This is a genomic window from Xenorhabdus bharatensis, from assembly GCF_037996705.1.
Lineage (GTDB): Bacteria > Pseudomonadota > Gammaproteobacteria > Enterobacterales > Enterobacteriaceae > Xenorhabdus > Xenorhabdus bharatensis.
The window spans coordinates 57,672-115,342 of sequence record NZ_JBBMXG010000006.1 but is presented as its reverse complement, the minus strand read 5'-3'; the positions used below and the strand labels follow the sequence as shown (position 1 = coordinate 115,342).

At 44.2% G+C, this 57,671-nt stretch carries 45 protein-coding genes, 3 tRNA genes, 2 pseudogenes and 1 riboswitch (2 of these 51 cut by a window edge); of the genes and pseudogenes, 24 read left to right on the top strand and 26 right to left on the bottom strand.

What is annotated here, in order from left to right:
* The 6 genes from apaH to lptD all read right to left on the bottom strand — a co-directional run.
* A protein-coding gene (gene apaH, locus AAC855_RS07775) for a bis(5'-nucleosyl)-tetraphosphatase (symmetrical) ApaH (RefSeq protein ID WP_340609031.1) crosses the window boundary here: on the bottom strand, positions 1–836 show its 5' portion. It extends 1 nt beyond the left edge of the window; 836 of the gene's 837 nt are visible here — the first part of the coding sequence; the start codon lies at positions 834–836; its stop codon straddles the left edge of the window (only 2 of its three bases are visible, at positions 1–2).
* Positions 837–838: 2 nt separating this feature from the next.
* On the bottom strand, positions 839–1,216 hold the full coding sequence (apaG, locus tag AAC855_RS07770) for a Co2+/Mg2+ efflux protein ApaG (protein WP_340609030.1): 378 nt from the start codon (positions 1,214–1,216) through the stop codon (positions 839–841).
* 35 nt (positions 1,217–1,251) lie between these two features.
* The gene (gene rsmA, locus AAC855_RS07765; protein WP_340609029.1) at positions 1,252–2,082 is read right to left on the bottom strand and encodes a 16S rRNA (adenine(1518)-N(6)/adenine(1519)-N(6))-dimethyltransferase RsmA; all 831 of its coding nucleotides are present in this window, start codon (positions 2,080–2,082) and stop codon (positions 1,252–1,254) included.
* A complete protein-coding gene (gene pdxA, locus AAC855_RS07760) occupies positions 2,075–3,073 on the bottom strand; it encodes a 4-hydroxythreonine-4-phosphate dehydrogenase PdxA (protein WP_340609028.1) in 999 nt (332 codons plus the stop codon). Before pdxA ends, rsmA begins: the two co-directional genes overlap by 8 nt.
* Complete coding sequence (gene surA / locus AAC855_RS07755) at positions 3,054–4,352, bottom strand: peptidylprolyl isomerase SurA (RefSeq protein ID WP_340609027.1); 1,299 nt, start codon at positions 4,350–4,352, stop codon at positions 3,054–3,056. The genes pdxA and surA overlap by 20 nt, the downstream gene beginning before the upstream one ends.
* 66 nt (positions 4,353–4,418) lie before the next feature.
* Positions 4,419–6,770 (bottom strand): LPS assembly protein LptD, encoded by a 2,352-nt coding sequence (gene lptD / locus AAC855_RS07750; RefSeq protein WP_340609026.1) that lies wholly within the window; start codon positions 6,768–6,770, stop codon positions 4,419–4,421.
* A 200-nt stretch (positions 6,771–6,970) separates the two neighbouring features.
* Here lptD and djlA point away from each other — a divergent pair, with 200 nt between their 5' ends.
* Positions 6,971–7,780 carry a co-chaperone DjlA gene (djlA, locus tag AAC855_RS07745; RefSeq protein WP_340609025.1) on the top strand — a complete coding sequence of 270 codons (810 nt, stop codon included), beginning with the start codon at positions 6,971–6,973 and terminating at the stop codon, positions 7,778–7,780.
* A 27-nt stretch (positions 7,781–7,807) separates the two neighbouring features.
* Here the strand turns inward: djlA and rluA are convergent, their stop codons facing one another.
* From rluA to AAC855_RS07730, 3 genes are all read right to left on the bottom strand, one after another.
* The gene (gene rluA / locus AAC855_RS07740; protein ID WP_340609024.1) at positions 7,808–8,461 is read right to left on the bottom strand and encodes a bifunctional tRNA pseudouridine(32) synthase/23S rRNA pseudouridine(746) synthase RluA; all 654 of its coding nucleotides are present in this window, start codon (positions 8,459–8,461) and stop codon (positions 7,808–7,810) included.
* A 128-nt stretch (positions 8,462–8,589) separates the two neighbouring features.
* Positions 8,590–11,499, bottom strand: a complete 2,910-nt coding sequence (rapA, locus tag AAC855_RS07735) for an RNA polymerase-associated protein RapA (RefSeq protein ID WP_340609023.1) — start codon at positions 11,497–11,499, stop codon at positions 8,590–8,592.
* A 212-nt stretch (positions 11,500–11,711) separates the two neighbouring features.
* Entirely contained in the window at positions 11,712–14,060 is a 2,349-nt protein-coding gene (locus tag AAC855_RS07730) for a DNA polymerase II (protein ID WP_340609022.1), read from the bottom strand.
* A 304-nt stretch (positions 14,061–14,364) separates the two neighbouring features.
* On the opposite strand from AAC855_RS07730, the gene AAC855_RS07725 reads away from it, so the two are divergent.
* Positions 14,365–15,072: a hypothetical protein gene (locus AAC855_RS07725; RefSeq protein WP_340609021.1), complete on the top strand. Its 708-nt coding sequence runs from the start codon at positions 14,365–14,367 to the stop codon at positions 15,070–15,072.
* Positions 15,073–15,205: 133 nt separating this feature from the next.
* Here AAC855_RS07725 and AAC855_RS07720 read toward each other — a convergent pair whose 3' ends face one another.
* Together AAC855_RS07720 and AAC855_RS07715 are read right to left on the bottom strand one after the other, a co-directional pair.
* On the bottom strand, positions 15,206–15,844 hold the full coding sequence (locus AAC855_RS07720; protein WP_099124337.1) for a LysE family translocator: 639 nt from the start codon (positions 15,842–15,844) through the stop codon (positions 15,206–15,208).
* Between the two features lies 1 nt (position 15,845).
* On the bottom strand, positions 15,846–16,637 hold the full coding sequence (locus AAC855_RS07715) for a formyltransferase family protein (RefSeq protein WP_340609020.1): 792 nt from the start codon (positions 16,635–16,637) through the stop codon (positions 15,846–15,848).
* 514 nt (positions 16,638–17,151) lie between these two features.
* Here AAC855_RS07715 and sbnA point away from each other — a divergent pair.
* The 4 genes from sbnA (at position 17,152) to AAC855_RS07695 (ending at position 21,980) form a co-directional block, all read left to right on the top strand.
* On the top strand, positions 17,152–18,111 hold the full coding sequence (gene sbnA, locus AAC855_RS07710; RefSeq protein ID WP_340609019.1) for a 2,3-diaminopropionate biosynthesis protein SbnA: 960 nt from the start codon (positions 17,152–17,154) through the stop codon (positions 18,109–18,111).
* A gap of 34 nt (positions 18,112–18,145) precedes the next feature.
* Entirely contained in the window at positions 18,146–19,162 is a 1,017-nt protein-coding gene (gene sbnB, locus AAC855_RS07705) for a 2,3-diaminopropionate biosynthesis protein SbnB (RefSeq protein ID WP_340609018.1), read from the top strand.
* Between the two features lie 329 nt (positions 19,163–19,491).
* Positions 19,492–19,953 (top strand): ParB N-terminal domain-containing protein, encoded by a 462-nt coding sequence (locus AAC855_RS07700; RefSeq protein WP_340609017.1) that lies wholly within the window; start codon positions 19,492–19,494, stop codon positions 19,951–19,953.
* Between the two features lie 581 nt (positions 19,954–20,534).
* Positions 20,535–21,980, top strand: a complete 1,446-nt coding sequence (locus tag AAC855_RS07695) for a pyridoxal phosphate-dependent decarboxylase family protein (protein WP_340609016.1) — start codon at positions 20,535–20,537, stop codon at positions 21,978–21,980.
* Positions 21,981–22,076: 96 nt separating this feature from the next.
* Here AAC855_RS07695 and AAC855_RS21605 read toward each other — a convergent pair.
* From AAC855_RS21605 to thiB, 4 genes and pseudogenes are all read right to left on the bottom strand, one after another.
* Positions 22,077–22,173: pseudogene (locus AAC855_RS21605) on the bottom strand (IS1 family transposase); the annotation flags it as partial.
* A 35-nt stretch (positions 22,174–22,208) separates the two neighbouring features.
* On the bottom strand, positions 22,209–22,910 hold the full coding sequence (gene thiQ / locus AAC855_RS07690; RefSeq protein WP_340609015.1) for a thiamine ABC transporter ATP-binding protein ThiQ: 702 nt from the start codon (positions 22,908–22,910) through the stop codon (positions 22,209–22,211).
* Positions 22,903–24,507, bottom strand: a complete 1,605-nt coding sequence (gene thiP / locus AAC855_RS07685) for a thiamine/thiamine pyrophosphate ABC transporter permease ThiP (protein WP_340609014.1) — start codon at positions 24,505–24,507, stop codon at positions 22,903–22,905. The genes thiQ and thiP overlap by 8 nt, the downstream gene beginning before the upstream one ends.
* Complete coding sequence (gene thiB, locus AAC855_RS07680) at positions 24,483–25,496, bottom strand: thiamine ABC transporter substrate binding subunit (protein WP_340609013.1); 1,014 nt, start codon at positions 25,494–25,496, stop codon at positions 24,483–24,485. Before thiB ends, thiP begins: the two co-directional genes overlap by 25 nt.
* A 139-nt stretch (positions 25,497–25,635) precedes the next feature.
* Positions 25,636–25,740, bottom strand: a riboswitch (TPP riboswitch).
* A 259-nt stretch (positions 25,741–25,999) separates the two neighbouring features.
* Here thiB and rppH point away from each other — a divergent pair.
* The 12 genes from rppH to recD all read left to right on the top strand — a co-directional run bounded on the left by rppH (position 26,000) and on the right by recD (position 44,680).
* Complete coding sequence (rppH, locus tag AAC855_RS07675) at positions 26,000–26,527, top strand: RNA pyrophosphohydrolase (protein ID WP_340609012.1); 528 nt, start codon at positions 26,000–26,002, stop codon at positions 26,525–26,527.
* 9 nt (positions 26,528–26,536) lie between these two features.
* Entirely contained in the window at positions 26,537–28,783 is a 2,247-nt protein-coding gene (ptsP, locus tag AAC855_RS07670) for a phosphoenolpyruvate--protein phosphotransferase (protein WP_340609011.1), read from the top strand.
* Positions 28,784–28,900: 117 nt separating this feature from the next.
* On the top strand, positions 28,901–29,830 hold the full coding sequence (gene lgt, locus AAC855_RS07665) for a prolipoprotein diacylglyceryl transferase (protein WP_340609010.1): 930 nt from the start codon (positions 28,901–28,903) through the stop codon (positions 29,828–29,830).
* A complete protein-coding gene (gene thyA / locus AAC855_RS07660; protein ID WP_340609009.1) occupies positions 29,827–30,621 on the top strand; it encodes a thymidylate synthase in 795 nt (264 codons plus the stop codon). Before lgt ends, thyA begins: the two co-directional genes overlap by 4 nt.
* 251 nt (positions 30,622–30,872) lie before the next feature.
* Entirely contained in the window at positions 30,873–31,364 is a 492-nt protein-coding gene (locus tag AAC855_RS07655; RefSeq protein ID WP_340609008.1) for a prepilin peptidase-dependent protein, read from the top strand.
* Positions 31,364–31,975 (top strand): prepilin peptidase-dependent protein, encoded by a 612-nt coding sequence (locus AAC855_RS07650; protein WP_340609007.1) that lies wholly within the window; start codon positions 31,364–31,366, stop codon positions 31,973–31,975. Before AAC855_RS07655 ends, AAC855_RS07650 begins: the two co-directional genes overlap by 1 nt.
* A gap of 4 nt (positions 31,976–31,979) precedes the next feature.
* A complete protein-coding gene (locus AAC855_RS07645; RefSeq protein ID WP_340609006.1) occupies positions 31,980–32,441 on the top strand; it encodes a YgdB family protein in 462 nt (153 codons plus the stop codon).
* 12 nt (positions 32,442–32,453) lie between these two features.
* Entirely contained in the window at positions 32,454–32,834 is a 381-nt protein-coding gene (locus AAC855_RS07640) for a prepilin-type N-terminal cleavage/methylation domain-containing protein (protein WP_340609005.1), read from the top strand.
* Positions 32,827–36,207 carry an exodeoxyribonuclease V subunit gamma gene (recC, locus tag AAC855_RS07635; protein ID WP_340609004.1) on the top strand — a complete coding sequence of 1,127 codons (3,381 nt, stop codon included), beginning with the start codon at positions 32,827–32,829 and terminating at the stop codon, positions 36,205–36,207. The genes AAC855_RS07640 and recC overlap by 8 nt, the downstream gene beginning before the upstream one ends.
* A gap of 25 nt (positions 36,208–36,232) precedes the next feature.
* Positions 36,233–39,118: a pitrilysin gene (gene ptrA, locus AAC855_RS07630; RefSeq protein WP_340609003.1), complete on the top strand. Its 2,886-nt coding sequence runs from the start codon at positions 36,233–36,235 to the stop codon at positions 39,116–39,118.
* Complete coding sequence (gene recB, locus AAC855_RS07625; protein WP_340609002.1) at positions 39,115–42,729, top strand: exodeoxyribonuclease V subunit beta; 3,615 nt, start codon at positions 39,115–39,117, stop codon at positions 42,727–42,729. Before ptrA ends, recB begins: the two co-directional genes overlap by 4 nt.
* Positions 42,730–42,748: 19 nt before the next feature.
* The gene (gene recD / locus AAC855_RS07620) at positions 42,749–44,680 is read left to right on the top strand and encodes an exodeoxyribonuclease V subunit alpha (RefSeq protein WP_340609113.1); all 1,932 of its coding nucleotides are present in this window, start codon (positions 42,749–42,751) and stop codon (positions 44,678–44,680) included.
* Between the two features lie 8 nt (positions 44,681–44,688).
* On the opposite strand, the gene argA is transcribed toward recD, so the two are convergent.
* A complete protein-coding gene (gene argA, locus AAC855_RS07615; protein ID WP_340609001.1) occupies positions 44,689–46,023 on the bottom strand; it encodes an amino-acid N-acetyltransferase in 1,335 nt (444 codons plus the stop codon).
* Positions 46,024–46,264: 241 nt separating this feature from the next.
* Between argA and amiC the strand changes: the two genes are divergently transcribed.
* Entirely contained in the window at positions 46,265–47,509 is a 1,245-nt protein-coding gene (amiC, locus tag AAC855_RS07610; RefSeq protein ID WP_340609000.1) for an N-acetylmuramoyl-L-alanine amidase AmiC, read from the top strand.
* Between the two features lie 28 nt (positions 47,510–47,537).
* Here amiC and AAC855_RS07605 read toward each other — a convergent pair whose 3' ends face one another.
* Positions 47,538–48,140 carry a hypothetical protein gene (locus AAC855_RS07605; RefSeq protein WP_340608999.1) on the bottom strand — a complete coding sequence of 201 codons (603 nt, stop codon included), beginning with the start codon at positions 48,138–48,140 and terminating at the stop codon, positions 47,538–47,540.
* Positions 48,141–48,637: 497 nt separating this feature from the next.
* Here AAC855_RS07605 and AAC855_RS07600 point away from each other — a divergent pair.
* A pseudogene (locus AAC855_RS07600) lies at positions 48,638–48,778 on the top strand (N-acetylmuramoyl-L-alanine amidase); the annotation flags it as partial.
* Between the two features lie 28 nt (positions 48,779–48,806).
* Here the strand turns inward: AAC855_RS07600 and AAC855_RS07595 are convergent.
* On the bottom strand, positions 48,807–49,541 hold the full coding sequence (locus AAC855_RS07595; protein ID WP_340608998.1) for a hypothetical protein: 735 nt from the start codon (positions 49,539–49,541) through the stop codon (positions 48,807–48,809).
* 259 nt (positions 49,542–49,800) lie between these two features.
* A complete protein-coding gene (locus tag AAC855_RS07590) occupies positions 49,801–50,532 on the bottom strand; it encodes a hypothetical protein (protein WP_340608997.1) in 732 nt (243 codons plus the stop codon).
* A gap of 383 nt (positions 50,533–50,915) precedes the next feature.
* On the opposite strand from AAC855_RS07590, the gene AAC855_RS07585 reads away from it, so the two are divergent.
* The gene (locus AAC855_RS07585; RefSeq protein WP_340608996.1) at positions 50,916–51,254 is read left to right on the top strand and encodes a DUF2834 domain-containing protein; all 339 of its coding nucleotides are present in this window, start codon (positions 50,916–50,918) and stop codon (positions 51,252–51,254) included.
* Between the two features lie 106 nt (positions 51,255–51,360).
* On the opposite strand, the gene AAC855_RS07580 is transcribed toward AAC855_RS07585, so the two are convergent.
* The 3 genes from AAC855_RS07580 to AAC855_RS07570 form a co-directional block, all read right to left on the bottom strand.
* Positions 51,361–51,437, bottom strand: a tRNA-Met gene (locus AAC855_RS07580).
* A 53-nt stretch (positions 51,438–51,490) separates the two neighbouring features.
* Positions 51,491–51,567, bottom strand: a tRNA-Met gene (locus AAC855_RS07575).
* 52 nt (positions 51,568–51,619) lie between these two features.
* Positions 51,620–51,696: transfer RNA gene (locus AAC855_RS07570), tRNA-Met, on the bottom strand.
* A gap of 225 nt (positions 51,697–51,921) precedes the next feature.
* Between AAC855_RS07570 and mltA the strand changes: the two genes are divergently transcribed.
* Both mltA and tcdA read left to right on the top strand, forming a co-directional pair.
* Positions 51,922–53,037 (top strand): murein transglycosylase A, encoded by a 1,116-nt coding sequence (gene mltA, locus AAC855_RS07565; RefSeq protein WP_340608995.1) that lies wholly within the window; start codon positions 51,922–51,924, stop codon positions 53,035–53,037.
* 116 nt (positions 53,038–53,153) lie between these two features.
* Positions 53,154–53,966, top strand: coding sequence for a tRNA cyclic N6-threonylcarbamoyladenosine(37) synthase TcdA (gene tcdA / locus AAC855_RS07560; protein ID WP_099120204.1), 813 nt, complete (start codon positions 53,154–53,156; stop codon positions 53,964–53,966).
* A 43-nt stretch (positions 53,967–54,009) separates the two neighbouring features.
* Here the strand turns inward: tcdA and AAC855_RS07555 are convergent, their stop codons facing one another.
* The 4 genes from AAC855_RS07555 to csdA all read right to left on the bottom strand — a co-directional run bounded on the left by AAC855_RS07555 (position 54,010) and on the right by csdA (position 56,419).
* Entirely contained in the window at positions 54,010–54,303 is a 294-nt protein-coding gene (locus AAC855_RS07555) for a HigA family addiction module antitoxin (protein ID WP_340608994.1), read from the bottom strand.
* Complete coding sequence (locus AAC855_RS07550) at positions 54,303–54,581, bottom strand: type II toxin-antitoxin system RelE/ParE family toxin (protein WP_099108937.1); 279 nt, start codon at positions 54,579–54,581, stop codon at positions 54,303–54,305. Before AAC855_RS07550 ends, AAC855_RS07555 begins: the two co-directional genes overlap by 1 nt.
* A 124-nt stretch (positions 54,582–54,705) precedes the next feature.
* Positions 54,706–55,188, bottom strand: a complete 483-nt coding sequence (gene csdE, locus AAC855_RS07545) for a cysteine desulfurase sulfur acceptor subunit CsdE (protein ID WP_340608993.1) — start codon at positions 55,186–55,188, stop codon at positions 54,706–54,708.
* A gap of 7 nt (positions 55,189–55,195) precedes the next feature.
* Positions 55,196–56,419, bottom strand: coding sequence for a cysteine desulfurase CsdA (gene csdA / locus AAC855_RS07540; RefSeq protein WP_340608992.1), 1,224 nt, complete (start codon positions 56,417–56,419; stop codon positions 55,196–55,198).
* Positions 56,420–56,846: 427 nt separating this feature from the next.
* Between csdA and AAC855_RS07535 the strand changes: the two genes are divergently transcribed.
* Positions 56,847–57,671, top strand: partial view of a transcriptional regulator GcvA gene (locus AAC855_RS07535; protein ID WP_340608991.1) — the 5' portion only. 96 nt of this gene lie beyond the right edge of the window; only the first 825 of its 921 coding nucleotides appear in the window; it begins with the start codon at positions 56,847–56,849; the stop codon falls past the right edge of the window.

The following is a 57,671-nucleotide window of genomic DNA, read 5'->3' as shown; positions in this document are numbered from 1 at the left end:
TACGAATCTGAATCATCTGACTGAGTAACAAATGCAGGCTGACTGAAATACTGTTTATCTTCCCAACGTAAAAGCGTCAGCTTGCCACCCCAGCAACAGCCTGTATCCAAAGCATAAATATCAGCAGGCGTGCCTTGTCCTTCCAGTGCTGCCCAGTGACCAAATGCAAGAGAATAATCCTCAGGGATTTTTCGCGGGAGTTCAAACCAGGGTTTTAATGGCGCGGGAGCATTTCCGGGCTTGGATTTGCAAATCATATCCAGTTGACCATTCGGAAAACAGTAACGCATCCGTGTCAGTACGTTGGTGCTATAACGCAGTCGTGACAATCCGCTTAATTTTGGTGACCAGCTATTGGGCATATCACCGTACATGGCATTGAGAAACAGGGGATAACTATCACTACGCAGGATCGCTTCCACTTCATGGGCACATATTTTCGCTGTTTCCAGATCCCATTGCGGAGTCAGCCCTGCATGAGCCATGACCAGCTTCAGTTCATCATCGATCTGTAATACCGGTTGTTTTCTCAGCCAATTAATCAGTTCATCGACATCAGGAGCCGTCAGCAGCTCATCCAACAGATCTTTGGGTTTATTACGGCTGATTTTGTTATACACAGCCAGTAAATGCAGGTCATGATTGCCCAGAACCAGCCTGACGGCGGACCCCAGTTGCTTAACATAGCGCAGAACCGCCAGAGAATCAGGGCCGCGGGCGACTAAATCACCTGTCAGCCACAATGTATCTCTGTCGGGATCAAAATCAACCTGCTGTAAGAGTGCAATCAGCTCGCGGTAGCAGCCGTGAATATCGCCGATAAGGTATGTAGCCATAGTTAATTTATCAGTGTTGGGATAGCCAGTCGGAATACCGGAATAGTCACCCGGAATGGATTGCCAAGATGATCAATCATCTCATAATAGCCTTCCATTGTTCCCAAAGGCGTTTCCAGAACAGTACCGCTATTGTAGCGATATTCCGCTCCGGGCGGGATCAGCGGCTGCTCGCCCATAACGCCTTCTCCATGAACTTCTGTCTGATGGCCGTTACTGTTGGTTATACGCCAGTAACGGCTGATAAGTTGCACAGGGGAATGCCCAAGATTACGAATTAATATTGTGTAGGAAAACACAAAACGTAGCCGATCCGGTTCTGACTGACTTTCTACGTAAGCGCTTTGAACTTGAATATGAACTCTTGGTTCGTTGAGCATAAATGCCTCCTTTTACTGCAACGTATGTCCGTTAATCAGACAGTTTCAGATTGAGACGATAACCAGTTTGCCATTTTACAGTATTGCTCGACTGAAATATTTTCAGCACGAGTGCCCGGATCAACACCCAAATCGGAGAGTTGTTCAGGAGAAAACAGATCACCCAGACTATTGCGGATAGTTTTGCGACGTTGATTAAATGCCTGCGTCGTGATCCTTGCCAGCATACGGATATCCTGCACAGGATGAGGTATCGACTTATAAGGCATGGCCTTATGGGGAATTAATCGCACGATAGCAGAATCGACTTTCGGTGCCGGAGTAAACGCGGTTGGCGGTACTTCCAGTACAGGCATAACATGGCAGTAATATTGCGCCATGACACTCAAACGCCCGTAGGCTTTACTGCCCGGCCCGGCAACAAGACGATTGACGACTTCTTTCTGCAACATAAAGTTCATATCAGCGACAGCATCGGTGAAGCTGAACAGATGAAACATTAATGGTGTAGAGATGTTATACGGCAGATTACCGAATACACGCAGAGGTTGCCCCAGTTCTTTGGCGATTTCACCAAAATCAACGGTCATGGCATCCTGCTGAATAATCGTCAGCTTATCTTTCAGTTTCGGGTGGACTTGCAAACGAGCAGCCAGATCACGGTCAAGTTCGACGACCGTCATTTTATCCAGACGCGCTGCAACGGGTTCGGTCAGTGCTGCCAGACCCGGCCCGATTTCCACCATAGCCTGCCCAGGCAGTGGGTTCATAGCATCGACAATGCTATCAATGACATACTGGTCGGTTAAGAAATTCTGCCCGAAGCGTTTACGGGCATGGTGCCCTTGGTGGACTTTATTATTCATTACTGTTTTGTATCATTTTAATTGCGAGATTCAATGCGGTGATAAAACTTCCCACATCAGCTTGACCTGTCCCTGCCAGCTCCAGTGCGGTGCCATGATCGACAGAGGTTCGGATGAATGGCAGCCCCAGAGTGATATTCACCGCTCTGCCAAAACCCTGGTATTTTAGCACGGGCAGCCCTTGATCGTGATACATAGAAAGCACTGCATCAGCATGATCCAGATATTTTGGCTGAAACAGAGTATCAGCCGCTAATGGCCCTTCCAGCCAGATACCTTCGGCTCTGAGGCTCTCCAGTGCCGGAATAATCACATCTATCTCTTCACGCCCCATATGACCGTTCTCACCCGCATGTGGGTTAAGACCACAGACATAGATATGAGGACGCGGAATGCCAAATTTGGTTTTCAGGTCATGATTAAGTATGGTGACCACTTCCCGCAGAGAATCAAACGTAATCGCTTTGGGAACATCCAGAATCGGTAAATGGGTTGTTGCCAGAGCGACCCGTAACTCTTCTGTTGCCAGCATCATCACAACGCGTGAACATTGGCTATGATCGGCAAAAAACTCAGTATGCCCGGTGAAGGCGATCCCGGCATCATTAATAACCCCTTTATGCACAGGGCCTGTTACCAATGCCGAAAACTCACCTCTTAAACAACCATCGCAGGCTTTAGCCAGCGTTTCTGTTACATAAGTACCATTCTCCCGATTTAATTCACCCGCGATAGCCGGAGTATGGAGAGGAACGGGGAGAATACTCAGTGTTCCGGCGGCTTGAGAATGAGATAAATGTTCCGGGGAATAAGGTTGCAATTGTAAAGGCAGGTTCAGCTGCCGTGCGCGGGAGAGCATGAGTTCAGGATCGGCACAGACAACTAATTGGACGGGCCACTCAGACTGGGCGAGGGCAATGACTAAATCCGGGCCAACCCCGGCTGGTTCGCCGGGGGTGATAATGATGGGTTTATTTTGCATCGTTGCCATCTAAAATTTTCACATAAGCTGAGGCACGTAATTCCTGCATCCAGGTCTGCGCTTCTTCATTAAATTTACGGGTAAACAGCAACTTGTAGGCCCGATCTTTCTGTGCTGCATCGGTTTTGTCAACTTTGCGGGTATCAAGCAACTGAATCAGATGCCATCCGAAAGCGGAGTGAATAGGCTGGCTGATTTCGTCTTTTTTCAGTTTAACCAGAGCATCACGGAAAGCAGGATCATAAGCACTTGGGATATTCCAGCCCAGTTCACCGCCACGCATTGCAGAACCCGGATCTTCGGAATACTCTTTTGCTGCTTTCTCGAATGTCGTTTTACCACTTAAAATCTCTTCCCGGAGCTGTCTTAATTTGTCGCGGGCCTGATCATCAGTCATCACGGGTGATGTTTTCAGCAGAATGTGGCGGGCATTGACTTCGGTGACGGCAACAGGTGCATTACTGCCACGAATATCATTCACTTTCAGGATATGGAAGCCGACACCGGAACGGATTGGGCCAATGACCTGCCCTTTCTGAGCAGACTGAAGCTGTTCAGCAAATAATGATGGCAGTTCCTGTAAGCGGTTCCAGCCCATGTTGCCGCCTTTTAAGGCTTGTGTATCGCTGGAATAAGCAATTGCCAGTTTCCCAAAATCTCCGCCTTTCTTAAGGTCAGACAAAATCTTGTTTACCGTCACTTCTGCTTTCTCTACCTGAGCATGAGTTGGGTTCTCAGGCAGAGGGATCAAGATCTGACTAACATTCAGTTCAGTATTCTGATCATTATGGCTACTGAGTTGATTCATTAAAGAATCAACTTCTTGTGGCAGAATAGAAATGCGGCGACGGACTTCGTTGTTACGCACTTCAGCAATCAGCATTTCTTTACGGATTTGATTACGATAGGTATCGAAACTCATCCCCTCCGCAGCCAGACTTTGCTTCATCTGAGCAAGGCTCATATGGTTCTGTGCTGCAATATTTTCTATGGTTGAATCCACATCCGCATCAGGAATAGTCAGCTGCATCTGCTTTGCCATTTGCAGGACGATGTCATCCATAATCAGACGCTCAAGAATTTGGTGGCGCAATGTTTTTTCATCCGGTACCTGCTGACCAGCCATTCTTGCGTTATTTTTAACGGATTCTAAGAGGTTGTTGACGTCACTTTCCAGCACGACATCATTATTAACAATGGCTGCGACCTTATTGAGTTCCTGTGGTGCTGCTATGGCAGTGTTCATTGCAAACATCAACCCGAGAATGAGCGTTCTCCAGTTCTTCATATGTTTCCCATCATATCAATCCCGCCTTGCAGCGGGGTTATTGTGTTTACATTTTGTTTATTGGTATCAGAAGGCACGCTGATAAGGCAAAATACTTTGCTGAAGCATCTTCTGGCTACCCAAACTATGATTGTTGCTTAAGCCACGGAGTTCAATATTGAGTGACCATTTATTATCATATTCACTCAGGTTGTCCTTCCAGCTTACTATCTTACGCTCGTAACCGACATTTACAGCCCAACAACAGGTACTATACTGCATACCGAGCATCTTGCTGGCGGGTTGTTTCTCTTTGGCATCGTAGTAATATGCGCCGACGACCGCCAAGCGATCAGTCAACGGCCAGCTTCCTATCACACCGACCTGAGAAATACCCTGCTGATACGCAGGAGCGTTTCTGAGGGTAGCCCGAATGTAATCACGATTAACAAAGCGATAATTCAGTTGTATCAGGCGGTCAGCATCACGGCGGTATTCCACAACCGAATTCGCCATTGAAACCTGACTCAGGCGGGTATCATACTGCACCCCGCCTTTGAAGCCCCATGATGGGTTGATGTTCCATTCAACATCACTGGCCCAGGTTGTAGACCCCGTTCTTTTGTTATTAATGGCATCAATAGGGCTTTGTGTCTGCTCCGAAGAACTCACATCTTTAACACGTGGCGCCTCAAAGTAATAAATTTGACCTATAGAGAAACTAAAACGTTCAACTAAATCTTCATCATAGATACGGGTAGTGACACCGCTCGTGAATTGATTGGCTGATGAGATACGATCCAGACCGCTGTAGAACCGATCACGGAACAAGCCGGTATAATTGGTGTGCAGCAAAGAGGAATCGTAGTCGTAGATATTATTCTGATTCTTATAGGGGACATAAAGATACTGAACCCGAGGTTCCAGTGTCTGCGTAAAACCGGGCTCAAAGTACATGGCACGTTCAAATACCATTTGCGCATCGGATTTAAACTGTGGCAGAACGCGATTAACCGATTTCTCCAAATCAGAGTTTTTTTGCGCCGCAGGAATATCTTGTTGGTAGTGGGTTGCCATCAACTTAACTTCATTGTTGAGACTTGCCCAGCCATTGGAAATCGGCAGGTTAATGGAAGGCTCCACATGCCAGCGGGTTGCATTGGGCTGATCCTTACCAACGCTGGTGAATTTGGCAAATTGCGCATAGGTACGGAAATCAAACGGCCCCAAATCATTTTTATAGTAATTCAGATCCAACTGAGGGGTAGCACGGTATGCTTTTCTGGTATCACTGGCGGTAAAGATCTGGAATTGCTTGGTGGTTAACGTTGCATTCCAGTTCTGCTGTGCATAGCCGATACTGAATTTTTGCGTGGCGTAACCATCAGTACTGGTGCCGTACTGAGAGCTGTAATCAGTAAAATAGTGCGGATCACTGACTTTGGTATAATCAGCACTGAAGCGCCAGACCTGATTCATCACTCCACCGTGGTTCAGGTAGAATAACCAGCGGCTGTTGCTATCCCGTTCAGGTCTGAGATTAAAATCTTTATCTTCTGCATACAGGCGGTCTTTCTTAATCCAATCCAATGCCACGGTGCCTGAGCCTGCTTTCGTTAAGTAACGGAACTCGTTATCGAGCTTCAGACCGCGTTTGCTGATTAAGTGTGGGGTGATGGTCGCATCGTAGTTTGCAGCAATATTCCAGTAATAAGGCAGAATGAACTGGATACCATCTTTATTGGAAAAACTGGCATTAGGGATCAAAAAACCAGAACGACGTTTATCACCAATCGGGAGTTGCAGGTAGGGAGTGTAAAATACGGGAACATTTGCGACCCTGAAGCGAGCGTTCCAAATCTCTGCAACTTCTTCCTGACGATCCAGAATGACTTCTGAGCCGATAACGCTCCAGCTATCATTACCCGGCAGACAGGAAGTAAATATGCCATTATCTAAAATGGTATAGCGGTTCTCACCGCGCAGCATCATTTTATCTGCGCTACCGCGTCCCTGACGACCTACCATCTGGTACTTACCCTGCTCCACATCGGTATCTTTTGTGGTTAAGTTAGCCCAGGCTCGTGGTCCTTTTAGAATTATCTGAGGATCATCATATCTGACATTCCCGGCAGCATGGATAGTCCGCACCGGGTCTTTAGCTTCAGTCTGCTCGACTCTGACTCTGTCGGCAGTCAGTGTTTTATTTCCTTGTTGGATATCGACATTACCGACAAACTCTACAGAAGTAGGGTATTCACCATGAGTGTCATCAGACTGAATTTGAATCGGGAGTGTATTGGGGTCCCCGGTAATAATGGGTTTGTCGTAGACAGGGATACCCAGCATACATTGTGCTGCAAGGTCAGCATGTGCTTGCTGGCTGTAAAGTGCTGCCCATACCATCGTGGCCAGCAAAGTGGGGTAACATTTATTCATAGATGCTTATGCGGTTCCATCATGAGTGGCATCATGCCGACAAACGCTGAGAGACTAACGCACTTGATAGATATGCGCCAGAGTAAAGTTAAATTTCACTAATCATGCTGTTAGGCACAGAGCTTAATGGATAGTATGATAATGATGAATAGTATGATAATGCAAAATTTCACTCAGGGCATTGAGGAATTAGAGAGTATATGCAGTATTGGGGAAAATTATTAGGGTTAATATTTGGTATTGCATCTGGTGCCGGGTTCTGGGGCATTGTTGTGGGTGTTTTGCTCGGCCATATCCTTGATAAGGTGAGGATACGGAATCAGGGAACCCCGACAAAAAACCCATCGCGGCAGGCACTGTTTTTCCGCAGTACCTTTCAGGTATTGGGCCATTTGACCAAGTCAAAAGGGCGGGTCACTGAAACAGATATCCAACTGGCCAGCCAGCTTATGGACCGAATGCGCCTGCATGGTGACGCCCGCCATGCTGCACAACAGGCATTTCGCGAGGGAAAACACCCTGAGTTTCCATTACGTGGGACATTAAAACAGCTTCGTCGGGCCTGTTTCGGGCGCTTTGATCTGATCAGAATGTTTCTCGAAATCCAGCTTCAGGCTGCATTTGCTGATGGCGAACTGCATCCCAATGAAAGAAAAGTGCTGTTTGTGATTGCTGAAGAACTGGGAATTTCCCGTATGCAGTTCGAACAGTTTCTGGGGATGATGGAAGGCGACCGTCATTTTGGCGGGCAATATCAGCAGAATGGTCATTATCAGGGGCCCGCTCAACAGCGTGCGACGCTGGAAGATGCCTGTAAGGTGTTGGGGGTCAGTCAGAGTGATGATGCCACAACCATCAAGCGGGCTTACCGGAAACTGATGAGTGAACACCACCCCGATAAGCTGGTGGCAAAAGGTTTACCACCAGAAATGATGGAGCTTGCCAAGCAAAAAGCACAGTCCATTCAAGCCGCTTATGATCTGATCAAGAAAGAGAAAGGCTTTAAATAGCCGCTGTCAGAAAGAAGTTAACGGCAATTAAAAGTCGGCGATACATTCAAAATGCATCGGAGAGCCATAAGCCGGATGAGTGATAGACAGCTCCTGTGCGTGTAATTGCAGGCGAGGGGCTAGCTCTTTTGCCTGTTGATGAGCATAGAACCGATCACCCAGAATGGGATAGCCGAGTGCCAGCATATGGACACGAAGCTGGTGGGAGCGTCCGGTGATAGGCGCAAGCCTGACGCGTGTTGCCTGTGCTTCATATTCAATTACCTGATATTCAGTCTGTGCCGATTTTCCCGTTTCAAAGCAGACTTTTTGTTTCGGGCGATTCGGCCAATCGCAGATTAACGGTAAATCTACCAGCCCTTCTTCCGGCTCTAATTTCCCCCAGACACGTGCGATATAGACTTTTTTCGGTTCACGCTCACGAAATTGTCGTTTGAGTTCACGTTCAGCCGCTTTGGTCAGTGCGACCACCATGATTCCACTGGTCGCCATATCCAACCGATGAACAGATTCAGCAGAGGGAAATTCGGCCTGCACCCGGGTCATGATACTGTCTTTATGTTCCTCAGCCTTCCCCGGAACAGAAAGCAATCCGCTGGGTTTATTGACAACCATAATGTGCTCATCCTGATAAAGCACATGTAACCAGGGGTCAGTCGGGGGATTATAAAACTCCAGCATAGTCGCTCCAATGGGGTTGGAAAATTGGGTTGGAAAAAATAACGGGGCGCATTCTAACAGCATATCGATGGGATAAAACAGAGGGGCACCGCGTTATGGATGCCCCCTTATGACAGAATAACGGTTTTTTATTGATGAGAGACAACGACCAGACGAATTGCATCCAGACGCCAGCTTGCCTGATCCAGATTCAGCAACAGATGCTTATGCTCGGATTCAATGGCTTCCAGTTCATCATCACGGATATTCGGGTTGACCGCTTTCAGGGCTTCCAGACGTGACAACTCAGCGGACAGGATTTCATCCGCTTCTTTTTTCGCTTTTTCGATTAACTCACGCGCCTGCTGTTCGACCAGAGGTTCAGATTGCTGCAAAACAGCATGAACTTCTTTTTGAACCGCATTAACCAGCTTGCTGGCATTATGGCGGTTGATGGCATTTAACTGACGGTTAAAACTTTCAAACTCCACCTGAGGTGCCAGATTAGTCCCTTTCAGATCCATCAATAAGCGTAACGGTGTTGGAGGCAGGAAACGGGTTAATTGCAGGTGTTTCGGTGCCTGAGCTTCAACAACATAAACTAACTCAACCAACAGCGTACCGACAGGCAATGCTTTGTTTTTCAAAATAGAAACGGCACAGCTTCCGGTATCGCCTGACAGGACAAGATCCAGACCATTACGGATAATCGGATGCTCCCAGCTCAGGAACTGAGTATCCTCGCGGGATAAGGCTTTTTCACGATTAAATGTAACAGAACAGCCATCCTGTGGCAGACCCGGGAAGTCAGGCACCAGCATGTGCTCAGACGGGTTGAGAATGATAATGTTATCGTTGCGATCTTCCTGATTAATACCAACAATATCAAACAGATTCAGGGCAAAATTCACCAAATCAGTATTATTATCCTGTCCGGCGATGGTTTCAGCCAGAATCTGCCCTTGCTCACCACCGTTAGAATTCATCTCCAACAGGCGGTCACGACCCTGCTCCAGTTGTTGCTTGAGCTGTTCGTGATGCGTACGGCACTCGGAGATAAACTCGCAGAAGCCCGTTTGTTCGTTAGGCTTGGCAAGGAAATTCAGCAGCGTTTCATAGTACTTATCATAAATCGGGCGGCCTGTTGGGCAGGTATGTTCAAATGCATCCAGACCCTCATGATACCAGCGCAGCAGGACAGATTGCGCGGTACTTTCCAGATAAGGCACACTGATCGTAATGTTGCGGTTCTGACCGATACGATCCAAACGACCGATACGCTGTTCCAGCAAATCAGGATTGAAAGGCAGATCGAACATCACGAGCTGATTGGCAAACTGGAAGTTGCGTCCTTCGGAACCAATTTCAGAACAGAGAAGTACCTGCGCACCTTCTTCTTCGGAAGCGAAGTAAGCCGCTGCACGGTCACGTTCCAGCAGAGAAAGCCCTTCATGGAATACGGCACTGCGGATCCCTTCGCGTTCACGCAGCACCTGCTCCAGTTGCAGGGCCGTCTCTGCTTTGGCACAGATCACCAGCACTTTTTCATCGCGGTTCGCCAGCAGGAAGCCAAGCAGCCATTCAACACGGGGGTCAAAGTTCCACCATGTTGCATTTTCGCCCTCAAACTCCTGATAAATCCGCTCAGGGTAGAGCATATCTTTAGCACGAGCTTCCACCGATTTTTTCGCCCCCATAATATCAGACACCTTGATAGCGGTCTGGTACTGGGATGGCAGTGGCAGCTTAATTTCATGCAGTTCGCGGTGAGGGAAACCTTTTACACCACCACGGGTATTACGGAACAGCAGTCGGCTGGTGCCGTGGCGATCCATCAGCATCGTAATTAATTCACGGCGGGCATTCTCACTCTTTTCTTCCTGATGACTATTCGCCGCTTTCAGCAAAGGCTCAATATCCTGTTCGCTGATCAACTCAACAATCAGGTTTTGCTGATCATTGTTCAGTGTTTCACCTGACAGCAGTAACGTTACTGCATCAGCAACCGGGCGGTATTTCTGCTGTTCGTCAATGAAAGACTGATAATCGTGGAAACGATTTGGATCAAGGAGACGCAGACGGGCAAAGTGGCTTTCTTGCCCCAACTGTTCTGGCGTCGCAGTCAGCAGCAAAACAGACGGAACTTGTTCTGCCAGTTGCTCGATAACCTGATATTCACGGCTTGGGGCATTTTCACTCCATGCCAGATGGTGTGCTTCATCCACGACCATCAAATCCCAGCCCGCTTCCAGCAGATGCTCAAAACGCTGTTTATTGCGGCGAACAAAATCCAGCGAACAGATAACTAACTGTTCGGTCTCAAATGGATTATCGCTGTCATGCTGGGCTTCAGAATAACGGCCATCATCAAACAGAGAAAAGCGCAGGTTAAAGCGGCGCAGCATTTCCACCAGCCACTGATGCTGGAGACTGTCCGGCACAATAACCAACACGCGTTCGGCACGACCTGCCATCAATTGTTGATGGATAATCATACCGGCTTCAATGGTCTTACCCAGACCCACTTCATCCGCCAGTAATACGCGAGGTGCATGGCGCTTACCGACTTCATTAGCGATATGTAACTGATGAGGGATCAAACTGGCACGAATGCCGCGCAGACCACTTTCAGCCAGACGAAATTGTTCACTCTGATGCTTACGAGCACGGAAACGCAAGGCAAAGCGATCCATGCGATCAATCTGGCCGGCAAACAAGCGATCCTGTGGCTTATTGAATGTCAGCTTACTATCCAGAAGTACTTCCCGCAGGATGACATTTTCTTCTTCAGTATCTAAACGAGTACCGATGTAGTTCAGCAGGCCATTCTCTTGTTGAACTTCATCGACTTTGAGTTTCCAGCCTTCGTGACTGGTCACGGTATCGCCCGCATTAAACATAACTCGGGTGATCGGGGAATCATTGCGTGAGTAGAGGCGGTTTTCTCCGCTGGCTGGAAAAAGCAATGTCACCATGCGCGTGTCAAGCGCCACGACTGTACCTAATCCAAGTTCGCTTTCTGTATCGCTTATCCAGCGTTGACCAAGAGTAAATGGCATAAATTTTGGCTCAGTTTTCTGTTAGATAATGTTATTTATGGTTGCAGGGTGGCTGCTTTTGTTGGATATCGATCATCATTGGTTATCGATAGGGTTCGTCTTTATGACTAGTTTTCATCACTAGCTCTGTGACACTTTCCGGGAGTCATTTCCCTTTAAAGGGGCGTTATGTTAATTGAAGCTGAGCAAGTCGTCACCTGCAAAAACATCAATTAATCGAAAGTAAGGTGCATTTGCCCTGTCAACAGGGTAGTAAAATCATCCTGAAGAAACGGCAGAATGGCATCTGCAATCGGCATAATCTGTTTATTGATATAGTGTTCATAGTCCGGTGGAGCGGTCAGATTCTCCAGCGGCTCAGGCCCGGATTGCGTGATTATGTAACTAATCCAACCGCCATTCTGATACTGCAACGGGCGGTTTTTCTGCTTGTTGTACTCATCGGCGAGACGGGCAGCCCTGACATGGGGAGGAACATTGCGCTGATAATCAGTGAGATTACGTCGCAGCCGTTTTCGGTAAACCAGACGTTTATCAAATTCACCAGCGAGCGTACTGGCGACATAGTTACGTATATAATCCTGATAAGGCTTCTTATAAAAAATGAGGGAATACAGCTCCTGCTGAAATGCCTGTGCCAGCGGAGTCCAGTCACTTCTTACCGTCTCCAGCCCTTTAAATACCAATTTATCGCCGCTCAACCCGGCATAACGTTTTTTACTGCCTTCTTCTGCTCCCCTGACGGTCGGCATCAGAAAACGACGATAGTGCGTTTCAAATTCCAGCTCCAGTGTACTCTCAAGGTTGAGCTCAGTGCTGAGATAGTCTTTCCACCACTGGTTGACGAACTGCGTCAGAGCATGACCAATCCGGCTGGCTTCTGTTTCGGAGTGAGGATGTTTCAGGCAGACAAACGTGGAGTCAGTATCACCGTAAATCACTTTATAACCCTTTGATTCAATTAATTTGCGGGTCTGATGCATAATTTCGTGACCACGTATGGTAATCGATGAGGTCAGGCGTGGATCAAAAAAATGGCAACCGGAGGCACCGAGTACACCATAAAAGGCATTCATGATAATTTTCAGCGCCTGAGCAAGCGGAGCATTCTGTTGCTGTTTTGCCTTATCTCGTTCATGCCAGATGTGAGTGACAATATCAGGTAGGCAGTGCTGAGTGCGGGAAAAAAATGCCTCCCGGAAACCGGGAACAGAATGTTCTTTATCGGGATGGGCGAGGCCTTCCACCATGCCGACCGGATCAATAAGAAAAGTACGGATAATAGAAGGGTAAAGGCTCTTATAATCCAATACCAGTACGGAATCATACAAACCGGGGGATGAATCCATCACAAAACCACCGGGACTGTGGTCGGTAAAACTCGTTGGCTGAACAGGCGCGACATAGCCGATGCGGTGCATACGAGGCAGATAAAGATGAGTGAATGCAGCCACTGAGCCTCCGGCACGATCCACCGCTAACCCGGTGACAGCCGCCCGTTCCAGCAAAAATGCCATCAGATTGGTTTTCTCAAAAATCCGGTTGACCAGAATACAGTCCTGCAAATTGTAGTGAGCGAGGGCGGGTTTATCTTCCTGAAAGCGGCGATTAATTTCATCCATCCGGTCATAAGGGCTATCAATCGCTTTTCCTTCCCCCAATAATGCCTGAGCGACATATTCAAGGCTGAACGAAGGAAAATTCCATGTTGCGGTTTTCAGCGCATCAATACCATCAATGATCAGGCGGCCCGCCGCAGAGGCGAAAAAATGCCCGGGTTTAAAACCATGTTCGCGCCATTCCAGTACCCCTTTTCCACGGCCAAACCGCAGGGGAATGTTATAGCGTTCAGCATGTTTCTGAAGCACTCTTAAATCAAATTGAATCAGACTCCAGCCGATAATGGCATCGGGATCAAAAACCTCCAGCCACTCATTCAGTTTTTCCAGCATTTGTGGGCGACTGGCAACATATTCCAGCTTGAAATCCAGTTCCTGCTGTTCACCCTTCTCCGATCCCAGCATAAATACCGTTTTCTCTCCGCAACCTGCCAACCCGATAGAATACAGCTCGCCATGCTGACTGGTTTCGATATCCAAAGAAACCCATTTCAGGCTGGGACGATAGTCAGGATTGGGCTTCATTTGATAACTCCCGTCGGATTTTTGGCTAAACCAGACGGGAGCAGTAATAAAACGTTCCATCATAAAGCGATCCGGCGGACGGATATCGGTTTCGTACAGGGGAATATTCTGTTCCTTGAGAACCTTTTCAACATGCTGTAGATGGTGGTACTGTGAACAATACAAAGCGGAAACAGGCTGGCGGTTAAAATCTTTCAGAGAGAGTGTCTTCAGCTCATAATGGCGCTCCTGAACCAGCCGTTTTTCGGCTTCAGGTAAATCGCGTTGAGGGATAAAGGCGACAGCTTTCTGATGAAGGATCGTAATACGTCGGCTACCTTTATCCGTGGCTAACCAATACACCAACTCAATACCGGATGGCGTATCTTTCCAGTGACGGGACAGGATGAAACCTTGTTCAGCGTGATTTATCTGCATACTATTTTAGCTTTAAGGTAAGGCACACTTTCTTTTGTGAGAAATAGGCTTTAATTATAGCATCTCATGGTTATTTATACAGTTGTTTTTGTAGCAAGCTGATATCATGAAGTCGATAGATATCATTATTTATTCTCATATATTGAGATTCTTTTACAAACGATATTAAAGTTTGTTGATATTTAGTGTTCATCATTTACTTCTTCTATACATAATAGATTTCAAGATGCATCGCGGCGGTAAGGGAGCGAATAGATAACCGTATGTTGGTTAAAAACAGGTTAGATATAAATGAGGTTAATATATGCCATTTGAGCCTCCATTCAGAGACAAATTTCAGAAAGGCGATTTGATATATGGGTTATCCCAGGAAATTATAAAGAGATATTCAAATAAAATTGAACTTTTTGAAGATGCAAAAATTCATTACGATAATAAAGGTTATCCTCCGATAACGATTGCCAGTTACTTAATTCCTTCAGAAATAAGGAATATGAATGATTATATTGAAAATCATAAGGATAGTAAAAATCCTGAGTGTATCGATAGAATGAATTTTGCTAAAGAACAATTGCAATATATAGAAAATGAAAAGTATAAGGAATATAAAGAAAACTATTTTGATCATTTGAGATTAAATGAAAAATACCGTAGTGTTACTGAGAGCGAAAAATACACTGCTCAGCTCTTGGGAAGAAAAAGTAAAGGAGGATTATCTTGGGTAACAATAGGTAATGACCTATTAAATAACCAAAATAACCAACTGACGAGAGATATGCATGTTCATTTCATCCTTGATGGTCTCGAAATGGAAAGTATCGTTAACAAAAGTGGGCCATTTAAAGATAGTATAACTGGAAAAGAGTTAAGGTGGATTTTCAGAAATAGACAACATCCTAATGTTGCTGCAAGAATCCAATTTTGGAAAAATAATTGTCCTACATCTGCGCCTTGGAGACTAAACCCGATATGGAGACCGTATCTTTATCATCTGGCGGAAAAAAAAGGATAGAAGAAGAGCGATATGAAGGAAGGTTAACATGCATCAAAATGAGTATTGCAAAAATGGGAGACCATAGATTTATGTTCTCCTAAAAAACTGACTTTCGTCATCTTGTCTTGGAAGTATTACCTAAAAAAATAATTTATTGATAATAAATTGAAAGTGTATCATATATCATCAAGCAACCTAGAAAGATAAGAATAATTCCGGGGATAACGCCTAGAATCAAATGAGATTTATTGGGGGAAAGTTTTTGTATTCTGGAAAATAAGAAGCAATACAACATGTTAAAAAATGTTGCGCCTAAACAAAACACACTACCGAGAATCAGTATTAGATAACTAGGGCTACCAGAAGTTATAAATTGAGGGAAAAATGAAACAAAGAATAATCCTACTTTAGGATTAAGAACACTAATAACAAATCCTCCTAAGAAATCATAGTTTTTTGTATTTTTTTTATGACTATTTTGTTCGCTGTTTTGCTTAGTCGTTATGGGAGAAGACTGAATAATACTCTTGCCCATCCATATTAGATAAACAGCACCAATTAATTGAATGACTCCAAAGAGTGATGGGTTTGACAGAAGTATAGCGGTAATACCTAACCATGTAATAAATATATAAAAATAATAACCGACGGCTAATCCGGTAGCTGATAATACGGCACTTCTTTTCCCCTTTGTATAATACTTCCCTGTTACATAAACAACATCAGCACCAGGAATTGCGTTTATGGTAAGGCTTGCAACCAAGAAAAGCCCCCAGTTAATATCAAACATGTTACTCTCCTAGCTTATATAAATGAAATTTTTTCTCAGCCAGAAGCTTAACATCTTCAGTAAAATTTTTGCTATAAAATAATGGGCTCTCTAGACTCTCATCGGTAGGAATAACATCCTGAAAACTGAAATTTGATTTGTTTTTTAAGTAGCTAGACATGAGATCAAATGCTAATAAATAAGATTCACCTTTAACAGCCCAGATAGAAGGTAATGACCAAAGTGATTTTATTTTTTTAAACGTTATGATTTTTCCGGTATCAATTCCAGAATCCACATAATGAATGGTAGCTCCGGCTGCTTTTTCTATATTTTCTCGAGATCCGGTAGTCATAAGTTGTTCAATGGCGTACATCCCCCTTGCATAAGGCAGAATGGCAGAGTGTGCATTGACGATTCTACCTTGAAAATAGCTGAGCCAGCAAGGCTTCAAAATAACATCCAGAAAAACGATAGCACCACTATTATCTAATAATAATTGAGAATGGATGCATTGTTCGAGAAAAGCACAATCTAAATGACCATTATCAATAACATGGGCCTTTTCAAGTGGAGTACTTCTGGGAACACCATATTTAAGAGCAAGATATTTTTCTGATTCGCTAAGGCCTTGGTATACTTGTTCTAGTAAAGAAATATCATTTTTATTGATAGTTAATTTTCTTGATAACTGTAAATGCACCTCTTTCAATGCGTTAGGATCGAGTTTTCTAGTATTTCTCACTATCCAAAATAGATTTTCCATTGAAATTTTTTCTGCAAGGTAGCTGGTATGAAAAAATGCTTCAGTCATGCATGTGTACATTATTATTTACCTCAGAATATATTTTATTATTGATATTTTAACCCTGATTTACTATTCCAGAGTATTAAGCGTAATATTATACTTTAACAGTAAATGACTTGATGGACTAACAATACAGTATCGTATCTGACCACGGATTAATGAGAAAAAACTAATGAATGTTACACGTATTTCGTCGTTAATTAATATGTCAGCTAAAGCGAGTTGACTAAAATCTCAACTTTTAATTTTTGATTTTTAACTTTTGATTTTTAATATGGAAAAGTGATTTTATGGATTGGTTGTAGAATAATGTTTTTTATTATCATTCCTGATAAATAATATTGTTTTTCGTTAAAAAATAATATTATTTATTTTGATGTTTTGTCGTTTTATTTTAATGATATATGGCATGGGTTTTTTATTGGGTTTAATGTTATTTTAATAAGAGTTATATATTTTACTTTCAACATATCTAACGCTTGTAAGGGTGTAGAAAAATAGTGAGTGGGAAATAATAAAAATGATTGTTGATAACCCATATGATTTACTGTTTTCAAAAGCATTTATAAAGATAGATATTGGTAATGGAATTAATGTAAACCTGAAACTTGAAGGGTTTTCGGCCACTGGGTCAATAAAATTTAAATCAGCACTGCACATGATAACGCAACTGGAACTTGAGGGAAGATTATTGCCAGGCATGCGAGTTATTGAAAGTTCATCAGGAAATCTTGGTTTAGCATTATCAATGATTTGTGCTGCTAAAGGCTACAAATTTACGTGTGTCAGCGACCCTAACATTTCACCACAGACCGCGCGCATCATTGAGGCCTACGGCGCAGAATTAATAGTTGTGCAGACACGGGATGAAAATGGCGGTTTTCTTGCTACTCGTATCAACCTGATCAAATCAATGCTTGCACAGGATGAACAGTTGCTTTGGGTTAACCAATATGAAAACGAGGAAAATGTTAGGGCTCATTATCTCTCAACTGGACCAGAGATTCTGAACGCTTTTCCCACGCCAGATTATGTCTTTATTGGTGCTGGTACAACTGGCACATTAGGCGGGGTATCACGCTACCTACGGGAACATGCACCTTCTGTCCGTATAATTGCAGTGGACAGTCAAGGTTCTGTCACTTTTGGCCATCCAGCCGGAAAACGTCTTATTCCCGGTCTTGGTACCAGTAATCCTCCTGCTATCCGGGCCCACTCAAGTTTTGATGAATTACTGATGATCCCAGAAATTGATACCGTGGCAATGTGTCATCGGTTAGCTCAACGTGGCCTATTGTTAGGGGGATCGTCAGGCACGGTACTGGCTGGGGTTGAGCTGTATGCTGCTACTCTCCCTGTAGGATCATGCATAGTGGCTATCTCACCAGATATGGGAGATCGTTATATCGACACCATTTATAACCCCAGTTGGGTCAAAACTCACTTTCCTACTCTGCTGCCGAAAGCTGAAGTTGTATAAGACGCGTTAAATAACACATGAATAAAAGGTAATTATGGCAAATACAACACCTTCTTTTACGGTAATTGGTGCCGCGCAAATCGCCCCTTGGCTGGATGCGAATCCTGACATGCTAGTGAAGTCAGTCAAACAGGCTTACCTGCAACACGCTCACGGTAAGACTGTCAATCCGGACAGCTACTTCCTGCGTTTTCCAAATCACCCACGACAGAGGATTATCGCTTTACCTGCTTCCATTGAAAGTGATGATGCGATTACGGGTATTAAGTGGATATCCAGCTTTCCAGAAAATATTGATAAGGGATTGGATCGGGCTTCGGCAGTGCTGATTATCAATGATAGGCACACTGGTTATCCGCGTGCTTGCCTTGAGGGCAGTCTGATCAGTGCGGCTCGTACCGCCGCTTCAGCAGTACTCGGCGCCAGTTATTTGCATCCGACACCTAAAAAGATTAAACGGCTTGGTGTCATAGGCTGTGGGCCTATTGCGCATAATACTTTGGGGCTACTAGTAAAGTTGGGATGGGAAATCGATAAACTTTGCATGTGTGATCTCAGTGAAACCCGCATCCAAATATTTCGTGATAAGTCTGCTGGTTGGGTTGGTACCAGCTACAGTACATCGCTGGAATCCACCATCCGTGAATCAGATATGGTGCTGATTGCCACTTCAGCAACTCAGCCCTATATTACTTCACCCGCTTGGTTTAGCCATGCTCCGACTGTGCTGCATATGTCGTTGCGTGATCTGGCTCCGGAAATAATTTTAGCTGGGCAGAATATCGCGGATGATGTCAGTCATTGCCTGAAGGCGCAGACTTCCCCCCACCTTGCCAGCCAGCAGGTAGGCCATCACGATTTTATGGCGGGAGGGATCGCTGATTTAATCGAACAGCGCATTGTTCCTGATAATAAACAACCGCGTATATTTTCGCCGTTTGGCATGGGGATCCTCGATCTGGCAGTAGCGAAGCAGTTGCTGGACACACTCAGTCCCGATGATAAAGTATGCATTGATGACTTTTTCCCGGACTCATACAGTCGGAATTAGTGAGTAGGAATTAATCGAAACTGATTAAACGGGTTGTTCTTCGCTTTTTCTGATTCCGTCAGCCCTTTCCGGTGTGATGTCTGGAGAGCTGTTAATCTCACCATTAAAGATGGCTTTTTAATGTCTGATACCGCTTGTTTAAGTACAAGCGGTTACAAAATGACTTCTGAGATAGTAAAACCAGCTTCCAATTATGAAGAAATATCACTTGTATACATGATTGCTTGTGACTGTAAGAGAAAGTGACTTGAAATTGAAAACTCTTCATTTCAGAAATATAAGCAGTATTTCAATAAAAATTGATTTCCATCAGCGTGGAATGAAACAAAATGAAACAACGAATAGTGTCAGGAAAATCGTATCATATTGGCTTTGAACTTGTTAAAAATTTAGTTCAATCTGAAGAAGTAGATGCCATCATGGTTGAAAAATTACAAAGAAAGATTAGCTTAGAGGGAATATGGAAAAGTATTATTCCTATTGAATATAAATCAAACTGGGTGATGGATGGAAACCATAGGTTAAATGTTGCGTACGGACTTGGATTATTATTTATACCTGTAGTAAGGTTAAAATATAGTGATCACAGAGTAAAGGTATATGATTGGAAGGATAATAAACCCTATTGCATTAATAATATCACACGCGAGATAGAGGATAAAAAAATTCTTCCTTATAAAACTACGAGGCATTTTTTTGATCCCTTACTGCCAGAGGTGAACTTTTCTTTAGATACTCTTTGTGATAGAAAAGTATGGTCACAGATTAAATCTGTTGATGATTGTGTATAATTTAATTGATTGACTTAAGTTAATTCATTATTTAAATAAAATGAGATGATATTCTGATAGTGATATCAAATATTTTTTGTGATGGTATAAAAATAAAACGTAGACTTTATAATGAAGCGTTTCGGGATCCTAAGGAAAAATATGAGTGACTGTAGAGAAAAGCATAATATCGTTTATAAAACCTTTTTCGAAAAAATAATGTTTATTATAATGGGGCTATAACTCATAAAAATGTTATTAAGTTATCTAAAATAATATTGGGTCGTTTTTATAGTAAGGCGTTTTTGTGAGCTCCATAACCAATTTATTTTCTCCTGGCAGTTATTCTATATAAGTAATGGTTTTTTGTTTTATTAAAATGCACTATTACCATTCTGAAATCCCGGCACTACTTAATTGTATTTAACAATTTCTGGTAAGTTAAAGATTTTCATTTATGTTAATGGCTTATCAGAACGTACACATGGGATTAGTAATACACAGTTGTTTTCTGCCGTAGTTCTGAGTGCTGATCAAATTCATCAGTCAATAGAGAATAATCCTATCCCTGATCATTATTTAATATCAATAAGCAGAAGAATATGAATGAGAGCAATAAAATAAATGGTTTTATAAAAAATAGTGTTGAAGATTCTTTTTTTCCTAATGTTGATTTACGAGAGGAAATAATCAGTTATGTAAATGAATCAATCAATGAGCGCATTTCCAATTTAGATTATGCTCAGGTGAGTCCAATTTTATCTAAGCATGATATTATTAAAATCATATCAAAATATGATTTTAATAAAGATAATCATCCCCAAGATGTATTGAATGATGTCTTTGATTTACTAAATAATGGTATTGTGCATGTTACAAGTCCAAATTATTTTGGATTATTTAACCCAACATCTTCTTTTTGGGGAGGTATCGCTGAATTTATAACATCAATATATAATCCACAAATGGCAGCTTGGAGTCATGCTCCGGCTTGCGTTGAGATTGAAAATAAAATTATTAATTATTTTGGTATTACTGCAGGTTACCGTAGTGAAGAAACAAATGGTATTTTTACCTATGGTGGATCAGAAGCTAATTTTACAGCGCTTATATGTGCATTAGTTAAGAAATTTCCTGATTACACAAACACAGGATTATCAAAAATAAAGGGTAATCCTGTGTTTTATGTTTCGAGTGACAGCCATCTGGCATGGCTTAAAATTGCAGTACAGTCAGGTCTAGGAAAAAGCGCTGTACGGCTGATTATGGTAGATAAAAATGGGAAATTTGATGTCAAAAAATTAAGGGAAGCTATTGAAAAAGATAAAGTCAGTGGAAAAAAACCTTTTTTTGTCTCTGCAACGGCTGGGACTACAAATGCAGGGATTATTGATCCACTTGATGATATTGCTGATATCTGTAAAGAGTATGATTTATATTATCATGTTGATGCTGCATGGGCCGGAGCAATATTGCTCAGTGATACATATAAATATCTTTTAAAAGGTATAGAGCATAGCGATTCAATAACATTAGATGCCCATAAATGGCTGGCGGCACCAATGGGTACAGGTATGTTTATTTCTTCTTGTCCCGGCATTCTTAGTCAATCTTTTGCTGTTTCAACAAATTATATGCCAGATAAATATGAAGATAATCTTGATCCTTATGCCTGCTCTGTCCAATGGTCGCGAAAATTTAATGGTCTAAAATTATTCATTCCTATGGCTATCCTAGGGCATACCGGTTTCAGAAATATGATTGAGCAACAGATTGATCTGGGAATATATTTAAAACAGAGACTAATTGAAAATAGATGGGAAGTTATCAATCCTTCAGATTTACCTATTGCATGTTTTATCGATTCTGATGGTCATATGACAGAAAATATATTGGCGGCGGTGTTGAAAGAGAATAGTCATTGGCTCTCAATGACCCATTACGCAGGTGTGAAAACATTGCGCGCTTGTATAACCAGTTTCAGAACAACTAAAGCAGATATTGATAAACTAATTTCTTGCTTAAATAAATCAAGGGAGATGACATAATGAAAATGGTATGAAATATTTTTTGTGGTGGTATAAAAATAAAATTTAGGTTTTATAATGAAATATTTCAGGCTTCTAAGCAAAGAAGCCTAATTGACATTGTTCTCGGGGATGACCTGTTCTGTCCTTTACAATGGCCTTTAACCTTGTCTGTTTTATGACAGTAATGACAAACCACATCAACTTTAGTGATATCTCATCATTGGGAGCATGGCCTTAGCTTTTCACTCACAACTTTCCTATCCCCAAAATCCCAGCCTCAGGCACTTCTCCTTTCACCAGTTTCTCCGTAGCGCCATCATAATAAACTTTACCCGCCACAATCAGCAGAGAACGCGGGGCAATTTTAGCGGCATCATCAAGATTATGAGATACCATCAGTAAAGTGAGTTTCCGCTCGCGGCATACCTGATCCAGCAATTCCAACATCTCATTGCGTAATGCAGGATCGAGCGCTGAAAAAGGTTCATCCAGCAATAAGATGGGCTGTTGACGCACTAAACAACGGGCCAATGCCGCCCGTTGGCGTTGCCCGCCGGAAAGCTGGGCAGGTAGGCGGTTCAGGTATTCCGTCAGTGATACCTGTGATGAGATTTGTTGCAGTGTCTGCTGTTGTTGAGCATTTAATTTCAAGCCGGGGTGTAAACCCAAACCGATATTTTGCTCAATGGTTAAATGGGAAAACAGATTATTTTCCTGAAACAGCATGGATACCGGGCGATTGGAAGGGGCTGAATGGGTATGATTTTCCTCATTCAACCGGATATCACCACATTCTGCGAACTGAAACCCCGCGATTAAACTTAATAATGTACTTTTACCCGCCCCACTCGGGCCGAGGATAGCAATGCGCTCGCCCGCCTCAATACTGACGTTGAAATGCATGGCAATTTGTTCATAGGTATAAGTCACATCTTCAAGTTTAATCATGGCGTCGGCCCGGTAAGCGTTCAAGCACACTGAACAAAATAAAACAGAGGAGCAAAAGCAGGAAAGCAGTGACTGCTCCATCCTGACTGCGGTATGCCCCGATTTGCTGGTAGAGATAGAAAGGCAGGGTACGGAAATTTTCGTCACCAAATAACGCCACAATGCCAAAATCCCCGACTGACAGCACACAGGCAAAAGCCAGAGCCTGTGCCAGCGGGATTTTCAGGGCTTTAAGCTCGATCCAGCGCAGACGATTGAATCCCTTAATATTCAGGGAGTGGCACAACGGATTGTAGCGCACAGCCAGATCGCGCATTGGGTTATCCAGTACTTTCAACGCATAGGGAATGGCTATTAAGGCATTGGTCAGGATAACCAGCCCGTAAGGAGAATCGGGTAACCCGATGGTATTATTCAGTAAAATGAAAAAGCCAGTCGCAAGCACAATACCCGGCATCGCCAGAATCAACAAACCACTGCTTTCCAGAGCCTGTCCCCAGCGCGATAAATGGCGCAGGTATAATTCGCGGCTGCTCCATAACAGCATCATTGTCAGGAAGATGCATAATAAGCCTGCTCCCAGTGCGATAACAATGGAGGTTGTGAACGCCTGCCATAATTCGGGTTTACTGAGAACATCCAATACCGCGCTGTTCAGCCCATCCATGATGACTGCCAGTAACGGCGGGAGCAAAAGCAGTAATGCGATAGCGATAAGCAATCCGTCACATAGCTTTTTCAGCCAGGAATCCTGTGGGTTGCGCCATTGTTGCTGATGCCCATAACCGACCGAAAGTATGCCTTTAAGCTTTTGGCTCAGTAACACCAGACCAAGACAGCAAAAGAGCTGGATAAGTGCCAGCAGGGCGGCCTGACCCAGATCGTAGTCATACTTGATAGCCTGATAAATAGAGAGCTCAATGGTTGTTGCAGAAGGGCCGCCGCCTAATGTCAGTACAGTGGCAAAGCTGGCAAAGCACAGCATGAAAATCAGAGCGCCTGTCGGCAAAATCTGGCGGCGCAGGTAAGGCCATTCGACAAAGCGAAAGTGTTGCCACTCATTCATACCAAGCTGAGCGGCAAGCTGCCGTTGTTCTATGGCAATATTTTCCAGTGACTGGAGTAATAAGCGCGTCGCCATCGGCATATTGAAGAAAATATGAGCCAGTAAAATACCCTGAAGACCGTAAGGCGTGAAATGGTATTCAATCCCTATCCACTGGCAAAGATTGGCCAGCCAGCCAACGCGTCCGTAAACAGTCAGTATGCCAAACAAAGCGACTAAAACCGGCAGCACCAGTGTCATAGCGCACAGGCGCAAGAAAAACGTTCTGCCCGGAAAGCGGCGGCGGTAGAGCGCTCTGGCCAGAAATATGGCGGGTATCACCGAGAATAAGGCGGATAAAAATGCTTGCCAGAAAGTAAAACGAATCACATGCCACAAATAGCTGTCATTCAGAAATACCTGCCAGTGATTTTCAGGCGCATAAAACCACAGAGCGCCAAAAGCGGAAAGCGCAATGAGGATCAACAGGCCGGAGGCAATCACCCCCGGCAATAACCAACCCGCGATTAACGGCTTACAGCACTTTGCCATGTACGGATCCATTGTGTGCGGTGTTTTGCTACTTCATCTGCGTTAAATTGCAGAGATTTCTCTGGCACAGGCAGTTGTTTGAACACTTCCGGCAGAGGAATATCAGTAACAGGATACATCCACTGCGTGTTCGGAAGGACTTGCTGGAATACGGGGGAGAGCATGAATTGCATGAATTTCCGGGCCAGTTCAGGCTGCTTGCTTGATGCCAGTTGTGCAGCAACTTCAACCTGCAAATAATGGCCCTCATCGAATATGGCTGCGGCGTAATTATCCTTTTTCTCGGACATGATGTGATAGCCCGGTGAGGTGGTATAGCTGAGCACCATATCGCCTTCTCCTTTCAGGAATAACCCGTATGCCTCACTCCAGCCTTTAGTCACCGTCAGCGTTTTTTTGGCAATATTCTGCCACTCTTGTGCAGCTTTATCGCCATAGAGTTCCTGTATCCAGAGTAAAAAACCTAAGCCGGGCGTACTGGTGCGCGGATCCTGATAAATAATCTTCCAGTTCTGCTGGCTGTTAATGAGTTCAGCCATGCTTTTTGGGGGATTTGGCAAGGTGTTTTTATTGTAAATAAAAGCAAAATAACCGTAATCGTAAGGAATAAAAGTCTTGTTATTCCATGTGAAAGGCAGTTTTAATTTTGTGGTATCAATGCTGACAGGGGTGAATAACCCCGTCTGTTGAGCCGACTGAATCAGGTTATTATCTAAACCCAGCACGATATCCGCTTGGGTTTTTTTACCTTCCATTCTTATACGGTTCAGTAAAGAAACACCATCCTCCAACGCAACGAGTTTTAATTCACAGTCACACTCGGATTCAAACGCTTTTTTAATGGCCGGGCCTGCTCCCCACTCAGAGGCAAACGAATCATAAGTATAAACGGTCAGTGTAGGCTTAGCCTGTGCTGCCTGAGCAAAGGCACAGGCAAAAACCGATAATACACCGATTGTGATAAACCGGGAAAATAAACGCTTCAACACTTTGCTCTCCTGTCGTTATCAATAGTAATTATTAATAGTGGTTATTAACAATCGTTATTAGCACTCACACTTAAGTAAGTGACTGGCAGGTTGGTAAAGGATTTGAGAAAGTGTCTGATAAAATGACTGCGATATATCAATTGGGTAGTGGCTCAAATCCCTACGCCGGTACCAACCGGATCAGGTTCTACGGGTTTGCTCTCAGCGATGTTGTCTGACAACAATCGCACCCCGTTGAGATGACTGTATTGTAGAGACTAAAGCAGTGACTGCAAAGCCTCATTAATATATCTGTCGCCTTTCTGGTTATTTTTTCTGACTTATTGGTCGTGTTCACATTTCTGCTATCGTTTTATCAATAGGCGGGGAACCCCATTCCAAAGGGGCCTTTCCTTGCCGCTGAGATGTAATTCTAAATCCATTGGGTATAGAGGTTTACCGCTTGAGGGGAGTGTGAAACAATTAGCTATCTTTTCAAATTCGTTTTATCGAGAGGTAGTCTGGTGATCGATGATGATGGCTACCGCCCGAATGTAGGAATTGTAATTTGTAATCGTCAGGGGCAGGTTCTGTGGGCCCGCCGTTATGGACAGCATTCATGGCAGTTCCCCCAAGGAGGTATCAATCCGGGAGAATCGCCAGAGCAAGCGATGTATCGTGAGTTGTTCGAAGAAGTTGGTTTAAGTCGCAAAGATGTACGGGTTTTAGCCTCCACCCGTAGCTGGTTGCGTTACAAATTACCCAAACGTTTGGTGCGTTGGGATACAAAGCCCGTTTGTATCGGGCAAAAGCAACGCTGGTTTTTATTGCAGCTGCTTTGCAGTGAAAAAGAAATTAATGTGCAGCGCAGTAGTACACCAGAATTTGATGGTTGGCGGTGGGTGAGCTATTGGTACCCTGTCAGGCAGGTTGTTTCCTTTAAACGGGATGTGTATCGCCGTGTGATGAAAGAATTTTCCTCCATCGTGATGCCGGTACAGGAATCATCGCCACAACCCTACTCAGCCTATTATCGCCGTAGAAGAAGTTAGGTAATTGTTATGCTCATGCGCTTACGGGAAATTGTTGAAAAGGTTGCTATTGCAACGGATTTGTCGGAAGCGCTTGAGCTGTTAGTTAATGAAACCTGCTTAGCAATGAATACGGATGTTTGTTCTATCTATCTGGCAGATCACCAGCGCCAGCGTTATTACCTGATGGCAACCCGGGGGTTGAAGAAGCCGGGAAAGCGCACGGTCAGCCTCTCCTTTGACGAAGGTGTTGTGGGGGAGGTCGGGCGCTTGTCAGAGTTAATCAACCTTGCCGATGTACGTGATCACCCCAGCTTCAAATATATTCCTCAGGTAAAAGAAGAAAATCTCCGGGCCTTTTTAGGTGCTCCGATTATCTACCGCCGCCAATTGCAGGGGATTCTGGTCGTTCAGCAAAATGAGCGGCGATCGTTTGATGAAAGTGAAGAGTCTTTTATGGTGACTCTCGCCATGCAATTGGCTGCGATCCTTGCTCAGGCACAGGTTCGTGGATTATCAAGTCAGTATTGTCAGACCCACATCAAAGCACTGGCGGTCTCTCAGGGAATTGCGATGGCTCAGGGTTGGCAGGACTGTTCCCAACCCTCACTTGAGCAGATATCTGAAGCGTTAGCACTTGATTATCAGGCCGAACGTTCCCGCCTGACCCGTGCGCTTGAGCAGGCAACAGCAGAATGTCGCCGGATAAGTAAACGCTTTACCGCCAGCTCGCAGAAAGAAAGTGCCGCTATTTTTGACCTCTATTCCCACTTACTGAATGATCCGAAACTTAAACAGGATCTGTTTCACTCGGTTGATAACGGTTTTATCGCAGAGTGGGCGGTAAAAAGTGTTGTGGAGAAATACGCGGAACAATTTGCCCACCTTCAGGATGCCTATATGCGGGAAAGGGCTTCTGATTTGCGGGCGCTCGGGCAGCGGTTACTCTTTCATCTGGACGATGATTTTACCGGTAATAGTCAGTGGCCGGAGCGCTTTATTCTGGTGGCAGATGAACTCAGTGCTAACTTACTGGCTGAAATTCCGCAGGATAAATTGGCGGGTGTTATTGTGCGTGATGGAGCGACTCATTCACATTCTGCAATTTTAGTCAGGGCAATGGGGATCCCTGCGATTATGGGCGCTGATATTCATCCTGAATTGCTGCATAACCGAATGTTGATTCTGGATGGCTATCAGGGAGAGTTTTTCATTGATCCAGAACCACGGGTTGTTGAGGAATATCGCCAGATTATCGAAGAAGAGCAGGTTCTCAGTAAACTGGCGGAAGGAGGGTTGCAACAAAAAGCCCGGCTTAAAAGTGGAGAGAGGGTACTGGTTCAGCTTAATGCAGGGCTGAGCCTGAAATATGAGCAACAAATAGGCGATAGTATTGATGGGGTCGGCCTGTATCGTACCGAGATCCCTTTTATGCTGCACAGCGGTTTTCCATCAGAAGATGAGCAGAGAAACCGCTATCAGGAAATGTTGACACTTTTCCCTGACAAATCAGTTGTCTTGAGAACACTGGATATTGGCGCTGACAAACATCTTCCGTATATGCCTATTCATGAAGAAAACCCTTGCCTTGGCTGGCGGGGGATCCGTATAACGCTGGATCAGCCGGAAATATTTCTTATCCAGCTCAGGGCGATGTTGAAAGCGAATATATCGACCGGAAATCTGAAAATATTGTTGCCGATGGTAAGCTGTATCGAAGAGATTGATGAAACCAAAAAACTGATCAACAGGGCAAAGTCAGAAGTTGAACAATCTGCTGGCACAGCCATTGCGATGCCACAAATTGGTGTCATGGTAGAAGTGCCTTCTCTGATCCTGCTGTTACCGCAACTAAAGAAACGCGTTGATTTTATCTCTATCGGCACCAACGATTTAACCCAGTATTTACTGGCGGTGGATCGCAATAATACCCATGTTGCCTCTTTGTATGACAATCTTCATCCGGCAGTGATTAAGGCCCTAAAACAGATTGTTGATGAAAGTCAGCACATTGGTTTACCCGTTAGTGTTTGTGGTGAAATGGCGGGTTTACCGATGGGAGTGCTGATATTAGTTGGTCTTGGCTATCGTTGCCTGAGCATGAGCGGGCGGAGTATTCCACGAATTAAATACCTATTACATCATTTAGATTCCGCAGAACTGGGTTATTTTATCCAAGAAATCCTGAAAGCAGAAACGACCCAGCAGGTGAGAGAAATTTGCTCTGCTTTTATGGAAACCCACGGCCTTGGTGGGCTGGTGCGTGGTGGCATTTAACCGCCCATGCTATTATTTACCATTGTTATTTAAGATGACCGGTTATTTACGGTGATCTGTTATTTACAATGATCTGCCTTAGGGCATTAACACAACATTATTTTTTAGTGGGGAACGATGAGCACTAGCTATCTGGCATTTCCTAATATTGATCCTGTCATATTCTCAATCGGGCCGGTATCGCTTCACTGGTACGGTTTTATGTATTTGGTTGGCTTTGTCTTTGCCATGTGGCTGGCAAATCGTCGTGCAGCAAAACCAAATAGTGGCTGGCAGAAGAACGAAGTAGAAAACCTGCTGTATGCGGGGTTTGTCGGAGTATTCCTCGGCGGACGTCTCGGTTATGTTCTGTTCTATAATCTCCCGGTATTCATGGAGAACCCGCTGTATCTGTTTAAGGTCTGGGATGGCGGGATGTCTTTCCACGGTGGGTTGATCGGCGTTATTTGTGCTATGTGGTGGTTCTCCCGCAGGACGAAACGTCACTTCCTGCAAACTGCGGATTTTGTCGCACCACTGGTGCCTTTTGGCTTAGGTATGGGGCGCATTGGTAACTTTATCAATGGCGAATTGTGGGGGCGTGTCACGCTTGATACACCGTGGGCAATGTTATTCCCCGGTTCCCAAAGTGAAGACATCGCACTGGCAACGAAAGACCCTTCTTTATGGCCTATTCTGGAAAAATATGGTGTCCTGCCCCGTCATCCTTCACAACTGTATGAAATGGTACTGGAAGGCATCGTACTGTTTATCATCCTGAATTTATTTATCCGTAAGTCACGCCCGATGGGAAGCGTTTCAGGATTATTCCTGATCGGCTACGGTGCATTCCGCATTATCGTTGAGTTTTTCCGTCAGCCTGATGCCCAGCTCGGATTATTTGATGGGATCAGCATGGGGCAGATCCTTTCAATACCAATGATTTTAGCCGGAATATTGCTGATGATATGGGCTTATAAACGTCCCAGCAGCAATAATACCGGTAACAATACGCGAAAAAACACGCGAAAAAATACGCAGAAAGACAAGGTACAAGAGGCAAAATGAAACAGTATCTGGATTTAATGAAAAAAGTGCTGGAAGAAGGCACAGCAAAAGATGACCGCACAGGCACAGGAACACTTTCGATCTTTGGTCATCAGATGCGTTTCAATTTGCAGGAAGGTTTTCCGCTGGTGACAACCAAGCGTTGCCATCTTCGTTCCATCATTCATGAACTATTATGGTTTCTGAATGGTGATACTAACATCAAATACCTGCATGATAATGGCGTCAGTATCTGGGACGAATGGGCTGATGAAAACGGTGATTTAGGGCCGGTTTATGGTAAACAGTGGCGTTCATGGGGCGCACCGGATGGCCGCCAGATTGATCAGCTGACCAACGTTATCGAACAGCTGAAAAGTGACCCGGACTCGCGTCGGATCATCGTTTCAGCCTGGAATGTCGGCGAGCTGGATAAAATGGCGCTGGCACCATGCCATGCTTTCTTCCAGTTTTATGTGGCGGATGGCAAACTGTCCTGCCAGCTTTACCAGCGCTCCTGTGATGTTTTCTTGGGGCTACCCTTCAACATCGCCAGCTACGCGTTGTTGGTCCATATGATGGCTCAGCAGTGTGATCTGGAAGTGGGTGATTTTGTTTGGACGGGTGGTGATACTCACCTTTATAACAACCATATGGAACAAACAAAGCTCCAACTGAGCCGCGAACCGCGCGCATTGCCGAAACTGGTTATCAAACGCAAACCTGAATCTTTGTTCGATTACCGATTCGAAGACTTTGAAATCGAAGGCTACGATCCACATCCCGGCATTAAAGCACCGGTTGCAATCTAATGCTGATTTAACTCAGTCAGTAAAAATCATTGCCTATCTTTTTTCCATCCCCGAACCGGGGATGGAAAAATTAGGTATCCAATGAATCTGGATTATATTACCGAGCTGGTTCGCAAATAAAATGTAACCCCGCAATATACTGATTTCTTTCCTCAAATCTCCTCGCATAAATAGAAACTGACGCTGTTATTCCCTTTCGGATTGAAGATATTTTGCCTGTCGGAATGAATTGCTGCATAGGCTGAATACTGATGAGTGATAAACAAAATGGATTCACACTGCTAGAACTGCTGGTAACAATGGTTTTAGTTTCTATGAGTCTGCTCTGGGGGCTGTATAGCTGGAGAAATTATCAGAACAGCCAGCACTTACAATCGGCAGTGCAGAATGTGTTGTCGTTTATGGAAAGGCAGCAGGCTCTGGCTAATTATCTGAGTCAGGAAAGAACACTATGGCTGGTGGCTGGGCCGCCCTGGTGTTTGGTTTCATCAGTCACTAAAAGCAGTGATTGCCATGAAGGTGAGGGCGAACGGGTTAGTTCCCCCCATGATGATGTGTTTCTGGCGTCAGCAACCAGTCAACGCATTGATTTTTATGGTATCAGGAATACGGCAATGCCAGCCAGTTTCGCGCTGGCAAATGCTGCCGGAGAAATAAGTATTGTTATCTCAGGGCGGGGCAGGATCAGGACATGCAGTAATAATCTGAGTCAATTACCGGATTGTGAAGGAATAAAAAACTGATGAGTGGGGTTATTGGCTATTACAGGCAAAAACAATCCGGTTTTTCCTTGTTAGAAGTGTTAGTCGCTATGTTGATTGGCAGTGTCATTTTTATTGCGATGGCAAAAACCTATCCGGTTTTATCGAGCCAGATACTCGATCTTTATCGTCAGTATCGCCTTCATTATCTGATCAACCGAGTGGCACATATGATGGAAAAAGATCTCCGGCGAGCGGGTTATTGTCTGAACAAAAAGCAATGTAAAGGGGAACCGTTGGTGATCCAAAATAAACAGGCTGAACCCACAAACTCCTGCTTTATTACCGCTTTTGATCTTAATTTCAATAATCGCTGGGAAGAGCCTGAACATACCGCTTCTGAATTCTTCGGTTATCGGTTAAATAATCGCATTCTCGAATGGAAAAGGGGAGCGGCAAACTGTCAGGACAATGGCTGGGAGCGGCTTTTTGATCCCAAAGAAGTGCATATTGATAAGTTTCATCTTGAACAATCGCGGTCACCACATGGGGTAATATTTATCACGTTATCGATCAAAGCCAGCTGGGTGAAATCGCCCTCTATTATTCACCATCACCGCACCACAATCCGGTTGCGTAATATCAGGAAATAATTCGGTGAATCAATACTGGCATTCAAGATACGAGAAGCAAAACGGAAACGCCTTATTGGTCTCTATCCTTATGATGCTGACATTAAGTTTGATGACGCTGAAAGCACTTCATTATCAACAGGAAAACGCCATGTTAATGATGTTCGATGAACAACGATATCTGAATGCTTTTCAACAGGCTGAATCATCTCTGGCGTGGGGAAAAGTCCAGTTATGGCCGCTTGAGTCGCAGGAACTGGAAAATTGGCATTGTTTACAAAAATCTGACTCTTATCTGAAAAGCTGTCTCCGGCACTTTGAGGGCGATCTTTTTCTGCTCAAGGGAACAGCGCAGTTTTCAGCCGGAGAGCAGTTTGAACTTTATCAGTGGATGAAACGGATGAAATACTTAAATCGGGATACACTTATTCCTATTGAAAGTGGCTGGCTGGATTTTTGCCCTGTGACTCAGGCTGTTTTTTGTTGATGAAAATTGTTTATGAAAATAGCCCCGATAAAACAGAAGAACAACCGACAGAGCGGTATAAGCCTGCCGGAGGTTATGGTGGCATCTGTAGTGTTTGCTATCTCCCTGTTAGGTTTGATGCGTTACCATCAGGCGCTGTCATCAAATTTCCAGCAGTATTGGCAGCAACTCAAGGCAGTAAAGCTGGCACATGAACAATTGGAACGATATGAACCATCAGAAGGCAAACCTCCACGGGATGAAATGACGCCACAACAAGGATGGGAAATTGAATTTCAGCAGGAATTTGAATTATCGGGGTGCTACCGGATAACGGTGAAGGTGACAAAAGGCTATAATCCTTCAGGTAAATTAGAACGCTGGTTTTGTGCAGGTGGGAGTATTGATGTTTAAAGTTTATCATTCAAATCAACTTGATCTTCTGAAGGAGTTGATGGCGATATTTATCGGGGAAAACCCCCTCGCCAACCCATTTGACAAAGAAGTGATTCTGGTTCAAAGCCCCGGTATGTCACAGTGGCTGCAAATTCAGCTGGCTGAAAAACTGGGGATTGCGGCAAATATTGAGTTTCCACTGCCGGCAACGTTTATCTGGCAGATGTTCACCGTAGTATTACCCGACGTTCCTAAAGAAAGTGCATTCAGCAAAGATGCTATGAAATGGAAACTGATGACACTTCTGCCTGATTTGTTAACAGAACCGGAATTTATAGCACTCAGGCATTATCTTGATCAGGATAACGATAAACGCAAAATTCACCAATTGGCTGGTAGAGTAGCTGACCTGTTTGACCAGTATTTGGTTTATCGTCCGCAATGGCTGGAAAGCTGGGAAAAGGGGCAGCTTGTTGAAGGGCTGAGTGCCAGTCAGGAGTGGCAAAAACGGCTATGGATTGCACTGAACGAATATACCCTTCAATTGCAGCAGCCTATGTGGCATCGTGCCAATTTATATAGCCGATTTATTTCAACGCTGGAAGAGGGCAATTTTCCTCGGGAAAAACTGCCTTCACGGGTTTTTATCTGTGGCATATCTTCCCTGCCACCCACTTATATGCAGGTAATTAAGGCGTTGGGGCAACAGATTGATATTCATCTGATGTTTACCAATCCATGCCAATATTACTGGGGGGATATTCAGAGTTACACATTTCTCGCCAGACTGAAAAGCCGTAAACCTAAACATTACCGCACTCAGAAAAACCTGGAGCGGTTCCGGGATCCGGATAATGCCTCTTCTCTTTTCAATGAAGAAGGTGAACAGGAACTGAGTAATCCGTTACTGGCATCATGGGGAAAACTGGGCCGAGATAATCTTTATCTGCTGTCACAGTTGGAGCCAGATGCTGATATTCATGGCTTTGTTGAACAGGAACCGGGCTGCCTTTTACATCAGATCCAGCGTGATATTCTGGACCTTGAAGATCATGCCCAGATTGGTTCCACAGACAATACATTCAACAATAGCCTGAAAAAGCGCCCGATTGATCGGAAAGATCGCTCCGTGTCTTTTCACTCATGCCATAGCCCACAAAGAGAAGTCGAAGTTTTGCAGGATTATATCCTGCGCCTGTTAGATGAAAATTCCGCTCTGACGCCACGGGATATTATTGTGATGATGGCGGATATCGACAGTTATACGCCTTATATTCAGGCTGTATTCGGTAATGCCCCGAGTGAACGTTATATCCCTTTTGCCATTTCAGACCGTAAAGCCCGTCAGGCGCATCCGGTATTACAGGCTTTCATTACTCTGCTGGATTTACCTCAAAGCCGCTTTACCGCAGAGCAGGTATTAGCACTATTAGAAGTCCCTGCACTGGCGGGTAAATTTTCAATTCAGGAAGAAGGGCTGCGTTTATTACGCCGTTGGGTAAAAGAATCCGGGATCTGTTGGGGGTTGGACGATGACAACATTGAAGCGCTGTCTTTGCCAGCTACAGGGCAGAATACCTGGCATTTCGGCCTGACCCGTATGCTATTGGGTTATGCGATGGATAGCCATGCAGGGCCGTGGAATGATGTTTTACCTTATGATGAATCCAGTGGATTGGCGGCAGAGCTGGCCGGGCAACTGGCTGAATTTCTGATGGAGCTAAACCGCTGGCGCAAAATCCTGAGTGAAGAACAGCCTCTGGCGGACTGGCTCGCTATTTGTCCGCAATTGCTGGAAACCTTTTTTATCGCGGATGATGAAACAGAGCTGGTATTGGCATTAATTACCCAGCAATGGCAGAAAGTGGTAGAAAATGGCTTGTATGCACATTATGACCAAAAAATACCGTTGGTATTGCTGCGTGATGAACTGGCCCTGCGTTTTGATGATGAAAAGATAAGCCAGCGTTTTCTGGCGGGTTCACTGAATTTCTGTACCCTGATGCCAATGCGTTCTGTTCCTTTTAAAGTTGTTTGTCTGCTGGGAATGAATGATGGGGTTTATCCGCGAACTATTCCGCCGCTTGGTTTCGATCTCATGGCAGAAAAAAGCCAGAGAGGTGATCGGAAACGGCGTGATGATGACCGCTATCTGTTTCTGGAAGCCTTGATCTCAGCAGAGGAATGTCTTTATGTCAGCTACATCGGTAAATCAATCCGCGATGATAAAGAGTGTAACCCCTCCGTATTGGTGAATGAACTGCTGGATTATATTTGTCAGAGTTGCCGCTTGCCGGAAGATGAGATGCTGAACGTTGATGACAGCGCAAAAAGGCTCAGAAGTCATTTATTGCTCCAGCATACCCGTGTCCCTTTTGCGATAGAAAATTTTCAGCCTGAACATGAACAACAAAGTTATGCGGCTGAATGGCTGCCGGCGGCCAGTTTGCAGGGAGTTTCCCCGGTTTATTTTGGTCAGCCATTAGATTGGGACACCAGCGAAATAAAAGAAGTGTCACTGGATGAGCTGGTGCGGTTCTATCGCCATCCTGTCAGGGCATTCTTTCAGCAAACACTGAAAGTCCATTTTATTATTGAAGAAACGGAACTGCCTGAAGAAGAGCCTTTTGTATTAGATCACCTGCAACGTTATCAATTCAACCAATTACTGCTGAATATCCTGATTGAGCAGGAGCAGCCCGAATCGCTGTTTTACCACTTGCGGGCATCTGGCGGGCTGCCACATGGCGCGTTCGGGGAGGTTTACTGGCTTAATCAGTTGGAGGCGATGCAGTTACTGGCAGATAAGATCCGTGAAGAGAGAGTGGAGAGTTCTGTTATTGAGCTATGCTATGAGTTGGATACTGTCACGTTGACCGGAAAAGTGAATAAAGTTCAACCGGATGGAATTTTATGTTGGCGTCCGGCGAACTTAACTGCCAATGATGGTATCCAACTATGGATTGAACACCTTGCCTATTGTCTTTCTGGAGGAGACGGCGAAAGCCGCATATACGGAAGAGAAAACAGTGCATGGCGTTTTTCACCATTATCAGTTAACGAGGCCAGAAATTATCTGAATCATCTGGTTGCTGGTTATTTTCAGGGGATGACAGAACCTTTACCCTTATTTTGCCGAAGCGGTTGGGCATGGCTTGAGGCTTGTTATGACAGGGAAAACCAGCAGATCGATTTTAGTGAAGAAGCTCAGCAAAAAGCAGAAAGTAAATTAATGCAGCAATGGCTGGGAGCACAAGGAAAAAATGGTGAAATTGCCGATGCATATACTCAAAGGGCATTCAGGCAGGTCGATCAATCATTTTGGGTTCGCATGAAACACGAGGTACAGCGTTATTTGTTACCCATGGCGCACCATCTAAAAAAGACATAACAGGCAATAGGGAGAATATTAGGTAATGCCTAAACAGGTTATTCGCATCATGACGATGCTTTTTTTATTTTTCTGGGAAGTCACAGTATATGCCAAATCGTCTTGGCTGCCGTTACCGGAAACGATCCATAAAAGTGAGCGTGACTCTCGTGAATATCGCGCTATTCAACTGCAAAATGGAATGACAGTCCTGTTGGTTTCAGATGAAAAAGCGGTTAAGTCACTGGCGGCAGTAGCGCTTCCTGTCGGCCATATGGAGAACCCGGATAATCAGCTTGGGCTGGCCCATTATCTGGAGCATATGGTGCTGATGGGGTCTAAACGCTATCCTCAGCCGGGCGGTTTTGCCGAGTTTTTACAGAAAAATGGAGGAAGCCGTAATGCCAGCACTTCATCTAACAGAACCGCTTTTTATCTGGAAGTTGATAACGGGGCTTTAGCAGAAGCGACAGATCGTATGGCCGATGCACTTGCGGAGCCTTTACTCGATCCGGTCAATGCAGATCGTGAGCGTCATGCCGTTGATAACGAGATGACAATTGCCCGTGCAGGTGAAGGGCATCGAATCTGGCAAATCCGTTCAGAAACGCTTAATCCGGCACACCCTAACGCCCGTTTTGCTGGTGGTAATCTGGAAACACTGAAAGATAAGCCAGACAGCCAGTTACAGACGGCGCTTGTGGATTTTTATCAGCGTTACTACTCAGCCAACCTGATGAAAGGGGTGCTGTATGGAAACCAGTCGATAGACAAACTGGCTCAGATTGCCGCAGAAACGTTTGGTCGTATTCCGAATCGGAATGCTTCGGTGCCTGCTATTACAGTCCCGGCGATAACAGAGAAAGAAGAAGGCATCATTATCCATTACGTGCCATCCAAACCGTACAAATCATTGCAACTGGAGTTCAGTATTCCTAATGAAATTGCAAATTTTCGCAGTAAAACCGAAGGGTACATTAGTTATCTGATTGAAAATCGCAGTGAAAATACGTTGTCTGATTGGTTACTGAAACAGGGGCTATCCGAAGGGATCAGTGCCAGTGCTAACCCGAATGTTGATGGTAACTCAGGTTCATTCAGTATTTATGTCACATTGACCGATAAAGGTCTCCAACAGCGTGATCAGGTTATTGCTGCCATCTTTGCTTACATTAACCTGTTGAAACAGAAAGGCATTCAACAGAGTTATTTTGATGAAATGGTTAAGGTATTCAATTTGTCATTCAAGTACGCATCCATCGTACGGGATATGAACTATATTGAATCGTTAGCTGATATGATGCTGATAGTGCCGGTTTCCCATGTGCTGGATGCCCCCTATCTTGCTGATAAATATAACCCTAAGGCTATTCTCAGTCGGTTGGATCAACTGACACCTGAAAATGCCCGCATCTGGTTTACCAGCCCGGAAGAACCACACAACAAAGAGGCTTATTTTGTTCAGGCACCGTATCAGGTGAATAAAATCAGTCCAAAACAGCTTGCGGAATGGCAAAAACTTGAAAAAGGAATGTCATTTTCCTTACCGGAGCTGAACCCTTATATTCCTGATAACTTAACTCTGATTAAAGCATCTGGTAGCCAGAAACATCCCCGAATGATTCTGGAACAGCCTAAAGTGCGTTTGTTTTATATGCAAAGCCAATATTTTGCGGATGAACCGAAAGCAAACATCGTACTGGAGCTACGTAATCCCGATGGCATGAAAAGTGCCAAAGAACAGGTCACTTACTCACTGTTATCTTACCTGTCTGATCTTGCACTGAATCAGCTTGGCTATCAGGCATCAGTTGCCGGTATGGGGGCTTCAGTCGGATATGCGGATGGGCTACAAATAGGAGCATATGGTTATACTCAGCATTTACCTGAGTTATTAACTTCTACCATTAGCCAGTACATGGCATTTACGCCAACTCAGACGGAACTGCAACAAGCGAAGTCCTGGTATCGTAACCAACTGGAAATTGCGAATGAGGGCAAAGCTTATGAAATGGCAATGCAGCCTGTTTCCAGCTTATCTGGTGTGCCTTATATCGAACAGGCTGACCTTCTGAAATCGCTGGATGGCATCAGCATTGATGATGTCATTAAATACCGTCAGAAGATGATCCAAAGTGCGGCTTTACAAGCGATGATCTTTGGTAATTTAACTGAAAAGCAAAGTATCGATATTATTAACGCTGCACATAAACAGCTCGGGAATCAGGGAACAGAGTGGTGGAGCGGTGAGCATATCGAATTGGATCGCAATTATGCCGTGAATTTTGAAGGTACTGCCAGTAGCACCGATAATGCGTTGGCTGAGATTTATATTCCAACGGGATATGATCGCATCACTGGGGCTGTCTATTCCAATCTGTTGAGTCGCATTTTATCTCCTTGGTTCTATGATCAATTAAGAACAACAGAACAGCTGGGTTACGCAGTATTCGCTTTTAATTCAAGTGTCGGAGAACAGTCTGGGTTGGGATTCCTGTTACAGAGTAACAGTAAACAGCCGGATTACCTGCACCAGCGATACCTGAGCTTCTATCAGCAGGCTGAAAAGAAATTACAGGCAATGCCCGATGCTGAATTTGAGCAGTATAAAACGGCATTACTGACGGAAATGCGTCAGCCGCCACAGACTTTTTTTGGCGAAGCATCCCGTTATAGCAGTGATTTTGGCCGTAATAACTTCAGGTTTGATACAAAAGAGAAACTGCTGACTTCCCTTGAGAAAGTGACTAAAGCACAATTGATGGCGTTTTACGATAAAGCAGTCATGAAACGTCAGGGACTGGCACTTGTTTCACAGATCACCGGGAAGAAAGGCTCGCTTCATCAATATGCGCAGTTGAAAGGCTGGAAAACTTATCCGAATGTATCCACCTTCCAGCAAAAACTACCGGTTAAGGTGAATGCTCAGTGAGCACAGAAATACTCAGTAACATAACGTCTCATCAACTTAACCCATTAACATTGCCGCTGCATGGTCAGCGGCTGATTGAGGCTTCAGCAGGAACAGGAAAGACCTATACGATAGGTTTACTCTACTTGCGTCTGTTACTCGGACTGGGCGGCGATGCCGCCTTTTTCCGTCCGCTTAACGTTGAAGAGATCCTGGTTGTCACCTTTACCGAGGCTGCAACGGATGAATTACGGGGTCGTATCCGCGAAAATATTCACCAGCTACGGCTGGCATGTATTCGGCAGGATAACGACGTGAGTGATCCGGTTTATCAGCAATTGCTGGCCGAGATTCCTGACAGGCAAAGTGCCGCCGCTTGGCTACTGGCTGCTGAACGTCAGATGGACGAAGCGGCAATCTACACGATCCACGGTTTTTGCCAGCGTATGTTGGTGCACAATGCATTTGAATCCGGTGTATTGTTCGAGCAGACACTGATTCAGGATGAACATCCTCTGCGTAAGCAGGGGTGTGCCGATTTCTGGCGACGTCACTGTTATCCCTTATCTTTGTCAATGGCGACGGTGATCAGTCAGGAATGGAGCGGGCCGGAGGCTCTGCTGATGGATGTTTTAGCCCATTTGCAGGGGGATATGCCTTATATTGATAATGTGCCGGATGAGAATGAAACCTTAGTCAGCCGCCATGAAAAGATAATCACCCTGATCGACGGTGTAAAACAGCAGTGGAATGAAGCAATACCGGATTTACAGGCGCTGATTGATAATTCAGGAGTGGATAAACGCAGTTACAGTAAGAAGCATTTGCCTAACTGGCTAAATAGCGTTTCTGAATGGGCTAAATCACAAACCAGAGACTATCAGCTTCCTAAGGAACTGGATAAATTCTGCCAGTCAAGACTGGAGGAAAAGACCAAAAAGGGCGAGGTTCCTTATCATTCCGTATTTACTGCTATTGATGATTTATATCAGCAACCGCTGACTCTGCGCGATATCATCCTCTCTAAAGCGATTGTTGAAATACGCCAGTCCGTTAATCAGGAAAAGCTGATGCGTGGGTATATGGGGTTTGATGACCTTCTGACGCGATTAGATATTGCTCTGAAACGGGAAGGAGGAGAGCAGTTGGCGGAGACGATCAGGCAGCGCTATCCCGTTGCTATGATTGATGAGTTTCAGGATACCGATCCGCAACAATACCGGATCTTTCAGGCTATCTATCGTCATCAGGCGGAAAATGGCCTGTTGTTCATTGGCGACCCAAAACAAGCTATTTATGCATTTCGTGGCGCGGATATTTTCACTTATATCCGGGCGCGTTCTCAGGTCAGTGCGCATTACACGCTGGAAACTAACTGGCGTTCTTCCGCACCGATGGTGCAGGCCGTCAATACGCTGTTTTCTCATACTGAGAAGCCGTTTTTGTTTGACCAGATCCCGTTTATTCATGTCAATTCCGCAGAAAAAAATCATAACCTGAAATTCCTGTTTAATGGTCAGGAACAGACGGCCTTACAATTTTGGCTTCAGTCTGTAGAAGGCGTTTCAAAAGGTGAATATGAAAAGGGAATGGCAAAACTGTGCGCAGCCCAAATCAGAGACTGGTTGCAGGCAGGGCAAAACGGTGATGCCTGCTTGCAACAAAATGAAACGAGCCGCCCGGTTACTGCGGCGGATATTACAGTACTGGTGCGCAATCGCCGTGAAGCAGCCCTAATCCGTGATGAATTGAATGAATTGCAAATCCAGTCGGTCTTTCTTTCCAATCGTGAAAGCGTGTTTGATACGCCGGAAGCGAAAGATTTGCTCTGGCTGTTACAGGCGGTGTTAGCACCGGAAAAAGAACGTGTACTGAGAAGTGCATTAGCCAGTAGTTTATTCGGTCTGAGTGCCCGTCAGATCGATGAGCTGAACCATGACGAAACGACATGGGATAAGCTGGTGGATGAGTTTGATGGTTACGCGCGGTTGTGGCGTTCTCGGGGTGTTCTGCCGATGTTGCGGGCTGTCATGGGGAAATATCAGATTGCAGAAAACCTGCTGGCAGGCTATGAAGGTGAGCGTCGTCTGACTGATGTCATGCACATCGGTGAGCTGTTGCAGGAAGAATCGTTACAACTGGATAGTGAACACGCAGTAGTGCGCTGGCTGGCACAACAGATTTCCCGTCCTGACCCACAGTTAGAAAGCCAGCAAATGCGGTTGGAAAGTGATAAACATCTGGTGCAGATTTGCACTATTCATAAATCAAAGGGGTTGGAGTACCCGTTGGTCTGGCTGCCTTTTATTTGCAGTTTCAGGAAGCAGGAGCAGGCTATTTATCATGACCGTCAGAATTTTGATACCCATTTCAGTATGTTTCAGGATAGTGAGAAACTGGAATTAGCAGATGAAGAGCGTTTGGCTGAAGATTTACGTCTGCTTTATGTGGCTCTGACACGCTCGGTATATCACTGTAGTGTTGGTATCGCACCGCTGATTGTCGGCAATAGGAAAAAAACCGGAGATACAGATTTGCACTTTTCTGCTCTTGGTTATTTGGTGCAGAAAGGGCAAAAAGGCAATGCTGAATTATTACTGCATAGCTTAGATGAACTTCAGGATGACAATATTCAGGTGACACAGATAGAAAACTTCGGAGATGAACAGTGGGATCCTCAAAGGGAAAACACGTTGTCTCTGGTTGCCAGAAAATTCCGGCGTTTCATCCGGGATGACTGGAGAGTGACCAGTTACTCCGGCTTACAAAACGCGTCTGCACATTCATCTTCCCAGCGTCATACCAGCGCATTCGGTGAATCGGTGGAAGTGATTGTGCAATCCATTGCACCGAAACTGGATATTGATGCCAGCGGTGAAAAACAGGCCGAGCCATCATTGCTGATGACACCACATACTTTTCCCCGTGGTGCAACCGCAGGTACTTTTCTGCATTCTATTCTGGAAGATCTGGATTTCAGCTCCCGGCCGGAACAGCTTTGGCTGGAAGAGAAACTGTCAACAGCAGGGTTTGATGAAAGCTGGGCACCGGTTTTGCAACAATGGATGACGGATGTTCAGACGGCAGAACTGAATGAGCAGGGTATGCGCCTTGCAGATATTCCGCGCCATCATCAACAAAATGAGATGCAGTTTTATCTGCCTGTTGATCAGTTACTGCATTCCAACGCGCTGGATGCGGTGACCCATCGTTATGATCCATTGTCAGCACAGTGCACACCATTATCTTTTCATCAGGTGAAAGGCATGTTGAAAGGGTTTATTGATTTGGTGTTTTGCTGGCAGGGTAAGTTTTATGTGGTGGATTATAAATCAAACTGGCTGGGAGAAAGCAGCGGTTCATATACTCAGGAAGCAATGGCCACTGCCATGATAGAGCATCGGTATGATTTGCAGTATCAGCTCTATACACTGGCCCTGCATCGTTATCTGCGTCACCGGCTGGGGAACTATGATTATCGGCAGCATTTTGGTGGAGTGATATACCTTTTTCTGCGTGGCATCGATAATAATAATCCGGGGCATGGTATTTATCGCTATCTGCCGCCGGTTGAGTTTGTTGATGAACTGGATGCGCTTTTCAGCGCGGCTGGTGAGGAAGAGAAGGTATGAGTGCAGTTATATGAATGTCATGATGTCATTATTGCAGCAGGCAGTAGCCCAGAAACTACTGCGTCCATTGGATGTGCAGTTTGCCTATGCGATGGTTGAAGATGAAAACCCATTGCTGTTATTAATTACCGCCTATTTGAGTGCGGAAGCGGGGGCTGGTCATGTTTGCCTGCCTTTAGAACGTGTTACGCCTGAACATTTATTTGAAGGGCGCAATCCCGAGCTGGTGGCATCACTCTGGTCTTTGGCTGGAGAACCTTCCCGGCAACAGATTATTTCTGCATTGCAGGCCAGTCCCGCCATCGGAGACGGGCAATTTCCTACACCGATCATACTTTCCCGGCGCGGGCTTTCTGATTATCGCCTTTACCTACAGCGTATGTGGCAGAGTGAATGTCAGGTAGCGGCATTTTTTGCTGATGTGGCATTAGCGGATGATATTGATGAAAAACAGTTACGTCGCATCTTAGATGAGTTATTTGGTGTTATTGATAAAGATCTGGCTGTTGAAGAAGAAATTGACTGGCAGAAAGTGGCCGCTGCGGTTGCTGTGACCAGCCGTATCTCTGTTATCTCCGGCGGCCCCGGAACCGGGAAAACAACGACGGTAGCAAAATTACTGGCTGCGTTGATTAAGCTGAATGAGGGGCGGCAGTTAAGTATTCAGCTAGCCGCTCCGACGGGGAAAGCGGCGGCCAGATTGACGGAATCGCTCAGCGAAGCAGTGAGTAAGCTTGCTTTGACAGATGAACAGCGCCGCAGCATCCCAGATCAGGCGCAAACCATTCATCGTTTATTGGGAGCACAGCCGGAAAGCCAGAAACTTCGTTACCATCGGGGTAATCCGCTTTCTCTGGATATTCTGATCATAGATGAAGCTTCTATGGTGGATTTACCGATGATGGCCCGTCTGATTGAAGCCTTGCCAGCAAAAGCGAAAGTCATTTTTCTGGGTGATAAGGATCAGTTGGCATCCGTGGAAGCGGGAGCGGTTTTAGGGGATATCTGTCGATTTGCTGAACAGGGGTATAGTGTGGCACGTGCAGCACAGTTGTCCCGGTTAACCGGCTGCCAGTTAGCGTCATATTCAGAGTATGAGCCGGAAGATGCTGAGCTGGCAGTACGTGATAGCTTATGCCTGCTGCGTAAAAGTTATCGCTTTAATTCCGCATCCGGTATCGGGCAACTGGCCTCAGCGGTCAATCAGGGAAATAGCAGGCGTGTTTCCACGGTACTGAAACAACCTTTGTCTGATGTCTACTTCAATACTTTGGCTGATGATGAAGATTATCAGCGGTTACTGATTGAAACTGCTGAAGGTTATCAACGTTATTTGACTCTGGTGAAAGAAAGGGCACCTGAAAAGGAGATTCTGACAGAGTTTAACCGTTTCAGATTACTCAGTGCATTAAGGGATGGGCCATTTGGTGTCAGTGGGTTGAACCAGAGAGTAGAACAATTATTGCACAGTAAAGGGATGGTTGTTTTACCGAGATATTCAGGGAATCGGCACAGCTACAGTAAAAAAGAATACGTAGAAAAAGAAAACCGGGGCTATGTCGGTCGGCCGATTATGATCCTACGTAATGACAGCACATTGGGGCTGTTTAACGGGGATATCGGCATTATGCTTAAGGATCAGGATAACGAGCTGAAAGCTTATTTTCAGTTATCGGACGGGCAGATAAAACCTTTTCAGCCAAGTCGATTGCCTCTGCATGAAACGGCATATGTAATGACAGTACATAAATCGCAGGGTTCTGAGTTTGAGCACACGGCATTAGTGCTGCCGACCCAGTTTTCCCCTGTTGTCAGCCGGGAGCTGGTTTATACAGCGTTGACCCGCGCCCGTGAAAAACTGACTATTTATGCGCATAAAGCTGTTCTGGTTAAAGCGGTAGCGACACCCACTCAAAGGCGGAGTGGGCTGGCCGAATGGTTTAAAGCCTAACCTATTCTTTAATGCACTTTCAGGTTTAACATCAGGATCTTGGAGCGGCGCTGGTAATTGTACAGCGCCTGTTTTTCCACAGGTAACATCGTAATTTCTGCGGGCTCAAAGCCTTTCTCCTGAAACCAGTGAATACTTTGCGTGGTCAGAACAAATAATTTTTCCAACCCGGTCTGCCGAGCCTGATTCATCATTGCATCCAATAAAACTTCACCGCGTGCAGAGTTCTGATAATCCGGATGTACAGCAACACAGGCCATTTCGCCGATTTTCTCTTCAGGATAGGAATAGAGTGCTGCACAGGCGATAGTGATATTATCGAGTTCTATCAGGGTAAATTTATCGATTTCCATTTCCAGTTGTTCACGTGAACGGCGAACCAGAATCCCCTTCTGCTCCAGTGGGCGGATCAACTCAAGGATGCCACCAATATCATTGATATTCGCCCGGCGGATCTGTTCGGATCGCTCCATGACAATCTGGGTGCCGATGCCTTCGCGGGAGAACAATTCCTGAATGAGTGAGCCATTCTCTTGATAACTGAGCAGATGACTGCGCCGAACGCCACGGCGGCAGGCTTTAATGGCTCCACGCAGGAAACGTACTGTCCCGGAGGAGTAATCACCGGCGTTTTCCAGATTATTCAGCCGTGTTTCTCCTTCATTGGGGAACATTTCTGATAAGGTATGCCCCTCAGCATCAGTGACACCCTGTGATGAACAGAACCCTATCAGTTTTTCGGCTTTCAGTTTAATTGCCAGTTGTGCAGCAATTTCTTCCGTTGTCAGATTAAAACTTTCACCGGTAACGGAAACCGCAACCGGCCCAATAAGTACAATGGAGTTATTATCTAACTGCTGATTGATGGCTTCATCATCAATTCGGCGAATTCGTCCGCTGTGGTAATAGTCGATGCCGTCATCAATGCCTAAAGGCTGAGCAATAATAAAATTGCCGCTCACGACATTAATATGTGCGCCCTGTAATGGTGTATTACTGAGGCTCATAGAAAGCCGTGCGGTAATATCAAGTTGTAGCAAGCCTGCGGCCTGTTTAACCAAATCCAGTGTTCGGGCATCGGTTACCCGGGTGTACTTGTGATAAACCGGCTGGCAGTGATGTTCTTTGAGATTTTGATCGATTTGCGGGCGGGCACCGTACACGACAACCAGACGAATGCCGAGACTGTGCAGCAAACCGATGTCATTGACGATATTCGGAAAGTTTTCATGAGCGATAGCTTCACCACCCAGCATAATGACAAAAGTTTTGTTGCGATGTGCATTGATATACGGAACCGAATGCCGGAAGATTTCGACCAATTCGGTACTACTTTCTTTCATGAAGCTCCCCTTTATTGCATTTTTATTCGTATTTTTTATATTTTTATTCATTAAAGGGAAAATGGCAAGAGTGAGTACGGATTAAAAGAATACTATTATTTCTATGAGTATTAAGCTATTGAAGGAACAGGAAATGCTTTTTTTGATGACAGTTTGGTTGTAATTAATTAGAGTTTCCCACCTGACTGTCTTTTGCTTTTTAACAAAAGTTACTGTTTGATTGTTTTAAATGGAATAAATAATGAGTCATTCAGACCATAATTCTTCGCGTCGTCGTTTACTGAAAGGTGCAGCGGCTCTGTGGCTATTAAGTATCAGCCCCGTAGGGCATGCAGCTGCATCAAAAGTGATTGCTGTCCGTATCTGGCCGGCATCAAGTTATACCCGCGTGACGCTGGAGTCTAATATTCCTCTTAAATACCGTCAGTTTTCACTTGTGAATCCAAACCGCATTGTTATTGATTTGCAAGGGGTTCAGCTTAATAGTGTGCTTAGTAGTATGGGCGCGAAGATTCAGAAAAGTGACCCTTATCTGAAACTGATACGGGCCGGGCAATTTGATCCCAAAACGGTGCGTCTGGTATTTGAAATTAAACAACCTGTTTCGCCACATATTTTTACTTTGCCACCGATTGCGGAATTTAAACATCGTCTGGTGCTGGATCTCTATCCAAAAGCTGCGAAAGTTGATGATGATCCGTTACTGGCTCTGTTAGAAGAGTACAACAGCGGGAATCTCGAAAAGCATATGCCGGCAAAGAGAAAAAAAGCAGGCAAGGCAGGAAAAGACAGGCCGATTGTGATAATGCTTGATCCGGGGCACGGCGGTGAAGATCCGGGCGCTATCGGGAAGCATAAAACCCGTGAGAAAGATGTTGTTTTACAAATTGCCCGTCGCTTACAGGCTCTCATTAAACGTCAGCCGGGGATGAAAGTGTATATGACCCGCAATGAAGACGTTTTTATTCCATTGACTGTCAGAGTCGCAAAAGCACGTAAGATGCAGGCAGATCTGTTTGTCTCCATCCATGCGGATGCTTTTACTAATCGTACGATTCGGGGATCTTCTGTATTTGCGCTGTCGACTAAAGGGGCAACCAGTAATATGGCCCGTTTTCTGGCTCAGACCCAAAATGAGGCTGATCTGATTGGTGGGGTCAGTAAAAGTGGTGACAAGTATCTGGATCATACGATGCTGGATCTGGTTCAGACCGCAACGATCAATGACAGTCTGAAATTCGGGGATGAAGTCCTGAAACGAATGGGGAAAGTGAATAAGCTGCATAAAAACAGTGTCGATCAGGCTGGGTTTGCCGTATTAAAAGCACCGGAAATACCGTCCATTCTGGTTGAAACGGCCTTTATCAGTAATCCGGAAGAAGAAAAAAAGCTACGTACTGCGAAATTTCAGCAGCAAATAGCGGAGTCTATTTTTTCGGGAATTAAAACCTACTTTAAGAATGGGGCTGAATTGGCACGAAGGTGAAATGTTCCCCAAAAAAATAGAGATAACATTATAGGGTATTAAATAACTGGGAAAATTCTCCAGAATAGTTCTCCATATATCTATAATTTTCCCATAGCGCCTTTTCAGTCTCCCAAGGAGGGTAAACAGGAGCATAATTTTGCCAGAATTGTATTTTTTCAGCTACGTTAGCGTTATGTCTATTTCTGAATAGCCACCTTAATTCTTTTCCTGTTACATATTTGTCACGTTTGTAAACCACGCGTTCCATATCTATCTCGTCCAGTATAAAGTGAACATGCATATTGCAAGTTAATCCACTATTACTGACACTGCTTATCCACGACAATCCGCCTTTAGATTTTCTGCCCACAGTTAGATCACTACATACTGGGCTTTCTTCAAGTACAGTGTGATATTTACTATGATTTTTCAAGTGATTAAAGAAATCATTTTCATATTTCTTATATTCATCTAATTGTGTTTTCTCTAACTGGGTACGGTAATTGTTTGCTCTTTTAGCATAAGCGGCTTTTTCTTCGGGACTTTTCCAGTTAGTCTTTCTGTTATAATGATTAACAAAATTGTTAAATAACTTTTCAAAATGATAGGAGTACTCCTTACCCCGCGTGACACGCGGGGTAAGGAACACCGCATGCTGATACTCTCACTATTATGAAAAGGTATATAAAACGCTTTTTCTCCACGGGAATTAAATAATCATCAATAATTATTGGTGGACAATCGTTGTTAACGAAGCGAGTTTTGGCAAGTTTAAAGGAATCAATATTTTTATTATAAACATATATAGCTCTCTGATTACTTAAACCATAAATGATGTCATCTTGGTGAAAAATATCTCTAAAAGGCTTTGAAAATGGCATATTGCGACCTTCATTCTTTAATGGTTTGAAGACAGCTAACTATAGCAATGGTTTGTTAATGAAATGTATTTTTTTTGTATTATTTTATAAATGATTATCAACCATGACAAACCTGCATTTTGAAGTTAGATTGATATATTATGTTGTATTTTAATAAGTATCAGTATATTTCGTTGGTGTAATGACTTAACTTAAATAAAACGTTTCAGGATTTCAATCATGACGAGATTTTACTTAGTTTTGACTATGTTAGGTACGGTAATCCCTTGGTAAAATGGCTTTTATCAGTAATCCGGAAGAAGAAAAAAAGCTACGTACTGCGAAATTTCAGCAGCAAATAGCGGAGTCTATTTTTTCGGGAATTAAAGCCTACTTTAAGAATGGGGCTGAATTGGCACGAAGGTGAAATATTCCCCGAAAAAATAGAGATAACATTATAGGGTATTAAATAACTGGGAAAATTCTCCAGAATAGTTCTCCATATATCTATAATTTTCCCATAGCGCTTCTTCAGTTTCCCAAGGTGGAGAAGTGGGAGTTCCGTCTTTCCAAAATTGCACCTGTTGAGCTACTCTAATCTCGTGTCTATTCCGGTAAAGCCATCTTAACTCTTTTCCTGTTATATTATAATCACGTTTATTAACGACTCTATCCATATTTATATCATCAAGTATGAAATGGATATGCATATTGCGGGTTAAATCACTATTACTCATGCTTACCCATGATAGTCCTCCTTTACATTTTCTTCCCAAATTTAAGTTAGCTTTCATGTTTGAATTTTCATCGAGAGTCGTACGATATTTATAGTGTTCTTTCAGATGATCCCAAAAAGAAGTTTCGTATTCTTTATATTCCGGTTTTTTAATATATTCAACTCTGCTGTAGTAATTCTCCATTTTTTCGCGATAATATTCTTTTTCATCGGCGTTTTCCCAGTCATTTTCCTTAACCCTTGTGTTATAAATTATCATAAATTCAGTGATGATTTGTTTATCTATAGGCAATAGATAATTATCTATAACCACAGGCGGATAACGTTGTTCGCAAAAATTAACTTTGGCTATTTCAAATTTGGGGTGATTAATATAATTATTTCTCTGGTCAGTTAAACCATATATTAAATCACCATGACAAAAAATGTCTCTAAAAGGCTTTGAAAATGGCATATTTTATCCTTATTTCGAAAATAAATTCATGCTAATAATTATTAACTACATTGTTTTATTCTAACTTTATTCTAAATTATCTAAGCAAGAATAATACCTTGCTTAAAGATGTATCTCTTTGGTTGACGTATTTTTAATTTACCTATTAGTGTTGTTCAAATAATATATTAAATGTTTTTCGCGGATTAAAGCCTACTTTAAGTATGGGGCTGAATTGGCACAAGGTGAAATATTTCCTCAAAAAATAGAGATGATATCATCAAATATTAAATAACTGAGAAAACGTTCCAGAATAGCCCTCCCCGGGTATATAATTTTCCCATATCGCTTCTTCAGTTTCCCAGGGTGGAAGAGTGGGGTTATCAGCGCACCAAAATTGTACCTTTGTAGCTACATAAGGGGATTTTCTATTCCGGTAAAGCCACCTTAACTCTTTTCCTGTTATATTATCATCACGTTTATTAACGACTGTATCCATATTTATATCATCAAGTATGAAATGGATATGCATACTGTTGGTTAATTGATTTCCACTCAAAGTTACCCATAACAAACCTCCTTTACATTTTCTTCCCATAGTGTTTTTATCATATTCTAACTCTTCATTAAGAGCGGTTTTGTATTTATTGTGATTTTCAATAAATCCAAAGAAATCATTTTCATACATGCTATAATTTTTATTATTTTTGTCGGCATATTTAAAGGAAAAGTCGAAGTAATTTACCTGCTTTTTGAATTCTTCTTTGTCGTAACCGTCCCAATCATTTTGTTGAGTTCTTCTATCATATTCATCCATCTTTTCCTGCATATAAATTCTATCTATTGGTGTTAAATATTTATCAATAACTACGGGTGGATAACTATTATTTATATTACAGATACGAGCGGTTTCAAATGGTTCTTTGTTAAGATATTTATATCTGATATTTGTTAATCCGTATATCAAGTCGCCTCGATTAAATTGTGTTCTGAATGGAGGAAAGAAGGGCATATTTTTATCCTTATTGGGAAAACTAATTCACACTATACACTTCGTCTTTCAAGTTGCCTATTTGTTGGCTGCGCTCGTTCACCACCGCCACCGTTTTTATAAATATACGGTTATGCTCTTTAGGATGGTCTCCCTTGCCGCGCGATGCATCTTGAAATCCAATGTATATAATAATTATTTATTAGTTAAAAATATTTAATTTTAGCCTTATTCTAAATTATTTAAAAAATAGTGATATCTTTGTTTAAAGAATTATATCTTTGTTTGGTGCGTTTTTAATTTACCTATTAGTGTTTTTCATCTAATATATTAAATGTTTTTAATATTAGCATGTTGTGTTAATGGAATTATTTAACTTAAATAAGCAATTAAGGATTTAAATCATGAAACGATTTTACTTAGTTTTGACTATTTTAGGTGCGGTAATCCCTTGGTATTTTGTTTTCTTGTTTTTAGCCGAAAACGGTTTAAACGTGTCTTTGTTTATACAGCTTTTATTGGGAAATGATGCCTCTCGCTTCTTTGTGGCTGATGTCGTTGTTTCAGCTATCGTGTTAATTTTCTTTGTTGTTTATGAAAGCAGACGCCTGAAAATGCCAAATGGTATTTATTCCCTGTTAGGTTTGTGTATGGGTGTATCATTTGCATTACCCTTATTTCTCTATATGAGAGCAAGGCATATGGAAGAGAGTGTTACACTTGAAACCAAACAGCTTTGTTGAAAAACAGCATAGTGATATTTGTGGTATTAGACAAGGAAAAATAAGTGTAAAAAAGAAGATAATTAAGCTGGAAAGTTGGGAAGAAATAAGATGTGAATCTGGGAATTGGTTGCGGGGGCCGGATTTGAACCGACGACCTTCGGGTTATGAGCCCGACGAGCTACCAGGCTGCTCCACCCCGCGTCCGTCTAACTGCTTGCAAATGCTAAATTGTCTCGATAAAAAGTATATCGAATTGGTTGCGGGGGCCGGATTTGAACCGACGACCTTCGGGTTATGAGCCCGACGAGCTACCAGGCTGCTCCACCCCGCGTCCGTCTAACTACTGCAAATGCTAAATTGTCTCGATAAAGAGTATATCGAATTGGTTGCGGGGGCCGGATTTGAACCGACGACCTTCGGGTTATGAGCCCGACGAGCTACCAGGCTGCTCCACCCCGCGTCCGATGTGGGCACACTATACTCTGGATCCTTTCCGTTGCAAGCTTTTTTGTTGATATTTACCAATTTTGTTTGCTTATGGGTTAAAAATAAAGCGCTCTGTTTTATTTTTGTTCATTTGTGATTTAAATAGCATAATCTATTTTTTTCTAACTACATTTTATTATTTATACAGGTTTGATATTGTTCGCTGTCAGATTAGGGATGGCAGGAAATGGAGCATAATATGAAACTTTGGAGTAAATATTTTTTATGTGGCGTCGCCATTTCTTTACTATCTGCTTGTCATCAGCGCCCGCCTGAACAAGGGCAGCAAACTGGGCAAGGACAGCAGTATAAGGATGGCCATTTTGCTCAGGATTTCCGGCTGGTTGATACACCAAATACGCAAGGCTCTCCCGTCAATATCAGTGATTTTGCCACTCAGGTGAGATTAATCAGCGAAACTTCTCCCAAACTGTATGCCAGCCATCGCGCAACTTTTGATGCAATTGAAAACTGGACGCAGGATGGTGGCGATGTCCGCAATTTAAATCAGTTCGGTCTGCTTGCTTATCAGATGGAAGGCGAAGACAACTACGGTAATGTCAAATTTACGGGTTACTATACGCCTATTTTGCAGGCTCGCCACAGCAGGCAAGGGGAATTTAAATATCCTCTGTACCGGATGCCGGCTAAATCGGTTTCCCGCTTACCGGATCGCTCAGCTATCTATAATGGTGCCCTCAGTAAAAAATGGATCATCGGCTACAGCAATTCCCTGATTGATAATTTTTTCATGGAAGTGCAAGGCAGTGGTTATGTGGATTTTGGTGATAACAGCCCGCTGACGTTTTTCGGTTATGGTGGGAAAAATGGTCAGGTTTATCGCAGCATAGGCAAGGCATTGATTGAGAAGGGAGATATTCCCCGCGAAAAAATGTCAATGAAAGCGATTCGCCAGTGGGCTGAACAGAATAATGAATCTGATGTGAGACAAATTCTGGAGCAAAACCCGTCTTTTGTATTTTTTAAACCAGAGCCATATACTCCGGTTCGGGGAGCCAGCGCCGTGCCTTTAGTTGCCAAAGCCTCAGTTGCATCAGATAAAATATTGGTTCCGCCCGGAACAGTATTACTGGCAGAAGTGCCTGTGCTGGATAATTTGGGGCAGTTCACCGGGCAATATCGGATACGTTTGTTGGTGTCACTGGATGTCGGTGGCGCGATAAAAGGTCACCATTTCGATATTTATCATGGTGTTGGTGGCAGAGCCGGTGAAATGGCCGGTTTCTATAATCACTACGGGCGTGTCTGGATATTAAAGAAAGCATCAACTGGCTTTTTGGCGGCAAACCAGTAAGATCCTGCTCAGTTCAAATTATCGATCACCTGCCATCTCTTACCTATTTATGACCGGTTATCTGTCAAAAAATAGCGGTATCAGCTGGCAGAGGTTTTATTCAGGATTTATTAATGATGCAAGTTTCTCTCTCTGATGCTTATCTTCAACGTTTTGCTGGTACTGCACGGTTATATGGCCAGAAAGCGCTTTCATTATTTGCTCGTTCACATGTCTGCGTTGTCGGTATTGGTGGTGTAGGGTCATGGGCGGCGGAAGCGTTGGCTCGCACGGGCATCGGGGCGATCACGCTGATTGATATGGATGATGTCTGTATCACGAATACTAACCGCCAGTTGCATACACTGGTACAGAATGTGGGGTTAGCAAAAACGGACGTGATTGCGGAGCGGATACGGGCAATTAATCCTGAATGTCGCGTCACCTGTATTGATGACTTTGTTACACCGGATAATGTGGCGGAGCTGATATCAGCGGATTTTGATTATGTCATTGATGCTATTGACAGCGTTCGCCCGAAAGCCGCTTTGTTGGCTTATTGCCGCCGCTATAAGATCCCTGTGGTGACAACCGGAGGCGCTGGCGGGCAACTTGATCCCACTCAGATTCAGGTAGTGGATCTAGCCAAAACCGTGCAAGACCCTTTGGCTGCTAAATTAAAAGAACGCCTGAAATCTGATTATCGTGTTGTGAAAAACGGTAAAGGAAAACTGGGTATTGACTGTGTTTTCTCAACAGAACAGTTGGTATACCCACAATCTGACGGTACGGTATGTGCGGCTAAAAGTACGGCTGATGGTTCGAAACGGATGGATTGTGCTTCTGGTTTTGGTGCCGCAACCATGGTTACGGCAACTTTTGGATTTGTTTCTGTCTCTCACGCATTAAAGAAAATGGTCGCTAAAGCAGAGCGGGAGAATCGCCTTTAGTAATGTTACCCCGCATTTCTAGGCGGGGTGAATAATGAATCTACTAATAATTAACTGGAATAAATAACGGTGTTAATTTTGAAACATCAACATTTTTTTCTGCTTTATCAAGGCTATATGTCTCTTGTAATTTCAACCACAGCCGGGGGCTACTACCGAGAACTTTAGATAATTTAACGGCCATCTCTGGTGTCACAGATGCTTTACATGTTACGAGCCGCTGGGCTGTAGAAGGTGCAACATTTAATGCTCTAGCAAGGTCACGAATACCTAAACCTAACTCTTCTAAAGCATCGGCAATAACTTCACCGGGATGAGGGGGGTTAAACATCTTCATTAGTGATAATCCTCATAGTTAACAATATATGCGTCACCATCAATAAACTCGAATGTCACACGCAAATTCCCTGACACAGTAACCGACCATTGACCTTCTCTATCACCAGTTAGTGGGTGTAGTCTGTATCCGGGTAAATTAATATCCCCGATAACTTCTGCATCATTAATCACCGCAAGTCTCTGCCTGAGTTTTTTGGCATGTTGGGAGTTAATGCCAGATGTCTTTCCTGTTTCAAAAAATAAACGCAATCCCTTATGTTTGAAGCTTTTGATCATACCTCAATGCTCCCTGTTGCGCTACAAGGAGCACTGTATATCCCTGTTTCATTCGCCGCAACATTTTTTTAGCAATCAATTATAGGAAATGCTGGTAAAACATCAGGGCCAGCAGCGAAATATACTATAAAGCACCACTTTGATAAGTACGGGCGATTTCTTGGATGGTGTTAATCAGAGATTTGACACCATTAACTCGTGAACCACTGAGTTGTTGTTCAAGGCCTGCTTGCTGAAATAGTTCGATTAATGGTGTCTGCAAGACCTGTTCCGGCGTTTTTCCTTCGACGAAAGTCAGGATAAAAGCCAGCAAGCCTTTTACAATACGGCCTTCACTATCACCGTAAAAATGCAGGCGGTTCTCAGTAAGTAACTGGTGCCCTAACCAAACCCTATTTTCACAGCCTGTGATTTCAATCTGCTGTTGTTTCAGTTCATCGGGCAGAGCCGGTAGTTTTTTGGCAAGCCCGATAAGCTGCCGATAGCGATCTTCCCACAATCGGCATTGCTCAAATGTTTCCATCAGCCGCTGCTCTGTCATTTCGGTTCCGAATGGATGCGGAGCAACGATTGATGTTGACGGTATTGGGGTTGAAAGTGATGTCATCAGTTATTTAATCCTCAAGCAGCGACAGAGCGAATTTTACCGCACTGACTAATTTATCGGCATCTGCTCTATTGTTATAAGGCATAAACGAAGCACGCAGGCATCCGTCGATCCCTAGCGCATCAAGCAGAGGCTGAGCACAGTGTTGCCCTGAGCGCAGGGAGATATTCTGTTCAGCAATAAGCATTGCCAGATCGCTATGATGTATATCGGCAATATTGAAAGCCAGCAGGCTGGAACCCGCTGAGCGGTAGCTGATAAAGCCCGGTATTGCACTAAGTTGTTGCTCTGCATAATCAGTCAGGGCAACGGCATAGGATTCGGCAAGTGGAGTATCGACGGTTTTTAACCACTCTAGAGTAGCAGCGAAACCAATAACACCCGCCACGTTCGGTGTGCCAGCTTCAAAACGATAAGGTACGGCTTCCGGCGTGAAACCGTCGAAAGAAACCTGAGTCAGCATTTTTCCGCCGCCCTGCCACGGGGACATTGCATTCAGTAATGCTCCTTTGCCATACAGTACCCCCAATCCATTCGGGCCATAGAGTTTATGAGCGGAAAAAGCATAAAAATCGATATCTGCCTGCTGTACATCGACAGGAGAATGGACAATCCCCTGAGCACCATCAACCAGTACCAGACAATTATATTGATGAGCGAGGGTTGTAACCTGCTCCAAATCGACAGCCGCCCCAGTGACATTTGACATCTGGCTAATCGCAATCAGCCGGCTTTTCTCATTGAGCAATGTTGCCAGCGTATCAATTTCTGGTTGGTATCTTGTGCCAATCGGCCATTTTACAACTTTAGCGCCGGTCTGTTCTGCCAGAATCAGCCACGGCAGCAGGTTGGAATGATGCTCCTGCTCACTGACGATAATTTCATCACCCGCCGATAAACGGGAACGAAAATACCCTTGCGCAACCAGATTAATGGCTTCGCTGGTGCCTTTTGTCCAGATGATATCTTCCGGTTGCGGGGCGCGGATCAATTCAGCCACTAAAGAACGTGCCTGTTCGTAGCGCTCGGTCATTGCCTGGGCCGTTGCGTGTTGGCTGCGATGAACTGTTGCACTGTGATTCTGGTAGTAGCATTGAGTCGCTTCAATCATACACGCGGGTTTGAGGGAAGTTGCTGCACTGTCCAGAAACACTGCCGGTTCTGGAAACTCAGAAGATGGCTGTAGGGCAGGAAACTGGCCGCGAAATTTTTCTGAATCAAAGGATTTCATAAATGATGTTAATTTGAGTGGTAAAAGAATTCATTTTCTTTAATCAGGTTGGAGGGATTTTACAGCAAAGCAGCGAAAAAAAGCACCGCAATTGCGGTGCATAAAAAAATCACTATGGACAGACAGGGTAAATGTACAGGAAGTGAAAAATAAACTGTAGCATACGCTACAAAGTCTGGTTTCCCAGACAACTTGCAAACACAACATCACAACCACAAAGCCAAAAGTACCTATGTATTGCTGCAAATTTGTATCACTCCAAATTTGCCCGCACAGAGCTACTTTTCGTTCCGGCTTAGGAAGTGCGCACACTATAGGGATTTGCTGGTATATCATCAATGGACAAATTATAATGCTTCGGATTACAAAAACTAATACCTGAGAGAAAAGAGTTACCGGTATCGTAACCACTATATAAGAAACCAACATGTCCAAACGTTTACCACCACTCAATGCGTTACGAGTTTTTGATGCTGCTGCACGTCATTTAAGTTTTACTAAAGCGGCAGAAGAATTATTTGTTACTCAGGCTGCTGTCAGTCATCAGATGAAAAGTCTGGAGGATTTTCTGGGGCTGAAACTCTTTCGTCGTCGCAACCGCTCTTTGTTGCTGACGGAAGAGGGGCAAAGTTACTATCTGGATATTAAAGAAATATTCACCGCCATTAATGAAGCGACCCGGAAACTTCAGGCCCGTAGTGCCAAAGGTGCACTTACGGTCAGTCTTTCTCCCAGTTTTGCTATTCAGTGGTTGGTGCCACGGCTTTCTGGTTTTAACCAGAGTTTTCCGGGTATTGATGTGCGGATTCAGGCCGTGGATCGGGAAGAAGATAAACTGGCAGATGATGTTGATGTCGCTATTTTCTATGGGCGGGGAAACTGGCCGGGTCTGCGGACAGACCGGCTCTATCCTGAATACTTATTGCCGGTTTGTTCCCCTTCTTTATTAATGGGGGAGCGTCCGCTGAAAACACCGGCAGACCTTGTTAATCATACTTTGTTGCATGATTCTTCCCGACGGGACTGGCAGGCCTATGTTCGCCAGCTTGATATGCAGCAGTTGATCAATGTCCAGCAGGGGCCGATATTCAGCCATAGTGCTATGGTGATTCAGGCTGCGGTACACGGGCAGGGCGTGGCGCTTGCCAATAATGTGATGGCGCAAAATGAAATTGATGCAGGGCGTCTGGTGTGTCCGTTTAATGATGTTCTGGTCAGTAAGAATGCATTTTATTTGGTTTGTCAGGATAAT

What these genes read in the sequence shown, in the direction of transcription:
- apaG (WP_340609030.1), bottom strand. Translation starts at nt 1,216, where the DNA reads ATGCTCAACGAACCAAGAGTTCATATTCAAGTTCAAAGCGCTTACGTA.
- rsmA (WP_340609029.1), bottom strand. Translation starts at nt 2,082, where the DNA reads ATGAATAATAAAGTCCACCAAGGGCACCATGCCCGTAAACGCTTCGGG.
- pdxA (WP_340609028.1), bottom strand. Translation starts at nt 3,073, where the DNA reads ATGGCAACGATGCAAAATAAACCCATCATTATCACCCCCGGCGAACCA.
- surA (WP_340609027.1), bottom strand. Translation starts at nt 4,352, where the DNA reads ATGAAGAACTGGAGAACGCTCATTCTCGGGTTGATGTTTGCAATGAAC.
- lptD (WP_340609026.1), bottom strand. Translation starts at nt 6,770, where the DNA reads ATGAATAAATGTTACCCCACTTTGCTGGCCACGATGGTATGGGCAGCA.
- djlA (WP_340609025.1), top strand. Translation starts at nt 6,971, where the DNA reads ATGCAGTATTGGGGAAAATTATTAGGGTTAATATTTGGTATTGCATCT.
- rluA (WP_340609024.1), bottom strand. Translation starts at nt 8,461, where the DNA reads ATGCTGGAGTTTTATAATCCCCCGACTGACCCCTGGTTACATGTGCTT.
- rapA (WP_340609023.1), bottom strand. Translation starts at nt 11,499, where the DNA reads ATGCCATTTACTCTTGGTCAACGCTGGATAAGCGATACAGAAAGCGAA.
- AAC855_RS07730 (WP_340609022.1), bottom strand. Translation starts at nt 14,060, where the DNA reads ATGCAGATAAATCACGCTGAACAAGGTTTCATCCTGTCCCGTCACTGG.
- AAC855_RS07725 (WP_340609021.1), top strand. Translation starts at nt 14,365, where the DNA reads ATGCCATTTGAGCCTCCATTCAGAGACAAATTTCAGAAAGGCGATTTG.
- AAC855_RS07720 (WP_099124337.1), bottom strand. Translation starts at nt 15,844, where the DNA reads ATGTTTGATATTAACTGGGGGCTTTTCTTGGTTGCAAGCCTTACCATA.
- AAC855_RS07715 (WP_340609020.1), bottom strand. Translation starts at nt 16,637, where the DNA reads ATGACTGAAGCATTTTTTCATACCAGCTACCTTGCAGAAAAAATTTCA.
- sbnA (WP_340609019.1), top strand. Translation starts at nt 17,152, where the DNA reads ATGATTGTTGATAACCCATATGATTTACTGTTTTCAAAAGCATTTATA.
- sbnB (WP_340609018.1), top strand. Translation starts at nt 18,146, where the DNA reads ATGGCAAATACAACACCTTCTTTTACGGTAATTGGTGCCGCGCAAATC.
- AAC855_RS07700 (WP_340609017.1), top strand. Translation starts at nt 19,492, where the DNA reads ATGAAACAACGAATAGTGTCAGGAAAATCGTATCATATTGGCTTTGAA.
- AAC855_RS07695 (WP_340609016.1), top strand. Translation starts at nt 20,535, where the DNA reads ATGAATGAGAGCAATAAAATAAATGGTTTTATAAAAAATAGTGTTGAA.
- thiQ (WP_340609015.1), bottom strand. Translation starts at nt 22,910, where the DNA reads ATGATTAAACTTGAAGATGTGACTTATACCTATGAACAAATTGCCATG.
- thiP (WP_340609014.1), bottom strand. Translation starts at nt 24,507, where the DNA reads ATGGCAAAGTGCTGTAAGCCGTTAATCGCGGGTTGGTTATTGCCGGGG.
- ptsP (WP_340609011.1), top strand. Translation starts at nt 26,537, where the DNA reads ATGCTCATGCGCTTACGGGAAATTGTTGAAAAGGTTGCTATTGCAACG.
- lgt (WP_340609010.1), top strand. Translation starts at nt 28,901, where the DNA reads ATGAGCACTAGCTATCTGGCATTTCCTAATATTGATCCTGTCATATTC.
- thyA (WP_340609009.1), top strand. Translation starts at nt 29,827, where the DNA reads ATGAAACAGTATCTGGATTTAATGAAAAAAGTGCTGGAAGAAGGCACA.
- AAC855_RS07655 (WP_340609008.1), top strand. Translation starts at nt 30,873, where the DNA reads ATGAGTGATAAACAAAATGGATTCACACTGCTAGAACTGCTGGTAACA.
- AAC855_RS07650 (WP_340609007.1), top strand. Translation starts at nt 31,364, where the DNA reads ATGAGTGGGGTTATTGGCTATTACAGGCAAAAACAATCCGGTTTTTCC.
- AAC855_RS07640 (WP_340609005.1), top strand. Translation starts at nt 32,454, where the DNA reads ATGAAAATAGCCCCGATAAAACAGAAGAACAACCGACAGAGCGGTATA.
- recC (WP_340609004.1), top strand. Translation starts at nt 32,827, where the DNA reads ATGTTTAAAGTTTATCATTCAAATCAACTTGATCTTCTGAAGGAGTTG.
- ptrA (WP_340609003.1), top strand. Translation starts at nt 36,233, where the DNA reads ATGCCTAAACAGGTTATTCGCATCATGACGATGCTTTTTTTATTTTTC.
- recD (WP_340609113.1), top strand. Translation starts at nt 42,749, where the DNA reads ATGATGTCATTATTGCAGCAGGCAGTAGCCCAGAAACTACTGCGTCCA.
- argA (WP_340609001.1), bottom strand. Translation starts at nt 46,023, where the DNA reads ATGAAAGAAAGTAGTACCGAATTGGTCGAAATCTTCCGGCATTCGGTT.
- amiC (WP_340609000.1), top strand. Translation starts at nt 46,265, where the DNA reads ATGAGTCATTCAGACCATAATTCTTCGCGTCGTCGTTTACTGAAAGGT.
- AAC855_RS07595 (WP_340608998.1), bottom strand. Translation starts at nt 49,541, where the DNA reads ATGCCATTTTCAAAGCCTTTTAGAGACATTTTTTGTCATGGTGATTTA.
- AAC855_RS07590 (WP_340608997.1), bottom strand. Translation starts at nt 50,532, where the DNA reads ATGCCCTTCTTTCCTCCATTCAGAACACAATTTAATCGAGGCGACTTG.
- AAC855_RS07585 (WP_340608996.1), top strand. Translation starts at nt 50,916, where the DNA reads ATGAAACGATTTTACTTAGTTTTGACTATTTTAGGTGCGGTAATCCCT.
- mltA (WP_340608995.1), top strand. Translation starts at nt 51,922, where the DNA reads ATGAAACTTTGGAGTAAATATTTTTTATGTGGCGTCGCCATTTCTTTA.
- tcdA (WP_099120204.1), top strand. Translation starts at nt 53,154, where the DNA reads ATGCAAGTTTCTCTCTCTGATGCTTATCTTCAACGTTTTGCTGGTACT.
- AAC855_RS07555 (WP_340608994.1), bottom strand. Translation starts at nt 54,303, where the DNA reads ATGAAGATGTTTAACCCCCCTCATCCCGGTGAAGTTATTGCCGATGCT.
- AAC855_RS07550 (WP_099108937.1), bottom strand. Translation starts at nt 54,581, where the DNA reads ATGATCAAAAGCTTCAAACATAAGGGATTGCGTTTATTTTTTGAAACA.
- csdE (WP_340608993.1), bottom strand. Translation starts at nt 55,188, where the DNA reads ATGACATCACTTTCAACCCCAATACCGTCAACATCAATCGTTGCTCCG.
- csdA (WP_340608992.1), bottom strand. Translation starts at nt 56,419, where the DNA reads ATGAAATCCTTTGATTCAGAAAAATTTCGCGGCCAGTTTCCTGCCCTA.